39 protein-coding genes, 1 tRNA gene and 1 rRNA gene (1 of these 41 only partly in view) are annotated in these 40,530 nt (G+C 51.6%); 32 read left to right on the top strand and 9 right to left on the bottom strand.

Annotation, left to right across the window (positions count from 1 at the left end):
* Positions 1–112 (top strand): 5S ribosomal RNA (gene rrf, locus E4L36_RS16800); the annotation flags it as partial.
* 119 nt (positions 113–231) lie between these two features.
* On the top strand, positions 232–1,008 hold the full coding sequence (gene fabI, locus E4L36_RS16795) for an enoyl-ACP reductase FabI (protein WP_136681547.1): 777 nt from the start codon (positions 232–234) through the stop codon (positions 1,006–1,008).
* Between the two features lie 2 nt (positions 1,009–1,010).
* Here the strand turns inward: fabI and E4L36_RS16790 are convergent, their stop codons facing one another.
* Together E4L36_RS16790 and E4L36_RS16785 are read right to left on the bottom strand one after the other, a co-directional pair.
* Positions 1,011–1,793 (bottom strand): TSUP family transporter, encoded by a 783-nt coding sequence (locus E4L36_RS16790; RefSeq protein ID WP_206064607.1) that lies wholly within the window; start codon positions 1,791–1,793, stop codon positions 1,011–1,013.
* Positions 1,794–1,962: 169 nt separating this feature from the next.
* Positions 1,963–2,038 (bottom strand) — tRNA-Phe (locus E4L36_RS16785).
* Between the two features lie 203 nt (positions 2,039–2,241).
* Here E4L36_RS16785 and E4L36_RS16780 point away from each other — a divergent pair.
* Genes E4L36_RS16780 through E4L36_RS16710 form a run of 15 tightly spaced genes read left to right on the top strand, consistent with a single transcriptional unit; the run spans position 2,242 to position 14,992 of the window.
* Positions 2,242–3,156: a hypothetical protein gene (locus E4L36_RS16780; protein ID WP_136681546.1), complete on the top strand. Its 915-nt coding sequence runs from the start codon at positions 2,242–2,244 to the stop codon at positions 3,154–3,156.
* Complete coding sequence (locus E4L36_RS16775) at positions 3,153–3,758, top strand: PilN domain-containing protein (protein WP_136681545.1); 606 nt, start codon at positions 3,153–3,155, stop codon at positions 3,756–3,758. The genes E4L36_RS16780 and E4L36_RS16775 overlap by 4 nt, the downstream gene beginning before the upstream one ends.
* Positions 3,751–4,437, top strand: a complete 687-nt coding sequence (gspM, locus tag E4L36_RS16770) for a type II secretion system protein GspM (RefSeq protein WP_136681544.1) — start codon at positions 3,751–3,753, stop codon at positions 4,435–4,437. The genes E4L36_RS16775 and gspM overlap by 8 nt, the downstream gene beginning before the upstream one ends.
* A 25-nt stretch (positions 4,438–4,462) precedes the next feature.
* Positions 4,463–4,750, top strand: coding sequence for a hypothetical protein (locus E4L36_RS16765; RefSeq protein ID WP_136681543.1), 288 nt, complete (start codon positions 4,463–4,465; stop codon positions 4,748–4,750).
* 18 nt (positions 4,751–4,768) lie between these two features.
* A complete protein-coding gene (gene mshL / locus E4L36_RS16760) occupies positions 4,769–6,370 on the top strand; it encodes a pilus (MSHA type) biogenesis protein MshL (protein WP_240657004.1) in 1,602 nt (533 codons plus the stop codon).
* Between the two features lie 17 nt (positions 6,371–6,387).
* Positions 6,388–7,305 carry an AAA family ATPase gene (locus tag E4L36_RS16755; protein WP_136681542.1) on the top strand — a complete coding sequence of 306 codons (918 nt, stop codon included), beginning with the start codon at positions 6,388–6,390 and terminating at the stop codon, positions 7,303–7,305.
* Entirely contained in the window at positions 7,302–8,669 is a 1,368-nt protein-coding gene (locus tag E4L36_RS16750) for a hypothetical protein (protein WP_136681541.1), read from the top strand. The genes E4L36_RS16755 and E4L36_RS16750 overlap by 4 nt, the downstream gene beginning before the upstream one ends.
* Before the next feature lie 21 nt (positions 8,670–8,690).
* Positions 8,691–10,451: an ATPase, T2SS/T4P/T4SS family gene (locus E4L36_RS16745; protein WP_136681540.1), complete on the top strand. Its 1,761-nt coding sequence runs from the start codon at positions 8,691–8,693 to the stop codon at positions 10,449–10,451.
* A gap of 3 nt (positions 10,452–10,454) precedes the next feature.
* Positions 10,455–11,684, top strand: a complete 1,230-nt coding sequence (locus E4L36_RS16740) for a type II secretion system F family protein (RefSeq protein ID WP_136681539.1) — start codon at positions 10,455–10,457, stop codon at positions 11,682–11,684.
* A 6-nt stretch (positions 11,685–11,690) separates the two neighbouring features.
* Positions 11,691–12,194 carry a hypothetical protein gene (locus E4L36_RS16735; protein WP_136681538.1) on the top strand — a complete coding sequence of 168 codons (504 nt, stop codon included), beginning with the start codon at positions 11,691–11,693 and terminating at the stop codon, positions 12,192–12,194.
* A 59-nt stretch (positions 12,195–12,253) separates the two neighbouring features.
* Positions 12,254–12,784 (top strand): type II secretion system protein, encoded by a 531-nt coding sequence (locus E4L36_RS18110; RefSeq protein ID WP_136681537.1) that lies wholly within the window; start codon positions 12,254–12,256, stop codon positions 12,782–12,784.
* A 17-nt stretch (positions 12,785–12,801) separates the two neighbouring features.
* Complete coding sequence (locus tag E4L36_RS16725) at positions 12,802–13,308, top strand: type II secretion system protein (protein ID WP_136681536.1); 507 nt, start codon at positions 12,802–12,804, stop codon at positions 13,306–13,308.
* Positions 13,289–13,804 (top strand): type II secretion system protein, encoded by a 516-nt coding sequence (locus tag E4L36_RS16720; protein WP_127694959.1) that lies wholly within the window; start codon positions 13,289–13,291, stop codon positions 13,802–13,804. Before E4L36_RS16725 ends, E4L36_RS16720 begins: the two co-directional genes overlap by 20 nt.
* Entirely contained in the window at positions 13,804–14,595 is a 792-nt protein-coding gene (locus tag E4L36_RS16715) for a prepilin-type N-terminal cleavage/methylation domain-containing protein (RefSeq protein WP_136681535.1), read from the top strand. The genes E4L36_RS16720 and E4L36_RS16715 overlap by 1 nt, the downstream gene beginning before the upstream one ends.
* Positions 14,585–14,992 carry a hypothetical protein gene (locus tag E4L36_RS16710; protein WP_127694961.1) on the top strand — a complete coding sequence of 136 codons (408 nt, stop codon included), beginning with the start codon at positions 14,585–14,587 and terminating at the stop codon, positions 14,990–14,992. Before E4L36_RS16715 ends, E4L36_RS16710 begins: the two co-directional genes overlap by 11 nt.
* Before the next feature lies 1 nt (position 14,993).
* Here the strand turns inward: E4L36_RS16710 and pyrE are convergent, their stop codons facing one another.
* A complete protein-coding gene (pyrE, locus tag E4L36_RS16705) occupies positions 14,994–15,635 on the bottom strand; it encodes an orotate phosphoribosyltransferase (protein ID WP_136681534.1) in 642 nt (213 codons plus the stop codon).
* A gap of 162 nt (positions 15,636–15,797) precedes the next feature.
* Here pyrE and E4L36_RS16700 point away from each other — a divergent pair, with 162 nt between their 5' ends.
* Positions 15,798–16,571, top strand: coding sequence for an exodeoxyribonuclease III (locus E4L36_RS16700; protein WP_127694963.1), 774 nt, complete (start codon positions 15,798–15,800; stop codon positions 16,569–16,571).
* A 61-nt stretch (positions 16,572–16,632) separates the two neighbouring features.
* Here E4L36_RS16700 and rph read toward each other — a convergent pair whose 3' ends face one another.
* On the bottom strand, positions 16,633–17,406 hold the full coding sequence (rph, locus tag E4L36_RS16695; protein WP_127694964.1) for a ribonuclease PH: 774 nt from the start codon (positions 17,404–17,406) through the stop codon (positions 16,633–16,635).
* Positions 17,407–17,514: 108 nt separating this feature from the next.
* Here rph and E4L36_RS16690 point away from each other — a divergent pair, with 108 nt between their 5' ends.
* The 3 genes from E4L36_RS16690 to E4L36_RS16680 all read left to right on the top strand — a co-directional run bounded on the left by E4L36_RS16690 (position 17,515) and on the right by E4L36_RS16680 (position 22,218).
* Positions 17,515–18,378 (top strand): YicC/YloC family endoribonuclease, encoded by an 864-nt coding sequence (locus tag E4L36_RS16690; RefSeq protein ID WP_164847118.1) that lies wholly within the window; start codon positions 17,515–17,517, stop codon positions 18,376–18,378.
* 465 nt (positions 18,379–18,843) lie between these two features.
* The gene (locus tag E4L36_RS16685) at positions 18,844–21,120 is read left to right on the top strand and encodes a sensor histidine kinase (RefSeq protein ID WP_206064606.1); all 2,277 of its coding nucleotides are present in this window, start codon (positions 18,844–18,846) and stop codon (positions 21,118–21,120) included.
* Positions 21,121–21,129: 9 nt separating this feature from the next.
* A complete protein-coding gene (locus E4L36_RS16680; protein ID WP_136681533.1) occupies positions 21,130–22,218 on the top strand; it encodes a hypothetical protein in 1,089 nt (362 codons plus the stop codon).
* A gap of 4 nt (positions 22,219–22,222) precedes the next feature.
* Here E4L36_RS16680 and E4L36_RS16675 read toward each other — a convergent pair whose 3' ends face one another.
* Together E4L36_RS16675 and E4L36_RS16670 are read right to left on the bottom strand one after the other, a co-directional pair.
* Positions 22,223–23,752, bottom strand: a complete 1,530-nt coding sequence (locus E4L36_RS16675) for a DNA cytosine methyltransferase (RefSeq protein WP_136681532.1) — start codon at positions 23,750–23,752, stop codon at positions 22,223–22,225.
* Positions 23,753–23,899: 147 nt separating this feature from the next.
* Complete coding sequence (locus E4L36_RS16670; protein WP_136681531.1) at positions 23,900–24,757, bottom strand: helix-turn-helix transcriptional regulator; 858 nt, start codon at positions 24,755–24,757, stop codon at positions 23,900–23,902.
* A gap of 152 nt (positions 24,758–24,909) precedes the next feature.
* On the opposite strand from E4L36_RS16670, the gene E4L36_RS16665 reads away from it, so the two are divergent.
* Entirely contained in the window at positions 24,910–25,149 is a 240-nt protein-coding gene (locus E4L36_RS16665) for a DUF2061 domain-containing protein (protein ID WP_127694968.1), read from the top strand.
* Positions 25,150–25,193: 44 nt separating this feature from the next.
* Here the strand turns inward: E4L36_RS16665 and E4L36_RS16660 are convergent, their stop codons facing one another.
* The 3 genes from E4L36_RS16660 to E4L36_RS16650 are packed head-to-tail and all read right to left on the bottom strand — an operon-like array spanning position 25,194 to position 29,184.
* Positions 25,194–25,850: a carbonic anhydrase gene (locus E4L36_RS16660; RefSeq protein ID WP_127694969.1), complete on the bottom strand. Its 657-nt coding sequence runs from the start codon at positions 25,848–25,850 to the stop codon at positions 25,194–25,196.
* A gap of 60 nt (positions 25,851–25,910) precedes the next feature.
* Entirely contained in the window at positions 25,911–27,716 is a 1,806-nt protein-coding gene (oadA, locus tag E4L36_RS16655) for a sodium-extruding oxaloacetate decarboxylase subunit alpha (protein WP_136681530.1), read from the bottom strand.
* Positions 27,717–27,768: 52 nt separating this feature from the next.
* Positions 27,769–29,184: an acetyl-CoA carboxylase biotin carboxylase subunit gene (locus tag E4L36_RS16650; RefSeq protein WP_136681529.1), complete on the bottom strand. Its 1,416-nt coding sequence runs from the start codon at positions 29,182–29,184 to the stop codon at positions 27,769–27,771.
* A gap of 138 nt (positions 29,185–29,322) precedes the next feature.
* Here E4L36_RS16650 and E4L36_RS16645 point away from each other — a divergent pair, with 138 nt between their 5' ends.
* From E4L36_RS16645 to E4L36_RS16600, 10 genes are all read left to right on the top strand, one after another.
* The gene (locus tag E4L36_RS16645; protein ID WP_136681528.1) at positions 29,323–30,270 is read left to right on the top strand and encodes a LysR family transcriptional regulator; all 948 of its coding nucleotides are present in this window, start codon (positions 29,323–29,325) and stop codon (positions 30,268–30,270) included.
* Between the two features lie 49 nt (positions 30,271–30,319).
* A complete protein-coding gene (locus E4L36_RS16640; protein WP_136681527.1) occupies positions 30,320–30,955 on the top strand; it encodes a TetR family transcriptional regulator C-terminal domain-containing protein in 636 nt (211 codons plus the stop codon).
* Positions 30,956–31,008: 53 nt separating this feature from the next.
* Complete coding sequence (locus E4L36_RS16635; protein WP_136681526.1) at positions 31,009–31,992, top strand: MDR family oxidoreductase; 984 nt, start codon at positions 31,009–31,011, stop codon at positions 31,990–31,992.
* Between the two features lie 181 nt (positions 31,993–32,173).
* A complete protein-coding gene (locus tag E4L36_RS16630; RefSeq protein ID WP_136681525.1) occupies positions 32,174–33,160 on the top strand; it encodes a MoxR family ATPase in 987 nt (328 codons plus the stop codon).
* A gap of 11 nt (positions 33,161–33,171) precedes the next feature.
* Positions 33,172–34,101, top strand: coding sequence for a DUF58 domain-containing protein (locus E4L36_RS16625; protein WP_136681524.1), 930 nt, complete (start codon positions 33,172–33,174; stop codon positions 34,099–34,101).
* On the top strand, positions 34,088–34,624 hold the full coding sequence (locus E4L36_RS16620) for a DUF4381 domain-containing protein (RefSeq protein ID WP_169051573.1): 537 nt from the start codon (positions 34,088–34,090) through the stop codon (positions 34,622–34,624). The genes E4L36_RS16625 and E4L36_RS16620 overlap by 14 nt, the downstream gene beginning before the upstream one ends.
* The gene (locus E4L36_RS16615; protein WP_136681522.1) at positions 34,617–35,606 is read left to right on the top strand and encodes a VWA domain-containing protein; all 990 of its coding nucleotides are present in this window, start codon (positions 34,617–34,619) and stop codon (positions 35,604–35,606) included. Before E4L36_RS16620 ends, E4L36_RS16615 begins: the two co-directional genes overlap by 8 nt.
* Positions 35,606–37,477 (top strand): VWA domain-containing protein, encoded by a 1,872-nt coding sequence (locus E4L36_RS16610; protein WP_169051572.1) that lies wholly within the window; start codon positions 35,606–35,608, stop codon positions 37,475–37,477. Before E4L36_RS16615 ends, E4L36_RS16610 begins: the two co-directional genes overlap by 1 nt.
* A complete protein-coding gene (locus tag E4L36_RS16605; RefSeq protein WP_136681520.1) occupies positions 37,471–39,114 on the top strand; it encodes a BatD family protein in 1,644 nt (547 codons plus the stop codon). Before E4L36_RS16610 ends, E4L36_RS16605 begins: the two co-directional genes overlap by 7 nt.
* A 236-nt stretch (positions 39,115–39,350) precedes the next feature.
* Positions 39,351–40,530: the start of an EAL domain-containing protein gene (locus E4L36_RS16600; RefSeq protein ID WP_136681519.1), read on the top strand. It continues 2,120 nt past the right edge of the window; only the first 1,180 of its 3,300 coding nucleotides appear in the window; its start codon is at positions 39,351–39,353; the stop codon falls past the right edge of the window.

Raw genomic sequence — 40,530 nt, 5'->3', positions numbered from 1 at the left:
GCGACCATAGCGAGTTGGACCCACCTGATCCCATCCCGAACTCAGAAGTGAAACGATTTAGCGCCGATGGTAGTGTGGGGTTTCCCCATGTGAGAGTAGGACATCGCCAAGCTTTTAATTAAGAAGCCCTGATCGGTAACGGTCAGGGCTTTTTATATGGGAAAAATTTGTCACAGGATCGTCATTTCGTCTCCGTATAGTGGCGGCTCAATATTAACGAGGTATGCATCAATGACTGCTGCACTGACACTGAGTGGTAAACGCGGTGTGATCTTGGGCGTTGCGAACTCGCACTCAATTGCTTTTGGTTGTGCTAAGGCACTGGCTGATCTTGGCGCTGAGTTATGTATTACTTATGTAAACGAGAAGTCAAAACCGTTTGTTGAACCGCTGCTTCCGGAGCTGAATGCACAGCTTTGTTTGCCCTGTGACGTCTCGGTGCCTGGTGCTATTGAGGCACTATTTGCGCAATTAGAAGCAGAGTGGGGCAGCCTTGATTTTGTTATCCATTCCATTGCATGGTCTCCATTAACCGAGTTGCAAGGGCGCCTTGTGGATACATCCGCAGAAGGTTTTTCGCAAGCTATAGATATCTCATGCCACTCTTTCATTCGTGTTGCTAGCGCAGCAGAGAAGCTGATGGAGGCGAATGGTGGCACATTAATCACAATGAGCTACTACGGCTCAGAAAAGGTGGTTGATCACTACGCAATGATGGGGCCGATAAAAGCAGCCTTGGAGAGTTCTGTTCGTTATTTGGCGGCTGAACTAGGTGAGAAGAATATTCGAGTTCATACGGTTTCGCCAGGGCCGATGCCGACGCGAGCAGCATCGGGCATCAGCCACTTTGATGAGCTTATGGATGATGCTGTGCGTCGTTCGCCTTTACACCGTTTAGGTACCCCGGATGATGTTGGCAAGCTGGTTGCGTTTCTTGTTAGTGATTGGGCAACAGGCCATACCGGCAGCCAGATGTTTGTCGATGCTGGCCACCATATTATGGCGTAAGGCTAACCGAGCCAGCTAAACCACTCTGGGTAAGCTTGATAGAGCAAGCGTGCCGACATAATCGTTGATACGCAAACAATCAACGGCTTAACCAGAGTGGTTCCTTTAGCAACTACCAATCCTGAACCGAGCCTTCCGCCTAAAAACTGGCCCACTGCCATCGTTAAGCCAATCCCCCACGCTACGTGCCCTCCCAGCGCAAAAAATAGCAATGCGGCGATATTAGAGGTGAAGTTAAGTAGCTTCGTATGTGCAGTCGCTTTTGCCATGCCAAAGCCTGCCAATGAAACAAAAGCGATAGCAAAGAACGAGCCGGTGCCTGGACCAAAGAATCCATCATAAAAGCCAATAGCGGTGCCAAAGATAAGGGCAAATGCGGCTTCACCGATGCGGCGCTGGCTATCTTCATCTTTAACACGTTTAGAGAAAAGAAAGTAGAGAGCAAAACCTGTTAGGAGCAACGGTAATAATTGGCTGAGCGCTGTTGCGTCAATTTGCTGTACTAGCAGAGTACCTGTCGCACTGCCAACAAAAGTACAGATAACGGCAAGGCGCATATCGTGTAAATTGATCAGTTTTTGCTTGATAAAAAAGCGTGTCGCTGAGAACGAACCAAAGCAGCTTTGTAACTTGTTTGTGCCAAGCGCCATGGCAGGAGACATACCGGTTGCTAGTAAAGCTGGAAGAGTAATAAGGCCCCCACCGCCTGCGATTGAATCAACGGTTCCACCAATAAAGCCGACAAGTAGCAATAAACTAAGGGTGAGTAGATCAAGTTCCAGCATGAGGGTACTTTTGTCCTGTTTGCGCAGTACTCGTTATAGATCGTTAGTCAGATTAGGTGGTACAGAAATTACCTACAAAATAACTAGCTGATAAAACAATTAAGTTATTACCATGACGTTATAGGCGGGTATGAAAAGGAAGATTAACAGCAGAGCGCCATTTTTAGAATGGTGCCCAGAGGCGGAATCGAACCACCGACACGGGGATTTTCAATCCCCTGCTCTACCGACTGAGCTATCTGGGCTTCAAGATGGCGCATATTCAATCAAAAACCTGTTCGTAGATCAAGAGTGAATTTACTTTTTATTTTAAATTCATATAAATAAAACCGATACTGAGACTAAATTATTAGCAGTTCCTGACGTTATATTAAAAAGCGGTTCATATTTTGATATCAGTTCTTCTACCTGATGGAAACAGTCGTTACTATCTTACAAAAGTTAAAGGATGCCTAACTTGTTCTCATTCAAGCGCGGAAAAAAGCGACAGTCTGGATTAGTTTCTATCCACGTTAGTGAATCGGGTGTTGCGATTGCCTCTTCACATGGAGCCAATGCCTCAAAGCTTGCCTTTGCTGAGCTGTTTTCCGGAACCCCCGATATTGCCGCGCCTTCCATTACCGCTTCACTCGATAAGGCTAACCTAACAGGAATGCGCTGTTCGCTTGTGCTGTCCGGTGGCGAATACCAGCTATTGCTAGTCGAAGCGCCGGAAGTACCCGCCAATGAGATGAAGGAAGCACTACTGTGGCGTGTTAAAGACCTCATTCAATATCCAACGGATGATGCGGTATTAGACTACTTTGAGTTGCCTGAAGATGCGTTTCGTGGCCGCGGTCAGATGCTTTATGTTGTAGTCGCGCAGCGCAGCATGGTAGAGAAGCGTATTGCTTGGGTGGAATCTTTAGGCCTAACCCCTGCGTATGTTGATATACCTGAAATGGCATTGCTGAATCTCGTTGAGGAGGTTTGTGACAATGAGGCAGGTACAGCGGTGCTTTATCTCGATGATAAAAGCAGTTTTCTGAATATTTTATCAGGTAGCTCCCTTTATCTGACGCGTGCGTTGGCATCTGGTAGCCCTGCCGCGCTAGAGAGTACTGTACTGGATCTGCAACGCTCGATGGATTACTTCGAGAGTCAGATTGGTAAGCCCCCATGTGTGCGCATCTTGCTGCTGCCACTTCAGGTTGGTGAGACGGCGCTAATGAGGGAGCTGAGAGAAAACCTTGGGGCCGATGTTCAGTCGTTTGATCTTGCGGATAGTATCGCGTCTGAAATCTCATTAACCATTGAGCTGCAGCAACACTGTTTACTCGCTATAGCGGGAGCGTTGCGGGTTGAGACGAGGAGCAAAGGATGAAGCAGAGAGTCAACCTGCTGCCACCGCGACCTAAGGTGGTAAAACAGCAGTTTACGTTCAAGCAGATGCTCTCTTTTGCTGCTGTTATCTTGGTTGCGTCTGGCGCGATGGCAGCTTGGCTGCATTTTGAAACGGCGACCAAAGATAACGAGCTGCGCGTCTACGCCGATACCGAGCGTAAGCAGAGCGAGACATTAAACCGTTTGGAGTCTTTGCTCGCAGAGCAAGTGCCAGATCCTGTTTTAGTCGCCCGCCGTGATCGTCTTACAGGGATGTTGACTCAGCAGGCGAAGCTGGCTGACCTCCTAGAGCAGGTTGAGGTGGCACAGCGCTCAGGTTTCTCTCGTGATATGCGGATGTTATCGGAGCAGGTGCCGAACAAACTTTGGTTTACTGAATTCTCCATCACAGGCCCAGGGCAAGCGCTTATCCTAGAGGGGGTCGCTCAAAACGCCGATCTCGTGCCGTTGTTGGTGAAGTCTCTTAGCACTGCCGAGCATTTTGGCGCGCTCTACTTTAGTAGTTTAGAGACCACACGCGACGATGATGGCCTTTATACTTTCACGATTGCTGGGCAACGCGTAGGAGGCGAGCGTGATTAATCAGATGGCAGAGCGCTTTAACGGCTTGAGTACCCGTGAGCGCGTGCTGGTATTTGTCTCTGTGCTCGTGATACTTGCGTTGCTCTTATTCGTTGTCTTGATTGAACCGGTCATGAAGCGGTCGGCGCAAATCGATAACCAGTTAGCGGCGCAGCAGCGAGCGAGCAACGCTCGGCAGGTACAAATTTCAGCGCTTAGCCGCATGCTGAAAGAAGACCCTTCGATTGAAGTGCGTGCGCAGATCGAGGGGTTAGTTGGGCAGCAGACCGAGCTGCAAGAGATTATCCGTGAACGCTCTCAATATTTGGTAGCGCCGTCGGAGGTCGCGCCACTTATCGAGCAGGTTTTAGAGCGTGAGAGCGGCGTTAAATTACTCAAGTTCAGCTCATTACCCGTACAGCAACTTCAACTGACCAGCGCCGCGGACATAGACACACCTGCGGCGGAGGAGAGTGCACAAGGGGAGGCGCTTGATATTGCACCCGTTTACATGCACGGTTTTGAGGTCACGCTAGAGGGCGACTATAACGGGGTATATGCGTATCTGTTGCAGCTAGAGTCGTTGCCACAAGCGTTCTTTTGGGAGCAAATGAGCTACCAAGTGGCTGAACACCCCAGCGCGCTAGTAACGCTGCGTATCTATACATTAAGTATCAGCGAGGCATGGATCGGTGGTTAAGTATGTTTGCTCGGCGCTATTGTTGATGGCGACGTCGCTGAGTGCGGCGCAGCTCAATGACCCTACTCAGCCGCAACTGCCAGCAGCGCTATTGAGCGAGGCAGAGGCTCACGATCAGTTTACAGTTTCATCCATTATTCTTCGCAAGCGTGCCCGTCTGGCCATTATCAACGAGCAACCCGTTCGTGAGGGTGAACACGTCGATGGCGCTTATGTAGCACGCATAGAAGCGACCCGCGTTCGGCTTGTAGTCGCTGGTGAAGCTCGTTGGGTAACCACCCTAGCTGAGCCATCTGTAAAAACGAAGCGGTAGATAGGACAAGGTTTGTTTATGAATAAGATGCGAAAGCTCTCGATCTTGACACTGGCAACGATGGTTTCGGGCTGCCAGCTTGTAGGGCACGTTACTAAGGAGCCACCTAAGCAAGCTTCGGAAGTGATACTCGCGCAAGCGATTGAGACCGCGGCACCAACGGCACAAGCTTTACCTGCACCACAGCCTTTGCCTCCGCTTGATTTAGGCCAATTAGCGCAAGCGACAGAAGAGCGTTTTGATGTGGCGGCAAACCAGCTCTCTGCTCGAGCCTTTTTTATGGGACTTGTTGAGGGCACGCCGTACAACATGATCGTCCATGAAGCGATTGGTGGAGATATTTCACTGCAGTTAAAGGATGTGACCGTACCTGAGGTGATGCAAGCGGTGCGCGATGTGTATGGCTATGAGTTCAAGCGCAGCGGCAACCTTTACCAAGTGGTACCGGCCAAGCTTGAGACCAAGATCTATCAACTCAACTACCTTGATGTCTTGCGGGAGGGTAAATCCCAGATCTCAGTCAGCGCTGGTGCTGTGACCACCGCAGGGTCAAGTAACAGTGGTTCGGAAGATAGCAGTTCAAACAGCAGCTCGGATAACGACAGCACCGAAGCGGTTGTCGGCTCTGCTATTAGCACGCGCACCGAGGCAAACTTCTGGGGTGGGTTGCAGCAAACGCTAGCCGCCATCGTTGGTAGTGAGCAAGGGCAACAGGTCGTGGTGACGCCGCAGGCAGGTGTTGTGGTGGTGCGTGGTATGCCGAGCGATCAACAACTGGTCGAGGAATATCTCGCGCGTTCGGAGCTGATTCTGCGCCGTCAGGTGGTGATCGAGGCGAAAATTCTTGAGGTCCGCCTGAATAACGGTTTCCAAGCTGGTATCGATTGGACCGCAATTGGCAACGATGGCAAGAATGTTGTCGTGGGAGGCATTGCCGGTACTCAGCTAAATAACCCAGATAACATTGGTGGTGTGTTCTCAGCATCACTCAACTTAAATGACTTTACGGCACTGATCGAGCTGCTCGGCACTCAGGGTGATGTGCAAGTGCTTTCTAGCCCGCGCGTCTCAACGTTGAATAACCAAAAAGCGGTTATCAAAGTGGGTTCAGATGAGTTCTTCGTGACCGAGATTGAAAACACCACGACAACAGGGGATACCACCACAACGTCACCGAGCGTTGAGCTGACGCCGTTCTTCTCGGGTATCGCATTGGATGTCACGCCACAAATTAGTGAAGATGACGATATCGTGCTGCATATTCACCCTTCGGTGAGTGAGGTGAAAGATCAGCAGAAGCTGATCAAAGTTGGCGACGACTCATTTGATATTCCGTTGGCGCTGAGCACCATTCGTGAGTCCGATAGTGTAGTACGGGCACGTAATGGCCAAGTCATTGTGATTGGTGGCTTGATGACATCTGGCAGCTCCGACACGCAGGCGAAGACGCCATTGCTGGGTGATATTCCGGGATTAGGTACGCTGTTCCAGCAACGCCGCCAAAACTCGAGTAAAAGTGAGCTAGTGATCTTGCTGAAGCCGGTTGTGACAGGGTCACAAGAGTGGAAAAGTGAGCTGGAACGCTCGCTACAAAGCTTTCAATCACTAAAACCACGTTAGTGGAGCACACCTAGGGTATGTATTTAGAGCACTTTGGGATGCAAGAGCTTCCCTATACGCTAACGCCGAATACGCGGTTCTTTCTGCAGTTACCAACGCATCAGGAGGCACTGAACGTGCTGTTGGTGGCGTTGGGTAGCGGTGATGGCTTTATTAAAGTTGTGGGCGAGGTGGGTACAGGAAAAACGATGCTGTGCCGCGCGCTGCTCAATACGCTGGATAAAGAGCCGTGCGTTACCGCTTATCTGCCTAACCCTTATTTAAGCCCCGAAGCACTGCGCCGCAACTTCGCGCTTGAGATCGGGATTGAAGATGCATTAGAGGTGCCTGATTACGAGTTGGTGAACCGCATCAATTTGCGTTTAGTTGAGATCGCGAAAGCGGGTCAGCACACCATACTGCTTGTGGATGAAGCCCAAGCCATGCCAGAGGAGACTATCGAGGCGTTGCGCCTGCTGACCAATCTGGAAACCGAGTCGGAAAAGCTGTTTCAGGTGGTGCTGTTTGGGCAACCTGAACTCAATCAGCTCTTGGCTCGTGATTCACTGCGCCAATTAAAGCAGCGTATCACCTTTAGCTGCCATCTCAATACGCTGTCAAATGATGCGGTGGCGCAGTATTTAGAGCAGCGTGCGCATCGCGCTGGGTTTGATGGCTTGGCACTATTTGCTCCAGGTGCCGCTAAGTTGATCGCAAAAGCGTCAGGCGGTGTGCCACGGCTGGTGAACATTTTGGCGCATAAATCATTGATGGTGGCGTACGGACGCGGTGAGATGCAGATCAAAAAGGAGCATGTTCGTCACGCCGTTGAAGATACCGAAGGTGCGGTCGCGGTAGCGCGTGCCAACCCCGGGCATTGGTTGCTAGGGACAGGGCTTGTGACCACCTTGCTATGCGGTGCTGTTTATCTGGCTTGGCTACGGGGGATGATATGAGCTTGGTAAACGATATGCTGCGCGATTTAGATCAGCGCCAGCGTCAAGGCAGCGAGGGCTATACGCCGGTCCCGACGCGAAAGTCCGGCCCCAGCCGTCTATTTTTAGCCATTGCCTCCCTAATGGTGATCGGCATTGTTGGCTTTTTATTGATGGACTTTCTTGGCCTTAACAAAAAGCTGATGACACAAACGTCACCGGTAGCTGCTGTTCCTGAAGAGTCCGTTGTGACGCGCAATGAGCCTGCCTATCAAACCGTGAGTACAGAAAATCAGCAAGCGCCTGAGCTTGCTGCCGAAGTCAAATCAGTAAACCGTATTAGCGCGATCAACTGGATGCAGACAGGGCCAGCCCAAGGCCATCTTACGTTCTGGCTAGATCAAACCGCACCCTATGTCGTCCATGCTAAAGGCTCTCAGCAACTAGATATTGAGTTACAGAATGTCGACCTTGCGGCAGCGCCGCCGAGCAGTCTCGGTGGGTTGTTGAACGGCATGGATATTATCGCCAGCGACGTTGGAAGCCGCTTTCGCTTATCCTCTGCGCATGATGTGGAGTTTAAAACCCAGCTAAAGCGTGACCCCGCAAGGCTACAGATCTCGGTTGCGCAGCGTCTACCCGAAACCGCAACTACGCCGCCTAAAGCCGAGGTCGCGATACAGGATCAAGACACTGTACCACCGCCGACCACCAGCGCTTCGCCATCTCAGCCTTCGCCAGATGTCGAAGCGCCTGACATTGCGCCTGCTAAACCTGCGATTGCTGCGAGGCCCGTAGAGAAACCGGTGCAGAAAAAGGTACAGCGGCGGGTGACCGATGCTTCGGTAGTTCGTGCAGCGAAGCGCTTGCTTGGCAAAGGGCAAACAGCAGCGGCACAAGCCCAGCTGGAGCGCCACGTGAGTCAGCAACCACAAGCGTTACAAAGCCGCTATCTGCTGGCTCAAATCTACCTGGCACAGGCGGATTACTCCGCCGTAGCGCAGCAGTTGCAACACGCGCCAAATAATCTGTCTTGGGCGTTGTTACGCGCCCGTGCAGCCCTCCAACAAGGGCAGCCCAACGCAGCGTTGCAAAGGCTTAAAGCGTTCCCTGAAGGGGCCGCTCGCGAGGACTATCTCGAGCTATTCGCTGCAGCTCAACAACAGCTGGGGGCGCATCAGCAGGCCGTCGCGCACTATGTGAAACTCTTGGAACTGAATACTCAAAATGGCCGTGCATGGCTCAATATGGGTGTGTCGTTGGAGCATTTGCAACAGCCAGCTAAAGCGCGTGATGCTTATCAAAACGCGCTGAAAGTCCCCACTTTAGATGGCGCTGCACGCACCTTCGCAACCCAGCAACTGCAACGTTTGGCAGCCAGATAACAAAGGAACCGCGATACGCTTATGGCTTCACCGAAGATGAAAATCCGCATCGGCGACTTGCTGGTACAAAACAGCGTTATTACTGAAGCGCAGCTGATGGAGGCGTTAGCGCGCCAGAAAGAAACCCGCCAAAAGTTAGGGCGTACGCTGATCTCTTTGGGTTATGTTGAAGAGCAGCAGTTTCTTGAGTTTTTGGCGCAGCAGCTGAAAGTGCCGCTGGTGGATTTGGCCCACTACAATTTTGATCAACAGGATGTCCTGAAGCTTTCCGAGACCCACGCACGACGCTTTCGCTCGGTGGTGTTAAAAGAGAATCCGGATCACTTTTTGGTGGGAATGTCTGATCCGCTGGATATCTTCGCATTCGATGAGCTGCAACGTTTGTTGCCGAAAAAAGTTGAGCTAGCTGTTGTTGCTGAGAGCCAACTTCTACAAACCCTTGATCTGATGTATCGCCGCACGAGCGATATCGATAGCTTAGCGAGTGAACTGAGTGAAGATATCGCTGAGGATACCTTTGACCTCTCACGCCTCACCGCCACCGATGAGGTGGATGCACCGGTGGTGCGGCTCTTAAAGAGCCTGTTTGAAGATGCGGTACAGGTGGGTGCGTCTGATATCCATATTGAGCCTGACGAAAGCGTGTTGCGTATTCGCCAGCGTGTGGATGGCGTGCTGCAAGAGCACGTTATGAAGGACACCCGGATCGCATCGGTGCTGGTACTGCGTCTGAAACTGATGGCGGAGCTCAATATCTCTGAAAAGCGCTTACCGCAGGATGGACGCTTCAATATCACAGTGAAGAGCCACAATATCGACGTGCGTTTATCCACGCTGCCAACCCAGTATGGCGAGTCGGTTGTGATGCGTTTGCTCGATCAGAGCGCCGGTATTATCGGCTTGGATAAAGCCGGCTTACCTGAGCGACTGTTGATGCGTTTGCGTCGACTGATCCGTGAACCCCACGGCATTTTGCTCGTTACAGGACCTACCGGTAGCGGTAAAACGACGACCTTGTATGGGGCTTTGCATGAACTGAACGATGCATCCAAGAAGATCATCACCGTCGAGGATCCGGTGGAGTATCGGCTGTCGCGCATCAACCAAGTGCAGGTGCACCCGCAGATAGGATTGACCTTTTCCAAAGTGTTGCGTTCTTGCTTGCGTCAGGACCCAGATATCTTACTCGTCGGTGAGATTCGTGACTTAGAAACAGCCGATATCGCCATGCGCGCAGCAATGACTGGCCACTTTGTGCTTTCAACACTGCACACCAATGATGCGATCTCGAGTGCGATGCGTTTGGTTGATATTGGCGTTGAGGGCTATTTGGCAGGTACCGCCTTACGGGGCATTTTGGCACAACGGTTGGTGCGGCGTATCTGCAACAACTGCGAGACCACCTACCAGCCAACAGCGCAGGAGCGCGTTTGGTTAGATATCAAAGCCGAGGAGTCAGGCATTGAAGCGGCTGAGCTAAAACATGGTAAAGGCTGTGCGTACTGTAATAACACCGGCTATAAAGGGCGTATCGGTATTTTTGAGTTGCTCGAATTTAACGATGAGATGGCCGATGCATTGCGCCGTAACGATAGCGCTGAGTTCGCACAAGCGGCACGCCGTAGCGAAGGGTATCAGCCGTTGGTGATCAGCGCACTTGAGTTAGCCGCACAAGGTGTGACCTCGTTGAACGAGGTGTTCCGCGTTACCGAGCAGTTGGATGATAGCCTCTATCTTGAGCAGGTCGCCGAGCAGAAAGCTGGCGGTTTGGAGCTGGAGTAACGGATGGCTACCTTTCGCTACAGTGGCAGACGAGCCGATGGCTCAAAGGCAACGGGTAACCACGAGGCACTCAACCGTGATGAAGTGGCGGCGATGTTGTTGGAGCAGGGGATTACACCTGTGTCTATCGAGATGGCTAAGGCCGCTGCCAATGAAAAGCGCAACCGCAAGCGGGGTGAGATTCGCTTGTTTGAGAAGGTCTCTCTGGATGAGCTAATCATGTTTAGCCGCCAGATGGCGAGCCTTACCCGCGCGGGTGTACCGATTACAAACGGTATGCGCGGGTTAGCAAATACGATTCGTAATCCTCTGCTCTCCACCACGTTGCACGAGATTGCCGATGAGCTAGAGAAGGGGAACTCGCTCTCTACAATACTGAATAAGTACCCGAAAATTTTCAGCCATCTGTATGTCAGTATTGTCCATATAGGTGAAAACACAGGGCGGTTGGACGACTCTTTTCGGCAGATGGCCGAGTATCTCGAGTTAGAGCGCCAGACGATACGCAGCATCAAGCAGGCGACGCGCTACCCGACCTTTGTATTGATTGCCATCGCGGTGGCGCTGGGGGTGATCAACGTGTTTGTGATCCCGGCATTTAAATCGGTCTTTGACTCGTTTGGTGCGGCTCTGCCTTGGCAAACCCAGATACTGATCGGTATCTCCGATTTTACGCTCGCGTGGTGGCCCGCGATTTTAGTGGGCCTAGGTGCGCTTTTCTTTAGCTTTTCTCGGTGGAAGAAAAGCGTTAAAGGGCGGCCCATATGGGATCGCTGGAAGCTGCGCATCCCGCTGATTGGCAGTATTCTTTATCGCGCAACACTGGGCCGCTTTGCGCGGACTTTTAGTGTGGTTTTGCGCGCAGGAATACCAATTGAGCAAGGGCTTTCGATCGTTGCTCGTGCGCTGGATAACGAGTTTATCGGTGAGAAAGTAGCGACGATGCGAAAAGGGATTGAGCGCGGTGAGGGCTTTACCGCGACGGCATTTCGTACCGAGATGTTCAGTCCGCTGGTAATGCAGATGTTAGCGGTTGGTGAGGAAACCGGCCGAGTGGATGAGATGTTGGAAGATGTTGCCAATTTTTACGAGGAGGAGGTCAGCTACGACCTGAAAAACCTCGCCAGTGCCATTGAACCCATCCTGATTATCGCGATTGGCGCAATGGTGCTTGTGTTAGCGTTGGGCGTCTTTTTACCGCTTTGGGAACTCAATACAACCATCAATGGATAGATAGTGGTGCGCAGGCAGCAGGGGTTTTCGCTTTTAGAAGGCGTCATCAGCATTTTACTGGTGGCATGCTTTTACGGTGTGCTCTCTCTGTATTTGGACCGCTTAGCGGCAAGAACCGAAGCTGCGGCGATGGACGCCGTGGTGCGACAGTTGGAGCATCAAGTGAACCGGCGGGTGGCGCAGCTCTACATACGTGGAGAAACCCAGAAAATCACAATGTTAGAGGGGCAAAACCCGTTTGTGTGGTTTGCCGAGCCGCCGCAGTTTTACGGTGGCGAGATAGCAGGGCAACAAAAAGGCCAACTGAGATCAAAGCGTTGGTATTACGATACAGCAAGTGGTCACATTCTGTATTTAGCTGAATATAATAACTACTTGAAAATTGAAGGAAACGACTCACGTTTTGTTCAGTTTGTGCTTAAATTAAAGCACACTGCTGCCGATGCAGTAGCTAAGAGGACAAGCTTGGAGTTAGTTATCCATCCTGTCACACCGTATAGCTGGTTTTAGGACGTTTTTGCGATATGGCGCAGAGTTGAACTGCCCGTCGATTAACTAGGAGTAGGAAAATGAAACGACAATCTGGTTTCACAATCATTGAACTGGTAGTAGTGATTGCGCTGCTAGGTATCTTATCGGCGGTAGCACTGCCACGCTTTATCGATGTTACCCAAGACGCACGTCGTGCTGCCGTATCCGGTGCAGCAGGTGGTTTAGGCGCAGGGGTAGCTCTGGTGCGTGCTCAGTCGGTGGTGGATAACGTAGCGGCAGGCAATACCGTAGCGATCGATGGTTTGAATATTATCGCCAACGTACGTGGTTATCCTGTAGGTACCAACGGTGCAGCAATTACTAATGGCTCGGGTGATCAGTCACTTAGCAATGCAGACTGCGTAGCGGTTTGGGGTGCAGTATTGCAAGGTAGTGCACCAACAGTTGCAATAGCAGCAGGTGCAGGCATCGATTATGTTGCAACGGCGAATGGTGCGGGAACAACGTGTACTTACGCTTATCAGGTCGGCCGCTCTGCTGCTGAAACACGCGATATCACTTACGACTCCAACAATGGCGACGTATCGATTGCAACAACCGAGCCTTAATCTGGCTGGCGCCTAAAATGCACAAGCTGCGGCGCCACGTTGCTGGCTTTACCATGATCGAATTGGTCACCGTTCTGGCCCTCTTAGGGATTCTCAGTGCGGTGGCTTTTTCACGTTTGGGGAACGTGGGGAGTTACGAGAGCTCACTGTTCTCGAATCAGCTACTGGCTTATCTTCGCCTCGCCCAGCGCACTGCGGTTGCGCATCAACAAAGCGACACCCTCTTTATCCTGACCCGAGCTGCCGATGATGCCTGGCAGGTGGAGTTGCGCTTTGGCGCTCCACAACAGACCTTACGCTATGGTATCGAGAGCGATATTACCTTTAACTACGCGATGGCAGGTATCAATGGGCAGCTCGATACCGGCGATACGTTAACACTACGCTATACCGATGAGGGTGATTTAGCGCGGTTGGAATCTCCGGCGGCTGCGGACGTTACCCGTAGCCTAGCGCTCACCGTCAGCGGCCGTGCGCTCTGTATTTCACCCACCGGCTTTGCTTATGCTAATACCTGCCTCTAACAAACGTCAGCGCGGTTTCTCTTTGGTTGAGAGCATTGTCACGATTGTGATCATTGGTATTGCGCTGGTGGCATTGATTTCTGGCTGGGCTGGTTCCGCTAGCCGCAGTGCTGATCCCTTTTGGCACGCCAAAGCCGCTTATCTTGGCCAAGCGTATCTGGAAGAGATTATGGCAAAGCGCTATGACGAGAACACACCAGAGGGAGGTGTACCGCCTTGCTCATCAACGAGTTGTTCTGCGGTGCTGGGGCCAGAGGGAGAGACACGCGCAACCTTTGACGATGTGGATGATTATGATGGGCTCAACGAAGCGCCATCGGAAAATGCACTGGGTATCGTGCGGCCGGAATACCAGAATTACCGTATTGCTGTGCAAGTCAGCTATGCGCACGATGATTTCTCTCGCATTGCGCGCACAGTGAAGCGGGTAGAGGTTGCGGTGACACCGCCAGGCCAGAGCGTACAACGCTTTGTCGCGTACCGAGGTAATTTCTGATGCGTCGAGGGCAGCTGGGTTTTACGCTGGTGGAGCTGGTTGTTGTGATCGTGCTGTTGGGCATCATATCACTTGGAGCAACGGGGTTTATCGTCAACTCGGTACAAGGGTATGCCGATATGGCGCGGCGTGATGGTATGGCGGGAGCGAGCCGTGTAGCGATTGATCGAATTATCCGCGAGGTACGCAATGCGCTGCCCAATAGCGCGCGCGTTTCGGGGCAGTGCCTCGAGTTTATCCCGATCAACAACGCCACTCAGTACCTGATGGCGCCAACAGCAACCCCTGCTAATAGTTTTAACGTTGTGCCATTTAGTGAGACGCCTGATGCTTTGGGGAGTGTGGCGATCTACCCAATCAGTACCGCGGCGATTTATCAAGGTGGCTCACCCGCTGTGATATCGCCAGCGATCACCAGTGCGGCGAGTGATCTGACGGGTAATGCGCCAGTGGCACTGAGCTTAGCGTCTGCCCACCAGTTCCCAACCGATTCGCCCAGCCAGCGTATGTACATTGTGGGCGGCCCGATCAGCTACTGCTTTCAGGGGGATCGGCTCTACCGCTACACAGGCTACAGCCGCCGTAGCGTGCAGCCGTTACCGGCTCAGTTGCCAACTGCCGAGCCATCGCGGGCATTGCTAGCGTTTCCAGTGACCCACGATGGTCAGCCTTTTGAGCTTATTGGCGCTTCGTTGCAGCGCAATGCTCTGGTGATGGTGGAGTTTGCGGTTGAGCAGGGAGGAGAGGCGTTACGTATTCAGCAGGAGGTACAGATCCGCAATGTGCCCTAATCGTTCGTTACGCCGTGAAGCGGGTTTAGGCCTGATCTCTGCGATCTTTGTGATCGTGATTTTAGCGATTGTGGTGGTAGGGATGAGCAATATCGCGACGGTATCGCAAAAGTATCGTTCACAAGAGATTCTAGCAGCGCGTGCATTGTTTGCCGCTGAGTCTGGTGCGCAGCTACACCTATCAACCCTTTTACACCCAGAGAACAGCCAAACCTGCGCCACTATGGCTGCGCCTGCTAACTTCACCACACAAGGGCTGCGTGAGTGCAGCTATCAGGCTAGCTGTGCGCAGGTAACCATCAACACCATCGACTACTTTACCGTTAAAAGCGTAGGGCGCTGCGGCACCGGTGTTGATTCCGCAACGCGTGTGGTGGAGATGCGTATCTCGCGCTAGCTTAGATACCGTATTGAGCGCGGTAGGCTTGGATCGCTTGGATCGATTCAGCGTAGCCGCCCACCTCTTGCAGGTACGCTACAACGTCTTCTAGCGAAACAATGCTGATCACTGGCATGTTGTAATCACGCTCAACCTCTTGAATAGCAGACAACTCACCTTGGCCTTTTTCCATGCGGTTTAATGCGATCATGACCGCAGCAGGCGTTGCGTTGGCTGCATTGATGATCTCCATGACCTCACGGATGGCGGTGCCAGCGGTGATTACGTCATCGATGATCAGCACACGGCCCTCAAGCGGCGCACCCACCAGGTTGCCACCTTCACCGTGATCTTTCGCTTCTTTACGGTTGAAGACATAAGGTGTGTCGACTTGGTAGTCATTGGATAGCGCAACAGCCGTTGTAGCGGCCAGAGGGATACCTTTGTACGCAGGACCAAACAGCACATCGTACTCGATACCCGCATCTTGCAGAGCTGCAGCGTAGTAGCGGCCAAGCTTTGCTAGGGCTGTACCAGAGTTAAAAAGGCCCGCATTGAAGAAGTAAGGGCTTACGCGGCCAGACTTGAGGGTAAACTCACCAAAACGTAAAACGTTCTGCTCAATTGCAAATTGAATAAACTCTCGTTGGTAGTCGCGCATGCTCGCTGCCTCTTGTCTGGGTTGAAAAAGCGCCATTCTACCACTATCTATAGGGGAGGAACGAGAATTCCGAGCGGGGAAAATTTCTTTTTCAAGCGCGAGACTATACAATTCCTCGTCTGACTTTTTGTGTTTGTATGCGCTTTATAGGATAAACCAGACATGCGTGTGATCACCTTCAATACACAGGGTATTGAGCAAGCGGCTGACCGAGGCTTTTTTGATTGGATGGTTAAGCAGGATGCCGATGTTATCTGCTTGCAGGACATCCGCGCCCGTGAGTATCAGCTGGACGGTGATCGTTATCACCCTGAAGGATATTATCCCTACTTTTTTGAAGCGTTTGATGACGACTTTAGTGGCGTAGCCATCTACACCCGCCATGTACCCAAAGCGATTATGACGGGCCTAGGTTTTGAGCTATGCGACTATCAGGGCCGCTTTATTCAAGCCGACTTTGATAAAGTGAGCGTATCGTCGCTGTTTATTCCATCGGGTTTGAAAAGCCACGAAGCGCAGAAAACTAAAGAAGAGTTCATGGCACACTTCATGGGCCATCTGAAAAAGACACTGCGTAAGCGCCGTGACTTTATCTTCTGCGGAACCTTTAACACCGCTCACCGCACCATCGACTTGAGTAACTGGTACGCGAATCAAACCGTATCGGGTTTCTTACCGAGCGAGCGTGCGTGGATGGAAGAGATGCTAGGTGATTTGGGTTATGTGGATGCGTTCCGCGAGATCAACAAAGCCGAGCGCCAGTTCACCTGGTGGCCTGATTACAATCGTGCGCGCAAGCTAAACGAGGGTGCGCGCCTTGATTACCAAATCACTACAGCCAATTTACGTAAGCTAGTGAAGAATGTGTCGATCTACAAAGATGAGATGTTCTCTGAGCACGCGCCGCTGATTATCGACTACGAAGGTGATTTTTAAACACCGCATGCAATGACAAAAAAGGGCGCTATTTAGCGCCCTTTTTACATGCCGCATTGGATTAGTCCTGCGCCAGCGCTGCTTTTTGCAGCTCCACAATCTCTTTAATGCCTTTCTGAGCGAGCGCGAGCATCGCGTTTAGCTCATCTTGCGTGTAAGGCGCACCTTCAGCGGTGCCTTGTACTTCAACAAAACCGCCTTTCTCCGTCATGATGACATTCATATCGGTTTCGGCAGACGAGTCCTCGGCGTAGTCTAGATCGAGCACCGCTTCGCCCTTGTACATACCCACCGAGATCGCTGCCAGCATATGCTTAACAGGGTTGCCCTTCAGTGCACCATGCTTATCTTTCTTTAGGAACGCAATCGCATCCATGAGCGCTACGCAAGCACCCGTAATCGATGCGGTACGCGTACCGCCATCCGCCTGCAATACATCGCAGTCGATGGTGATGGTGTTTTCGCCAAGCTTATCCAGATCAAGCGCTGCACGCAGTGAGCGGCCAATCAAACGCTGGATCTCGATAGTGCGACCTGTTTGCTTACCGCGTGCGGCTTCACGGTCGTTACGCGTGTTTGTTGAGCGCGGCAACATCCCGTACTCCGCCGTTACCCAACCAGAGCCTGAACCACGTAAAAAACGTGGTACGCCGCGATCAACGGTAGCGGTACACAGCACCTTGGTATCACCAAACTCCACCAAGACAGAGCCCTCGGCATGCTTTGTGAAGTGGCGTGTGATGCGAATATCACGTAGCTGGTCAACTTGGCGCCCGCTTGGACGGATCGTAGCAATACCCAACGTTTGAAGCTGATCGGAGATAGAGGAGCTCATCTGTAAAAATAACCTATCTTTTTAAGGAGGACACAGCACACATAGAGCAAAGCTCACAGGGCTGTTAAACTGAATCGAATGACAGCATTTTAATCGAGATTACCGCATATGACACGTAGTATGACCGCTTTTGCCCGCCAAGAAAGCCAACAAAGCTGGGGCAGCTTGACATGGGAAGTCCGCTCAGTGAACCACCGCTTTCTGGAGCCGCACCTGCGTCTGCCAGAATCGCTACGCGAGCTAGAAGGCCCGCTACGCGAGCTACTACGTAAGCGCCTTAGCCGCGGCAAAGTGGAGTGCACACTGCGCTTTGTACCCGAAGAGTCCGCGCAAAAACTCCAAGTGAACCAAGCCTTCGTGCAGCAACTGCTAGACGCAACTGCCGAGGTTGAACAACTGATGCCAGTATCCGAATCACTCAACCCGCTGGATATTTTGCGCTGGCCGGGTGCGCTTCAAGACAGCCGCCTTGATATGGAGCAGGTTAAAAACGAAGCGCTACGCCTTTTCAAAAGTGCCCTAGACGACCTTGTTGCTGGGCGTGAACGCGAAGGTAAAGAACTGGCCGACATGATCGAACAGCGCCTCGTGAGCATTGCCAGCGTCGTGGCAGAGGTGCGCAGCAAGCTACCGCAAATCCTAGAGAACCAACGCAATAATCTAAAAGCAAAAGTCACCGAACTTGCCGATGATCTAGATCCACAGCGCCTCGAACAAGAGATTGTGCTGCTGGCGCAAAAAGCGGATGTAGATGAAGAGATGGACCGCCTTAACACCCACGTACAGGAAGTACGCCGCGTGCTAAAGCAGAAAGAACCTGTTGGCCGCCGCCTAGATTTTCTGATGCAAGAACTCAACCGCGAAGCCAACACGCTATCGTCTAAATCTATCGTAACTGACACCACCCAAAGCGCTGTTGAGTTAAAGGTGTTGATCGAACAAATGCGTGAACAGATCCAGAATATCGAATAAGGTCTTTGTGAGTCTCTTTAAGCGTAAAATTGCCAAGCCCCTGTAAATAGGGGCTTTTTTGTTCTTAGTAGATTTTAAACCCTTTCTGCTGTTTTCAATCAACTGGTGAGTTTAGTGGTGAGTAAGGCTTCTTTAGAGCAATTCTCCTGCCTTTCATTGTCAGTGGTACATGGATAAAGTTGAATGCTTAATAAGAGAAAATGAGAATAAGTAGATGGTTTCGTCTAATATCTATTATGTTTATTTACTGAAAGGTCTTCCCGTAAAGTCGACTGTGGAGTCACTATACCCATAGGAGTCCTATAGAAGGCACAAGTAGGATTGCAGCTTTTCAAAGATTCAATAGTTTCGTCATCTGAAGAAAATCTTGATAGTACCTCTAGCTCAGGTTGCGTCCATTACTGAGATCTGCAATTAGATAACGAAGGCAATCAACAAGACTACCTAAGCACTCTTGGCCTACTTATGAAAGAAGGGTCAATTGAAGGACTTAAAGAAATTAACCGCAAAAATACAGAAAGCTTTGAGGTCAGAATGGCTAAGTTAAAACCAAGAGCTCGATTAATTCGCACCATCGGTGACAAACTTATAAGTGGCCCCGAAGCTGCGATAATTGAGCTAGTTAAAAACTCCTATGATGCTGACTCCCTATCTGTTGAGATTACAATTTTTCCTCCTGCTGATACTCACAATGGAAAAATAACAATCAAAGACTTTGGCCATGGGATGTCATACGACAATATTCTAAATGATTGGCTAGAACCTGCTACAGATAATAAAAGCAAAGTAACGACTTCCAAATCTGGAAAACGTACCCTTTTAGGAGCAAAAGGTGTAGGTCGATTCGCCTCGGCAAGTCTAGGGAAAAAAATCAAGCTGACTTCTGTTGCCAATTTAGGTGATATATATCAAACCAGCGAACTAGAATTAGATTGGAGCATTTTTGAATCAAATAAATACCTTGATGACATTGATATCGACATTAATAAATCGGATTCACAAAGTGCTACGAGCACAGGTGTATTCATTGAAATTGAAGATTTATCTACGGTTTGGGATGAGAGAAAAATTCGCAAGCTAGTCCGTGAACTTCGCCGTCTTGCGACTCCGCAAGACAAAAACACCGCTCCATTTGATATATATTTAGACCTCAGACATTTCAAACTAACAAACTCTGAGCCGTACAACTTTAACGGTCCACAACTACTTTTTGAGACCAATCGCATCGCTGAAATGCTTGAAGACGAAAGTACGACTACGACTACAAGCACAACTCTAATAACGCCTTACAAAATAAGCAAGGAATCTGACTATCGACTAAAGGGAACATTCGATTCTAAAGGCAACTTCGATGGTACCTTTACGATAATTCGTGGTGATAACGTACCTTTGCCGATTAAACTTGATGCTCCTCCTCTTGGAATTGGCGAACTTTCATGTGGTGCCATTGACGTAGATCTGCGTCTGTATGATTTAGAGAAAGAATCTGTAGAGAAACTTTTTGAGCGCATGGGACTTAATTTCTCTGACTTCGGTTTGCGAAATGCTAGAGCTATGATTTCTGAGAACACAGGCATTGGTATATATAGAACAGGTTTTAGAATTCGACCATATGGTGAACCAGATAATGACTGGTTAAAACTTGAAAATCGACGAGTTCAACAACCATCGAAGAGAATTGGTCACGGCCAAATATCAGGGACAATTAGTGTTGGAACCGAAAGAGATTCACACTTAATCGAACGAAGCAGTCGCGAAGGGTTAGAGACGAATAGCGCATTTGAGCGCCTAGTAAACCTTATTACCGGTATTCTTCTCAAAGTTGAGCAGAAAAGATTTGATTTCAGAGCAAAAGCAGGGATAAGCAGAAAATCCATAAAGAAAATTGATAAGGCACGAGAGCTGTCTTCATTAGATTCAATAACAAAAGCTGTTAGTAATCTCGCAGAAAAAGACCAAAAGCCCCTTTTGTTAAAAATCGAAAATGAGTCTCAAGCGTTAACAAAAGCTTTAGATGAAATAGAAGCATATCAGCGACTATTAGAGTCTCGCGCAGCTTTAGGTATGGTCGTAGCACAAGTAGTACACGATGGTAGGACATATTTAGATCCGATTAGCTCATCAGCAAAATCTATTATAAAAAATGCCCCTCTAGTTTTAGAAAATAGTCCTAAAGGTGAGTTGATTAGAAAATACTATCCAACATATGGACAAGCGATTTTAGACGGCTCAAAAGGCTTAGCGTCATTATTTAAGTCTTTGGATCCTATTTCTGGCAGACGCAGAGGTCGCCCTGTCGAATTCAACGCTTTAGACAACATAAGCAACACTATAAATTTGCTGGATGAGTTGCTTATTGAATCCTCAATTCAAGTGAATTTGGATATTGATAGTGAACTTAAGCTTTACGGCTATTCCGGTGACTTGCAATCAGCAGTGATGAATATCATACACAATGCTATTCATTGGCTGAATTCTACCCAAAACGACAAAAAAACCATTCAGATCTCGTCTAGAATTGAAGACTCTCTAGCCCATATATCGATATCCAATAATGGCCCACTTATAGATGACCAAGACCAAGAGAGTGTGTTCGAAGCTGGATTCTCTCTTAAATCAGATGGACATGGCTTGGGCTTATCAATCGCGAAAGAAGCATGTAAGAACAGCAACGGCGATCTTGCTTTAGACGCTAACTCTATTGACACCTGTTTTATTATCACATATCCAATTTCTCACTAGGCTTATCAAATGAAACTGAATTTATTAATTGTTGAGGATGTACAACCGCTCGTAGAAAATTGGCAAGAGAAACTCGCGTTTTATGCCGTGGAAGATGACCCGGTACATATCATTACACCTGAGTTTGTTACCAATCTAGAAGATGCAAAAAAGGCGATAGAAAATACAAAGTTTGACGCTGCTGTTGTTGATATTCGGCTAGATGAAAAGGGAGAACAAACCCACAACGGTAATGAAGTCCTTGCTCATTTATCAAATCATTCTTTGACGGTTTGCGCTGTATATACAGGCGAACCCGGTACAGAGGTGATAGAAGACCACCTGAAAGACTTTGTACGAGTATTCAATAAGGGGGATGGAGATGGCATAGAACTCATTCTTGAATGGATAGATAACAAAGCAGATATGATTTCTGCAATTCAGACGATGCAAAAGTCCCTTAACACTTCTATGGCTCAAGCATTTACAAAATCTATTTGGCCCCGTTGGAGCTACTGGCTGAACGCAGAAGAAGATCTTGGGATGACCGAGCAAGCTCTAACCCGCCATATGGCTACCCATCTCCACGCATCCTTTCTCAATGAAGTCAGCGCCGTACATCCAGAAGAGCATTATTTCATTCCTCCTCTTCAAGAACGGTTATATACAGGTGACATAGTGCAGATAGAAAGTAATTATTTTATTCTTGTTACACCGAGATGTGACTTAGCACATGAAAAAAACCCGACCTTTCAATTGGTGAAGTTGATGTCTATACAAGAAAGGTGGCTGGAGCTTCACGCACAAAAAGCAAACGGAGCTAGTAACAGGATCAAAGATACTGCTAGTAAGGAAATACGCAAGTTAATAAACCATGGAGATCGTTCTCCTAAGCTTCACTTTATTCCCCAAATAAAGCTTAGCGCGGGCGAAATTTTGGGTCCTTTCCATGCCCAATTCAACTTTATGAATTGCCTAGAAGCCAATACTGAGAATAGATCAAATCTCACAGAACGGAGAGTAGCGACGTTATCCAACGAGTTTGTTCCTTCTTTGGTTGAAAGACTAGGGGCCTATTTCAGTCGTATTGGTACACCTGACTACTCTCATCCTGAGTAAAGTATTATTGATCTAATAACTCCATCACCACTTTCCCTATCTGCTGTGCCAAATACGGTGGCACAGCATTTCCTACCTGTACATATTGTTGCGTCCTATTCCCTTCAAACAAGTAGTTATCCGGAAACGTCTGTAAGCGAGCCGCTTCACGGACTGTTAAACTTCGACATTGCTTTGGGTCATAGTGAATGAAGTAATGTCCATCTTTCGAGATGTGGCTAGTTACAGTGGTTGAGCACTTATTGGCGGCTTGAGTTCTAAAGCGGTCAGCATGAGAACCTGACTTCCAGTTCTCATGGGCAGGAGCAAGATCGTCTGGGAAATCTCTCGCTTTCGGAGGCGTGCCATCATTAAGCTGTGTATACGCAGCGCTATAAGCATAGCGAAGTAAATCACTTTCCATATGCCCACGAGTTTCGTGGTTTAATACGCAAGGAGGCTCTTTGCCTCTATACCACTCGATCAAATGTTCTGGCATTTGACATGATTGCTCAACGGGTTGAGTTGCAGAGCGCGTTAGCTTTTTAAAAGGCTTAAGATCTAAGCTTTTAGCTTGTTTAAACTGTTTCTTAAGCAAACGCTTAACCGTAGTAGCGTTTTTTGAAACTGTGCTTTCCCAGTCCTTAGTTATATCTTTACGCTTTGAAAAACCACTACGTAACTTCGGTAGGTCTGCTAGAACCTGTTCTACCGTTGATTGGTATTTGAACGGCTTTAGTGTACTAGGAGTGCCTTGAATGTCTGCTCGAACCCCCAATAAAATGACGCGATGGCGGGCCTGAGGAATGCCGTAGTTTTCAGACTTTATGAGGTAATCAGTAAAATCTTCATATATAGGGCTTTCGGGGTTATCTACATCTACAACTAATGAGAATATTTTGTACTTAGGCGTTGTGATTTTAGTAATGCGTCCGGGTGCTCTCAAATCTTGTAGTATACGAGGGAAGATGATTTTACCGTCTATTCTGGCTGAAAGAATACCTCGGACATTTTCCATTATGAAAACATCCGGTTGCGCGACAGAAAGGACTTTTAGGTACTCTTTGTACAGGAAATTTCTATCGTCTTTTTCTGCTTGGTAATCTTTTATGCCAGCATTACGAGAACGGCCTGCAAGTGAGTAAGCTTGGCATGGCGGTCCACCGATAACTACCTTAGGTTTGTTCCCGTGATTTTGAACCAGTTCGGTGATACGTTTGTGGATAGTGCTGTTGTCATCGCCTAACGAATGTGGTGTATACAGCGTCTCTTGTAGGGCTTTTTCCGCTTCATATGGGAAGAGTCCAAAAAGTTGCGCCCTAGTTAAGTTGCCAAGAAGGTAGTCGTTATAGCTGGCTAGGCCAAGTTTAGAATCTTTAATCCTTCTATAAAATGCCCGAGTTGTTAGAGTTTTATGGGCGGAGGGCTCTTTCTCTACAGACATACCTATTTTAAATGGATGACTCCCACTTGCATCAATCACGGAGGATAAACCTTCGCCTAGTCCTCCCGGGCCGGCGAAAAGATCAATAACAAGGATGGTACCTGTTTTCATTATTCCTCTTAGTATCAGTTTTGAACGCTACGCAATAATACCAGGCAGATACAGATAAACAATTTTTATGTGCATATGATTTACAAATTATCAAGTGCAAGGGCATGCAGCACAGTCAAATAGGGGCTGTTAATTCTTTATTGAGTGCTATGAGCTAGTCTTTCCCCGCATATAAATCTGTTCAAACTGTTCTGCAATAGAACGAGCATCGAACTCGGCTTCGCGCACAAGATGGTCGAAGTGTTCTGTTAGGGCTTGTACTTGGCCGCGTTCGCGAAACACCATGTAGTAGCGGCCCACGTAGACCGCCGCTAGCAGGTGGCCGAATACTGTCACGGGTGATGAATAGACCTTTTTGCTATCAAATAGATAAACGCGCAGCGCTGGGTAGTTGTTACGGCAGTAGCTGATGAGGTGTTCAACCTGCTGCTCGCGTACTGTGCTGGGCAGCCCTTCCCAGTAACCTGTGCCTTCAAATAAGCTGGTAACGGCGTGTAAAGGGATGCAGATCTCGTAGTCAGAGCCGGGTGCTTTTAGCCACTCGATGGTTTCTTGCATGGTGCTGCTGGCTTGCTCGGGTGTTTTATCGCGATAGGCTGCGTACTCGAAATGCAATACGTCATCGGTTTTGAGGATGTCGGGGAAGGTGGCGGGTACATGGCGAATTTTGTAGCCTGCTGCCGCTTTGTGCCATTCGAGCAGTTGGATATCGGCTGGGGTTCTTTCGGCGTCGGTAATTTCGCAGGCAGTGAGTAGCAGGTCGGTGCTGGTTTCGCTGCGCTCCGATAGGCCCAGCAGCCAGTCGCAGCTCACGCCTAATGCTGCTGCACATTCGGCAGCTAGGTGGGCATTGGGTAGGCGTACGGCATCATCATTGAGGAGTTGTGCAATGGTCGAGCGATCAACTTGGCACAACCTTGCTAGCTCGCTACGGCTGACGCCGCTTTCACTAATCCGCTGCAAGAGACGCTGGCGGAAGAGTTCTGCTCGGTCTTGTTTCTTCATCTGTTTACTGGCTCTGATTTTAGTCACTAGTGATGAATATTATCACCATTGTAGCTTTTTGTTTCCAAGGTTCAGACTTATCGCGGCCCTGTTGGCGGCGTTAAAATAGCAACCTGTTTGATATAACCGTCGTTCGTAAATAGGGAAACACGTTGGAAACGAAACTGCGCACCATTAGCAAAGCGATTAGCTGGCAGCTGTTAGGATTATTCACCATGACGGCCATTAGCTATCTTTATACCGGCGAGCTACAGAGTGCGATGTCGTTGGCGGGTACGTCGATGCTGACCAGTTTTGTTTTCTACATTATGCACGAGCGGGTGTGGCAAAAGGTGCGGTGGGGGCGGGAGATGTTGCCATCAGCACAGCACGATAATGGTGCGGCTCGTTAGGCTCACTAAAAGAGGCAGCGCAGCCTGAAGCTGCGCATGGGGTGCTATAGATTGGCGATGATATCGGCGTATTGCTCGTCGAATTCGCGGAAGGTGTTGTCGTTATGGTGGCAGCAGCGGACGCCGCCATTCTTGATGTTGTAGATCCAGCCATGAATCTCGATCTTACCGCTTGCCAACTTAGCCGCGACCGTGGGGTGGGTGCGGATATGTTGCACTTGCTGTAGGACGTTCTCTTCGATCGCTTCATTCAGATGCGCATGGCCAACACTGTGCCCGCATGGAATACCGTTACGTTCGCGGACAATCTCCATCGCGGAGCGGCAGTGGCTCAGCCACTCTTTCACGTGGGGTAAGCCCTCGACTGCAGAGAGGTCCAATGCGCCCTTGATCGCACCGCAGTCGGTGTGCCCGCAGATAATGATGTGGCGCACACCTAACACCGCCACCGCATACTCAATCGAGGCGGTCATCCCCCCAGTTTGATTGCTGTGCGGCGGTACGATATTCCCCGCATTACGGCAGATAAATAGATCGCCCGGGTCGGTGCCGGTGAGCAGGTTCGGGTCGATACGCGAGTCCGAGCAGGTGACAAATAGAATCTCTGGGCTTTGCCCGGTTGCGAGTGTGCCGAAGAGATCTTTGTTTTCTGGATATACGTTTTTGCGAAAATTCAGTACGCCTTTGACTATCTTTTCCATCATCTATCCTCACTGTCTATTGATGTAAACCGCGCACGTGTGAGGTACGCGGTTGGCGTGTTAGCCGATCTCCATAAGCACTTCACCCGGTGTTACGCGGTCGCCTTTAGCAACGTGGATCGCCTTCACGGTTCCGGCAATACTGGTGTGTAGTTCGGTTTCCATCTTCATCGCTTCGGCGACGAGTACAGCTTGGCCTGCAGTCACTTCGTCCCCCACGCTAACCAGTATCTCGAAGATATTACCCGGCATCGCGGTAGTGACATGGCCTGGCTCTGTGGCGTGCTTGCGCCCGCTGCTGCCTTCGGCGACAAATTCATTCAGCGGTTCAAAGACTACCTCTTCAGGCATACCGTCCATCGAGAGGTAGATCTTACGTTTCCCCGCGCCATGGTCGCCGATACCCGTTACTGCGATCTCATAGGTTTCACCGTGCACATCGATCGTGAACTCAGAGGCGGTTGCATGGCCGAGCGCACTACCTGCAGCAGCTTCTGCAGGTAGCAGCTCCTCGGGCTGGAGGGTGCCGTCAGCGCGTTGCTGCAAGAACTCGCGGCCAAGGTCTGGGAACATGGCGTAGGTCAGCACGTCCTCTTCGCTCTGCGCCAGCGTGCTGATATCCTCACGCAGTTTATGTAGTTCTGGCTGTAACAGGTCAGCTGGGCGGCCCACATCGACGCTCTCATTACCAATAGCTTTCTTCTGAACCTCGGGATTTACCGGTGCGGGCGCCGCACCATAGCCACCTTGCAGGTAGCGTTTGACCTCGTTAGTGATGGTTTTATAGCGCTCCCCAGCAAGCACGTTATAAACCGCTTGAGTGCCCACAATTTGCGATGTTGGCGTCACCAGTGGCGGAAAGCCAAGGTCTTCACGTACCCGTGGGATTTCGGCAAAGACATCACGGATGCGATCTAGCGCGTTTTGCTCTTTTAACTGGTTCGCTAAGTTCGACATCATGCCGCCCGGTACTTGGTTGATCTGTACCGATACATCTTCGCGGGTGAACTCGCTCTCGAACTGGTGGTACTTTTTACGCGCTTCGCGGAAGTAATCGGCGATCTCCGACAGCAGTTCAAGATCGAGCCCCGTGTCGTATTCCGTGCCTTTCAGTGCAGCCACTTGTGATTCGGTAGCGGGGTGGCTGGTGCCGCCCGCAAACGAGGAGATCGCAGTATCGATACGGTCTGCACCGGCTTCGATCGCTTTGAGCTGGCACAGTTGCGCCAAGCCCGCTGTGGAATGGCTGTGCACGACAATCGGTAAGTCGAGCTCGGCTTTGAGCGCGCTCACCAGATCGTAGGTGGCGTATGGCGTGAGTAAGCCGGCCATATCTTTGATCACGATGGAGTCTGAGCCCATATCACGCATCGCTTTGGCTTGTTGTACAAACAGCTCTGGCGTGTGCACGGGGCTGGTGGTGTAACACAGTGTGCCCTGCGCATGTTTGCCCGCTTTCTTAACGGCTTTCATCGCCGTCTCTAGGTTGCGCACATCGTTTAGCGCATCAAAGACACGGAACACATCAATGCCGTTCTCAGCAGACTTTTGCACAAAGGCTTCGACTACGTCGTCTGCATAGTGGCGGTAGCCAAGTAAGTTTTGGCCGCGCAGTAGCATCTGTAGGCGGGTGTTGGGCAGTGCGGCACGGAGTTGGCGCAGGCGCTCCCACGGATCTTCCTTAAGGAAGCGCACGCAAGCGTCAAAGGTGGCGCCACCCCAAACCTCTAGGGACCAAAACCCCACTTGATCGAGCTTATCGCAAATGGGCAGCATATCTTCGGTGCGCATACGGGTTGCGATTAGCGATTGGTGCGCGTCTCGCAGCGTTACGTCGGTGATTTCAATCTTCTTTTGAGTGCTCATTGTCTGTTCTCCTGCAACCGTGCTGGCGGTTGGCTAATTCGGTTGCCTATCTTCACCAGCCCGTGTGGGCTGCAATCGCGGCGGCAATAGCTAATGCCATCTCGCTGGGGTGTCGTTTTTCGGAGTATTCCATCAGCTCTGGGTGGCTCGGTACGAAACTGGTATCAAATACCGCCCGCTCAAAATCGGGGTGGCTCAGAATCTGTTGGTAGTAGTTGGCGGTCGTTTTGATGCCATGTAAGCGCATATCATCCAGTGCGCGTTTGCCCCGTGCGACAACCTCGTCCCATGTCAGCGCCCACACCACAAGCTTCAAACACATCGAATCGTAGTAGGGGGGGATCTCGTAGCCGGTGTAGATGGCGGTATCAACACGCACGCCCGGCCCACCCGGCGCATAGTAGTGCGAAATTCGGCCAAAGCTGGGCAGGAAGTCATTTTTGGGATCTTCCGCATTGATACGGAACTGCAACGCGAAACCGCGATAACTGATATCTTGCTGGCGGTAGCTCAGTGGCAAGCCTGAGGCGATGCGCAACTGCTCGCGTACGATATCAACACCGGTGATCTGCTCAGTGATCGTGTGCTCCACCTGCACACGTGTGTTCATCTCCATAAAGTAGACTTCGTTGCCCGAAAGCAGAAACTCCACCGTGCCAGCGTTTTCATAATCAACTGCTTGTGCTGCTTTTACCGCTAAACCGCCGATATACTGGCGTTGCTCTGGTGTTAGCTGTGGGCTTGGGGCAATTTCGATCAGCTTTTGGTTGCGGCGCTGGATCGAACAATCGCGCTCGTATAGATGGATCACATTACCTTGGCTGTCTGCCAAAATCTGCACCTCGATATGGCGCGGATTAACAATGCACTTCTCCATAAAAACTTCGGCAGAGCCAAAGGCTTTGGTGGCCTCTGAGATGACCCGCGGATATTGCTGCTGCAGCTCTTGGGGTGTATCGCAACGGCGAATACCGCGCCCGCCACCACCTGAGGTGGCTTTGATCATAATGGGGTAGCCGATCTGCTCGGCGAGCTCCAGCGCTTCATCAACATCTGCTAGGTTGCCATCAGAACCGGGCGTGATGGGTACCCCGGCTGCACGCATTGAGTCACGGGCTTGGGTTTTATCGCCCATGCCACTAATCACAGAGGCTTTCGGGCCGATAAAGGTCACGCCTTGCTCTTCACATAAGCGCGCAAATTCCGCGTTTTCAGAGAGGAAACCATAACCGGGATGGATCGCGTCGCAGCCAGTTTCTAGGGCCAGATTCACGATACGGTTCGGATCGAGATAGCCTTTAAGCGGGTCTTCGCCTAGCGAGTAGGCCTCGTCGGCGCGTTTAACGTGGAGCGCATAGCGGTCAGGCTCGGTGTAGATCGCAACGGAGCGAATGCCCATTTCGGCACAGGCGCGCACGATTCGTACAGCGATCTCACCGCGGTTAGCAATCAGTACTTTTTTTATCATGGGGTCTCCTCCGTCCTACGACGGCCTTACCATCAGTGTGTTTTTATCCTAGTACGCCACTCGGGTAGGCAGAAATTGATATTTCTTTGTTTATCTATAAGGTATTGGTTATAGATAAATGCTAAAGGTATTATCCCTATGCCACTTTCTGTACAACAAATAACCAGCCGCATGACGTTTCGCCAGCTGCAGGTGTTTAAAGCGGTCTATCAGCTGCAAAGTTACAGTAAGGCGGGGGAGCTACTGGGCTTGACGCAACCGGCAGTGAGTAGCCAGATGCGCCAGTTAGAGAGTGCGTTGAACCAACCGCTATTTGAGTATGTGGGGCGGCGGTTATTTTGTACCGCCGCTGGTGAGCGCTTGGCACTGAGTATCAACGCTATCTTCACTGAGCTTAGCAACCTACAAACTGATCTAGCCGCGCTTAAAGGGCAAGTTGCGGGGGATCTACGCTTGGTGGCGGTAAACACCGCGCAATATGTGGTGCCCTATCTGCTGCGGGCGTTTCTGGATCTGCATCCGCAGATTAGCGTGAGTGTCTCGGTGGTGAACCGTGCTGCAGCGTTGCAGCGCTTGAATGATAACCACGACGATCTGGTCATTATGGGAATGGTACCTGCTGATAAACCCCTGGCCTCACTACCATTTTTGAATAATGAATTGGTACCGGTGGCGCCCGCAGGCCATCCACTGTTACAAAAGGCCCACGTCAGCGCACAGGATTTTTTAGATAGCGAGCTACTGATTCGCGAGCCGGGTTCCGGTAGCCGATTGGCACTAGAGCAGTACTGCCAGCAACAACGTTTGAACCTGCGAGCTACCATGGAGCTTGGTTCCAACGATGTTGTTAAGCAGGCGGTGATCGCAGGGTTAGGTGTTGCCGTGCTACCGAAGATCAGCATCCTTTCTGAGCTGGCGCTAGGCAAATTACATATCGTCCCTCTCGAGGGGTTTCCGCTGCGCCGAAGCTGGTGCGTTGTGCATCCGCAGGCTAAGCATCCAACGCCAGCGATGCAGGCATTTCTGGATTATGTGCAGCAGAATATCCGCCAGCTGGAGCAGGTTGTTGCGAATGTAACGAGTTAGGTCAGTATCCGTATTTTTATTTTTGAGACGATCAGTCTATAATTAAATTATGACCTCATTCACGCCAGCACCAAAAAAACGTGGCCGACCACCCAAACGCCACCAAGATAACGTGGAAACACGCCAGCTACTGCTGCACGCAGGGCTAGAGCTCTTGACGGAGCGGGGCTTTGCGGCCACGGGCTTAGAGGCCATCTTAAAACGTGTGCAGGTGCCAAAAGGCTCTTTTTATCACTACTTTGATAGCAAAGAGGCGTTTGGCTTAGCGTTGATCGACCACTATGCGCATTACTTTTTGCGCAAGCTAGAGAGCCATCTCAATAATACGGAGCTAGCGCCATTAGCGCGTATTTCGGCTTTTGTGAATGATGCGCAAACCGGAATGGCTCGGCATGATTTCAAGCGCGGCTGCTTGATCGGCAACCTAGGGCAAGAGATGGGAGCGTTACCAGAGAGTTTTCGGAGCCGCTTAATCGATGTGTTTGAGCAGTGGCAAGCCGCACTTGCCGACTGTTTGCGTGCTGCGGTGGCCGAGCGAGCGCTTGCTGCAGATACTGACTGCGACCAATTTGCCCACCTCTTTTGGGTCGGTTGGGAGGGCGCAGTTTTACGTGCCAAGCTAGAGCAAAGCGGTGCGCCGTTACAGCTCTATCATGACTATTTTTTGCGTAGCTTACCCCGGTAAGCTTTTTATTTATCAATTTAAAGACGACCGGTCTATAAATGGGAGGCGATGTTATGTTCAAGGCAGTTAAGATCGAAAAAGATGATGCGGGTTACCGCGCAGAATATGCAGATGTAACGCAAGAACAACTACCTGAGGGCGACGTTACCGTGCGGATCAGCCACTCGACGCTGAACTACAAAGATGGACTGGCAATTACCGGAAAAAGCCCGGTGGTACGTCATTTCCCAATGGTGCCAGGGATCGACTTTGCTGGTGAAGTGACAGAATCTTCCCACCCCGATTACCAAGCTGGTGACTGGGTTGTTCTAAACGGCTGGGGTGTGGGCGAAAAGCACTGGGGCGGCTTGGCGCAGTATGCGCGTGTCAGTGGTGATTGGTTGGTGCCATTGCCAGAGGCGTTTAGCTCCCGCCATGCGATGGCGATCGGGACGGCAGGCTACACGGCAATGCTGTGTGTTATGAAACTTGCATCACTCGGCGTGACACCGGAGAAAGGTGAAGTGCTAGTAACGGGCGCTGCGGGCGGTGTAGGCAGTGTTGCTATCGCTCTGTTGGCGCAGCGTGGTTACGACGTGGTTGCGGTATCGGGCCGCCCCGAAAACACCGATTACTTGCTATCGCTTGGTGCCAAAGAGGTGGTTGGCCGCGAACTATTTTCTGAGCCCGGCAAGCCGCTCGGCAAAGAGCGCTGGGCCGGTGCAGTGGATGTGGTGGGTGGTCACACGCTAGCCAACGTTTGTGCTACCACAAAATATGGTGGCGCAGTGGCAGCCTGCGGTTTGGCCGGTGGTATGGAGCTACCTGCAACGGTGGCGCCCTTTATCCTGCGTGGTGTGACACTGGCCGGTGTGGACAGCGTTATGTGCCCGAAAGCTGAGCGCCTACAAGCGTGGCAACTGCTGGCTAACGAGCTAGATGCTGACAAGCTTGAGTCGATCTGTGAAGAGATCGGCCTGAGTGAGGTGGTGCCCTATGGCGAAGCCTTCCTTAAAGGCGAAGTAAAAGGCCGTCTTGTGGTTGATGTAAACCGCTAACGATAGCTTACCTGCCGCGCCCCGTTACTCGGGGCGCACATGAGTTGAAAAATTCCTCCTCGCCCCTATCTATCCTCTGCATAACATGAAAGGAACCAGAACGCCGGTTCGCTAGTCGGATAAGCGGTGTAGTGACCGCAGACGCAGCCGGTCTTGATGTTTTTGGCGAGAGGGAGAGTGCATGAGCACAGCAGCGAGTGATAACCAGCAACGATTTAGTGCGCTCAAAGCGCAGCTTGAGGCTTCTGTTGTTGGCCAAAGTGCCTTAGTAGAAGATCTACTCATCGCGCTGTTAACCGATGGGCATGTCTTGCTTGAGGGCCCACCGGGGCTTGCAAAAACCCGTACCATCCAAGCACTAAGCACACTGCTTGAAGGGGTATATCACCGGGCCCAGTTCACACCTGACCTACTACCGAGTGACCTGACGGGAACCGAGATCTTTAACACCCAACAAGGCGTGTTTGAGTTTCGCCAAGGGCCGCTGTTTGGCAATATCATCCTTGCAGACGAGATCAACCGTGCGCCAGCGAAGGTGCAATCTGCACTACTGGAAGCGATGGCGGAGCGCCAGATCACAGTGGCCGGCACCACCTATCCTTTACCGCGCTTCTTTATGGTGTTGGCGACGCAAAACCCCCTTGAGCAAGAGGGTACCTATCCATTACCTGAGGCTCAGCTCGACCGCTTTATGCTGCATATTCGGGTGGATTATCCGCAGTTTGAGCAGGAGAAAGCGATTTTGCAGTTGGTGCGTGGAGAGCACACCCAAGCACTGGCGGGGGAAACACCGGCTACGCAGACGGCAGTGACCGAAGCACAGCTATTTGCTGCCCGCCAAGAGGTGATGCAAACCCATCTGGCGGAGCCGCTCGAGGATTATGTTGTGGCGCTGATTATGGCAACGCGCCAGCCTGAGGCTTATGGTCAAGAGTTGCGTGACACCCTGACCTTTGGCGCCAGCCCACGGGCGACCATTGCGCTCGACCGCGCTGTGCGTGCCAAAGCGTGGTTACAGGGGCGTGATTTTGTCACCCCTGATGATATCCAAGCCATCGCACCCAGTATTCTGCGCCACCGCATCGGCCTGAGCTATATGGCGGAGGCCAACGGTATGGACAAAGACCGCTTTATCCAAACGCTGCTGGAGCGCGTGCCGGTGCCTTAAGGAGGCTGACGATGTTAGCTGAATCAACCACACGGCCGATCCCCAAGCAGCGCCATCAAATCTCGCTGGAAGAGTTGCTCAGCTTGCGCCACTGGCCGCCCGCACGAGGTGGCCGACGCGAGCGGATGGCGATTCGTGATGGCCACCACTTGAGCCATATTCGTGGCCGCGGTATGGAGTATGACGATGTTCGCCAGTACCAGCCAGGTGATGATATTCGCCACCTCGATTGGCATTTGATGGCGCGCACCGGCGAAGCCTACACCAAGTTGTTCCGTGAAGAGCGCGAACGGCCTGTGTTTGTCATAACAGACCTGCGCCCCACCATGCAGTTCGCAACCCGAGGGCACTTTAAAGCGGTACTCGCCAGCTACGCCGCCAGCATGGTGGTATGGAATACCCTTGCCCAAGGTGATCGCGTGGGTGCGCATCTATTCGGAGCCGATGACGACCTGCTGTTCAAGCCAACCAACGCCCGCCAGCGGGTGATGGGGTTGATGGCAGAGCTGGCCGAACGCCACTATCAGCCGAATAGCGAACGTGTGCAGCCTATCTCGTTAGCGGCTGCATTGAGTAAAGCGGAGCGCTACCTCAGTAGCGGTACTCTGGTTTATCTATTCAGTGATTTCCACGATGTAGATGCGGCTGCCCAGCAGCACCTCATGCGCTTAGCCAAACGCTGTGAGCTGAAACTGGTGCTGATCTCTGATCCTTTAGAAGAGCAGTTGCCCAAAGGGCGGCGCTATCGCTTTATTGGCCGTGATAAAGAGGTCTCCATCGCCGCAGGCGCGACCCAGCAAGATCAGTATCAACAGCAGTTTGCGCAGCGTATCGCCGTGTTAGAGCAGCTACATCAGCTACGTGGTGTTGAGTTCGCCCATTGGCGCAGTGCTGCGCACCCGCTGTTTACGTGTGCAGGGGATGATCATGAACACGCCTGATCTTTCCAAGCTCGATCTCAAGCCGCTACACCTGCCCGAACCGATCGGTTGGTGGCCATTGGCGCCCGGCTGGTGGATGGTACTGGCGGCCCTGTTGGTCGCAGCTTTGTTATGGATGATGTGGTTAAGGCGTGATCGCTCATCTGCAGCACCCGCGCCGCGACAACTGGCCCTGATGCAATGGCAGCAGATATGCGAGCAGTACGCGCAGCAAGATGCAGCAGAGCAGAACGCCCAATGGCTTGTGGTACAAGCCAATCAACTACTCAAACGCGTGGCGCTAGCCTACGAAGGCGACCGTGTGGCTCGGTTATCAGGTACCGCTTGGTACCGCTACCTTGAGCAGCGCGCCAACGGCGCTTTCGCAACGAAACCCCTTGAGGTGTTGGTGAGCGGGCCGTATCGCGCCGTGGATGCACCATTAGACGACAACTTTATTCCCGCTGTGACCCAATGGCTAGCGCAAGCTCAGCTGAACTCGGCACACATCAGCCATGCCAATATCGGAGGTAAAGATGTTTGAATTTGCCTGGCTTTGGGCGTTTGCGCTGCTACCACTACCTTGGTTAGTACGCCGTTTTGCCCCAGCGGCAAAGGTTGAGCAGCAAGCAGGTTTACAGGTGCCGTTTATCGATAATCTGGCTGCGGTTGCGGCGCAATCTGCCAGTAGCCGCACTTTAAGCGAGCGCGGGCCGCTGTTGCTAGGTGTGCTGGTGTGGGCGTGTTTAGTAACAGCCGTGGCCAAGCCGCAATGGCTGGGGGAGCCGATTCCACAACCGTTGAGCGGTCGCGACATCATGCTGGCCGTTGATCTATCTGAAAGTATGTTAGAGAGCGATTTTGTGATCGACCGGCAGCGGGTAGACCGGCTCACCGCGACCAAAGTGGTGGCGGGTGATTTTATTGAGCGCCGCGAGGGGGATCGCGTCGGACTATTGCTGTTTGCGGATCAGGCTTATCTCCAAGCGCCGCTCACCCGTGATCGTGCCACGGTGCGTCAACTTCTGGATGAGGCGCAGGTGGGACTTGCGGGGCGGGCGACTGCGATTGGCGATGTGATAGGCCTCGCGGTAAAGCGCTTTAAAACACTGCAAAGTAGCCAGCGCATATTGGTGCTGATGACCGATGGCGAGAATACGGCGGGTGCTTTGGCACCGGAGGCTGCCATCGAGCTGGCGCAAGCCGAAGGGTTGACCATTTACACCGTGGGTATTGGCCGTGACAGCGGTGGCATCAGCTTTATGGGGTTATCGGTCGGCGGTGGCAGCAGTATCGATGAAGCGCTGCTAACGCAGATTGCTCAACAAACAGGCGGGCGTTATTTCCGCGCTCAAGACTTAGATCAGCTGGTGGAAATTTATGCGCTATTGGATGAACTAGAGCCGGTTGAGCAAGATGCCGATTTCTTTCGCCCCGTTAGCAGCCTTTACCAATGGCCGCTCGGTTTTGGTGTGCTGCTCTTCGCGATCTTACTGGTTTGGCAGCGGCAGCGAGGAGGTCGTTAGTGGCACAGTTTCATCTGTTGCAGCCGTTGTGGCTACTGATTATCCCGCTGCTCGTGGGGCTTAGCTATATCGTCTGCGCTCAATCGCGTAGCGCTAAACACTGGTCAATGGTCTGTGACCCTGAACTACTGCCTTTGTTGGTGGTTGAGCAGCGCTCGCGCCAATGGGCGCGCTTTGTGCTGCTGTCGATTGTCAGTGTACTGCTCGGTGTTGCGCTGGCGCAGCCGGTTTGGCAGCAACAGCCGCAACCGGCGTACCAGCAAGAGGATGCGTTAGTTATTGCGCTCGATCTATCGGCATCGATGGCTGCACAAGATCTCAAGCCCAGCCGCCTTGAGCGAGCGCGCTTTAAAATCCGCGATTTACTGGCCAAGCAGCGGGATGGTCAGGTGGCGCTACTGGTTTATGCGGCTGATGCGTTTGTAGTGACACCGCTAACGCAAGATGCTGCCACCATTGATGCACAGCTTGCCGCTATGTCGCCGGATATTATGCCGCGCCAAGGGAGCCGTGCGGACAGGGCGCTGCAGTTGGCTGAAAACCTATTGCAACAAGCTGGTATTCAAGCGGCCAATATCCTGTTGGTGACTGATGAAATTCATCCGGCACAGGTGGCGGCAGAGAGTGTGCGCTTAAAACAGACTGGGCATCAGGTATCTCTGTTGGGCGTTGGCACAGAGCAAGGCGCGAATATCCCGACTGCATCGGGCGTGTTGATGCATAACGGCACCGCGGTTGTGGCGAAGCTCGCGATGAGTAACCTGCAAGAGGTGGCCTCATTGGGTGGCGGGCGCGCTGTGCTGATCAGCCCAAGTGATGCGGATCTTGATTATCTGATGAGCGGTTTTTTGCGTGGCGGCGATGTGGTTGCTGCGCCGTCTCAGGTACTCGATGAGTGGGTGGCCGAAGGCCCTTGGTTGGTGCTGCTCGCGTTGCCATTTTTGCTACCGTTGTTTCGCCGTGGCGCGCTGAATCTGCTGCTTCCAGCGATCTTTGTGGGGGCTTTAACCTCTAGCCATTCAGTGCATGCCAACGAGACTTCATGGTGGCAAACGGCCGATCAACGCGGCGCTGCAGCACTGAGTGAGGGGGATGCCGCGCGCGCGGCCGCGCTATTTACTGACCCCCGTTGGAAGCAAATTGCTGAGGCACATAACGGTGATTTGGCTGCCGCGTTGGAGGCGCTGCCTCACCCAGAGAGCGCGGACGATTGGTACAACCGCGGTAATCTTTTGGCGCAAAGTGGCGCACTTGAGGAGGCGTTGTCGGCTTATGACCAAACGCTAGAGATCGCTCCCGAGATGGCGGATGCCAAACATAATCGTGCGCAGGTAAAGCAGTTACTTGAGGAGCAAACCCGTGCTGAAAATGGCTCGCAACCTAATCAAGAGCAGGGCGATCAAGCGCAAAGTGATAGCTCAGAAAACAGCGACGCGCAAAACAGCGACGATCAAAACGGCGAAACTCAAGGTAACGAGTCGCAAGCAGGCGAGAGCAACCAAGCAGAATCAGATGCGAACAATGCCGCGGAGCAAAGCCAATCGAATGAGCAGCAAGGTGGGCAAGATAACTCGACTCCTGCAGGTACTGAAGAGCCGCAAGCATCAGCGGGTGATCAAGCGCAGGAAGGTAAGGATCAGCAACAGCTACAAGAGGCCTTTAAGCAGGCGCTAGATGAGCGCCAAGCACAAGGGGAAGACGCGACGGCGGTTGAAAGCACGGCAGCCACAGCACCACCAAGCGAAGCTGAGCAGGCCCGCCAGCAGTTGTTAAATCGTATCGAGGATGACCCCGCTGGACTTTGGCGGCGAAAATTCCGCTACCAATATCAGCGTGATGCGGCAGCGGAGCAGGAGAGTAAACCATGGTAAAAGCGTTCCAAGCATGGGTGATGGTCAGCCTGCTGCTAGCAGGAGTACCGGCGAGTGCGCAGCTGGATGCGTTATTAGAGCGCGGCGCTATCGAAGAGGGCGATGTGGTCCGTTTACAGATCACCAGCACCGAGGGCGAGCTCGATCAGCTTGACCTGAGTCCATTGGAGAAAGATTTCACGGTGGTATCGCGAAGCCGGATGAGCAGCACATCGCTTGTAAACGGTTCACTGACCCGTAGCGAGCAACTTATGTTGGGTCTTCAGCCCAAACATTCCGGTGATCTGGTTATTCCACCATTAACGTTGGCTGGCGAGACCACCCAAAGCTTAGCGTTGAAGGTGTTGCCGGCTCAGCAACTCACATTGGAGCAGGGCGGTATTGAACTGTTAGTGACAGCATCTAGCCTATCGCCGAAGGTGCAGCAACCGGTGATCTACCGTATGACGCTGTTTATCGGCCAGCAGCTGTATAACGCTTCATTAGAGCCGCCCGAGGTCATTTCAGGCGATGCCTTGATGGAACCGCTCGGTGAGCAGCAACAGTACCAACAGCAGCTAAAAGGGCAAAATGTTACTGTTGTAGAGCAAATTTGGGCCATTACACCGCAAAAAAGTGGCACATTGGTTATAAAACCACCACGGTTGATGGCACAAGTACCAGCGCAAAATCGGCGTGCGAAGCGTATCTCGGCGGTAGGGGATCAACTGACATTAACGGTAGGAGCGGTACCTGCTGCATTTAAGGGGCCGAGCTGGCTACCTGCTGAGCAGGTCACGATGACCGAGCAGTGGAGCAGCGAGGCATTACGTGCCGGTGAGCCGGTAACTCGCACTATAACATTGCAAGTGGAAGGTATAGGTAAAGAACAGTTACCGCCGTTAACCTTGCCCGAAGGTGAGGGGATCAAGCAGTATGCCGCGGCCCCTGAGATTGATGAGCAGTTTAACGGTGATACCTTGATCACAACGCTGACTCAAGCGGTAACGTTGATTCCCGAGCGCGCCGGTAAAGTAACACTGCCTGCGGTACGGCTGCCTTGGTGGTCGGTGGTTGATAACCAGCAGCAAAGCGCGGAACTGGCAGCCCGAACACTCACCGTTGCTGCGGGCGTAACGCCGAGCACGCCGCAGGTATTGCCTGAGTCGCAACCCCGTATAGCCCCGCCCGTAAAGCCTGCTGCTCCCGTTGTGGCTGTTGATAGTGATAGCGGTATCGCACCTTGGTTGTGGGGTATAGCAGGGTTGCTAGTAGGTGGATTATTGGGCTGGTACGTGCCCCGTCGCCAGCGGCCTAAACCATCCATACCGCCGGCTCGCCCCAGTGTTGATATCGCCGCATTGCAGCAGCGTTTTCAGCAAGCATGTCTTGCCAACGATGCATCTGCGGCGCGCGCGGCGCTATTGCAATGGGCCGGTGCCGTCGATCCAAACTATCAAACGCTAACGCAGATTATCGACGCGGTGCCCGCGGCGCGTGAGCAACTCATTGAACTTGAGCAGGTGCTTTATGCCGCGCCAACTAAAACCCCTTGGCAAGGTGCTGACTTGGGGCAGGTTTTCCGTAGCGTTGCGTTTGAAAAAAAACCTTCCCCCTCTCTTGATAAAGGTCAACTTCGGCCGCTATACCCACATTAACCCTACGGGCTAAATGTACTAGCATTTGGTCTGAGCCTGCTGGATCTGCGTTGGTTTTTCGCTAAGGTAGATCTGGAAGGCGTGCGTGATTGTATCGAGAGGGCCGCTTTTGCGGCCTTCTTTGGTTATTATTTGCTCGATGTCGGTATGTTCGTTTGAAGTGAAAAGCCAAACCCGCGCGTGTAGTTTTAGCTAGCGATTGGTCGTGGTAGCGAGCTAAGGAGCTCCCCAAATCTATGTCTTGTTTTTCCCCATTTCGTATCGCTATTGTGCTGTTTGGCGTACTTTGGCTGGCTATGTCGAACCTCGCTTATGCGCTTGATCGGGTGAGTTTGCAGCTGCGCTGGGATCACCAGTTTCAATTCGCAGGTTATTATGTGGCGCAGTGGAAAGGTTACTATCTCGAAGAGGGTATCGATGTTGAGATTCGCTCTGCTGTAACCGCCGACGGCATCAAAAGTGCGACGCAGGAGGTCGCCGACGGGCGTGCTGACTTTGGTGTGGGTGCGGCTGATATTTTGATTGCGAATGATCAAGGTGCCAACTTGATGGTTGTTGCCCCTATCTTTCAAACAAGTGCTGCGGCTCTGTATGCGCTTGAACCCACACCCATGACGCGCTTGGCTGATTTGATGGCGCTACGAGTCGCACGCCGACAAAATGATCTGATCGATGTTGAGCTGCAAGCGATGCTCAAAGCCGAAGGTTACGACCCAGATCGTTTAAGTAGTTATGCTCATCCAGCAGGGCTTGATCACTTGATCAATGGTGATGTTGATGTTGTGCCGGGTTATCGCATCTCCGTGCCATTTGAAGCGATGTTTGCCGGGGTCAAGGTGAAAGCGATCTACCCTGCGACCTATGGTATCGATTTTTATGGCGATAGCTTATTTGTCAGCCGCGATAAGGTTTCAAACGATCCCAAGCTAGTAGAGCGCTTTAAACGAGCCTCCTTGAAAGGCTGGCAATACGCGCTACAGCACCCAGATGAGATCAGCCGCTTGATCGCTGAACGTTTACCGCGCACCGCTCCGTTAGCGGGTGATTTTGTCTCTTTCAACCGTTTTCAAAGCGAGGCGTTAACGGACCTCACTTTGTATAAGCATGTTCCCCTTGGCCAGCTTAATCCGCAGCGCTGGCGTCAGATGCATGCGCAGCTTAAACAACTGGGTTTAGTCTCGGGTGAGTTCAAGCCCCTTGATGTGGTGTTTGATCTGGGTGACATTCAAGAGGTGCGCTCTCGCCATCTCTTGATACTCTTTATCATCGGTATCTCTGCGCTGCTTATTCTAGTGGTGATCTTCTACCTTTGGTCGGCAACATTGCAGCGACAAGTTTCGTTGCGCACAAAGCAGTTCCGCGATAGTGAGCGGCGTTACCAAGGTGTTTTTGAAAGCAGTGAAGTTGCGATCTGGA

This window comes from Neptunomonas sp. XY-337 (assembly GCF_004959845.1).
GTDB classification, from domain to species: domain Bacteria; phylum Pseudomonadota; class Gammaproteobacteria; order Pseudomonadales; family Balneatricaceae; genus Neptunomonas; species Neptunomonas marina.
The sequence above is the reverse complement of the archived record's forward strand: the minus strand, read 5'-3'. Positions and strand labels throughout refer to the sequence as shown.

What these genes read in the sequence shown, in the direction of transcription:
- fabI (WP_136681547.1), top strand. Translation starts at nt 232, where the DNA reads ATGACTGCTGCACTGACACTGAGTGGTAAACGCGGTGTGATCTTGGGC.
- E4L36_RS16790 (WP_206064607.1), bottom strand. Translation starts at nt 1,793, where the DNA reads ATGCTGGAACTTGATCTACTCACCCTTAGTTTATTGCTACTTGTCGGC.
- E4L36_RS16780 (WP_136681546.1), top strand. Translation starts at nt 2,242, where the DNA reads ATGCCTAACTTGTTCTCATTCAAGCGCGGAAAAAAGCGACAGTCTGGA.
- E4L36_RS16775 (WP_136681545.1), top strand. Translation starts at nt 3,153, where the DNA reads ATGAAGCAGAGAGTCAACCTGCTGCCACCGCGACCTAAGGTGGTAAAA.
- E4L36_RS16765 (WP_136681543.1), top strand. Translation starts at nt 4,463, where the DNA reads ATGGCGACGTCGCTGAGTGCGGCGCAGCTCAATGACCCTACTCAGCCG.
- mshL (WP_240657004.1), top strand. Translation starts at nt 4,769, where the DNA reads ATGAATAAGATGCGAAAGCTCTCGATCTTGACACTGGCAACGATGGTT.
- E4L36_RS16755 (WP_136681542.1), top strand. Translation starts at nt 6,388, where the DNA reads ATGTATTTAGAGCACTTTGGGATGCAAGAGCTTCCCTATACGCTAACG.
- E4L36_RS16750 (WP_136681541.1), top strand. Translation starts at nt 7,302, where the DNA reads ATGAGCTTGGTAAACGATATGCTGCGCGATTTAGATCAGCGCCAGCGT.
- E4L36_RS16745 (WP_136681540.1), top strand. Translation starts at nt 8,691, where the DNA reads ATGGCTTCACCGAAGATGAAAATCCGCATCGGCGACTTGCTGGTACAA.
- E4L36_RS16740 (WP_136681539.1), top strand. Translation starts at nt 10,455, where the DNA reads ATGGCTACCTTTCGCTACAGTGGCAGACGAGCCGATGGCTCAAAGGCA.
- E4L36_RS18110 (WP_136681537.1), top strand. Translation starts at nt 12,254, where the DNA reads ATGAAACGACAATCTGGTTTCACAATCATTGAACTGGTAGTAGTGATT.
- E4L36_RS16725 (WP_136681536.1), top strand. Translation starts at nt 12,802, where the DNA reads ATGCACAAGCTGCGGCGCCACGTTGCTGGCTTTACCATGATCGAATTG.
- E4L36_RS16720 (WP_127694959.1), top strand. Translation starts at nt 13,289, where the DNA reads ATGCTAATACCTGCCTCTAACAAACGTCAGCGCGGTTTCTCTTTGGTT.
- E4L36_RS16715 (WP_136681535.1), top strand. Translation starts at nt 13,804, where the DNA reads ATGCGTCGAGGGCAGCTGGGTTTTACGCTGGTGGAGCTGGTTGTTGTG.
- E4L36_RS16710 (WP_127694961.1), top strand. Translation starts at nt 14,585, where the DNA reads ATGTGCCCTAATCGTTCGTTACGCCGTGAAGCGGGTTTAGGCCTGATC.
- pyrE (WP_136681534.1), bottom strand. Translation starts at nt 15,635, where the DNA reads ATGCGCGACTACCAACGAGAGTTTATTCAATTTGCAATTGAGCAGAAC.
- E4L36_RS16700 (WP_127694963.1), top strand. Translation starts at nt 15,798, where the DNA reads ATGCGTGTGATCACCTTCAATACACAGGGTATTGAGCAAGCGGCTGAC.
- rph (WP_127694964.1), bottom strand. Translation starts at nt 17,406, where the DNA reads ATGAGCTCCTCTATCTCCGATCAGCTTCAAACGTTGGGTATTGCTACG.
- E4L36_RS16690 (WP_164847118.1), top strand. Translation starts at nt 17,515, where the DNA reads ATGACACGTAGTATGACCGCTTTTGCCCGCCAAGAAAGCCAACAAAGC.
- E4L36_RS16685 (WP_206064606.1), top strand. Translation starts at nt 18,844, where the DNA reads ATGAAAGAAGGGTCAATTGAAGGACTTAAAGAAATTAACCGCAAAAAT.
- E4L36_RS16680 (WP_136681533.1), top strand. Translation starts at nt 21,130, where the DNA reads ATGAAACTGAATTTATTAATTGTTGAGGATGTACAACCGCTCGTAGAA.
- E4L36_RS16675 (WP_136681532.1), bottom strand. Translation starts at nt 23,752, where the DNA reads ATGAAAACAGGTACCATCCTTGTTATTGATCTTTTCGCCGGCCCGGGA.
- E4L36_RS16670 (WP_136681531.1), bottom strand. Translation starts at nt 24,757, where the DNA reads ATGAAGAAACAAGACCGAGCAGAACTCTTCCGCCAGCGTCTCTTGCAG.
- E4L36_RS16660 (WP_127694969.1), bottom strand. Translation starts at nt 25,850, where the DNA reads ATGGAAAAGATAGTCAAAGGCGTACTGAATTTTCGCAAAAACGTATAT.
- oadA (WP_136681530.1), bottom strand. Translation starts at nt 27,716, where the DNA reads ATGAGCACTCAAAAGAAGATTGAAATCACCGACGTAACGCTGCGAGAC.
- E4L36_RS16650 (WP_136681529.1), bottom strand. Translation starts at nt 29,184, where the DNA reads ATGATAAAAAAAGTACTGATTGCTAACCGCGGTGAGATCGCTGTACGA.
- E4L36_RS16645 (WP_136681528.1), top strand. Translation starts at nt 29,323, where the DNA reads ATGCCACTTTCTGTACAACAAATAACCAGCCGCATGACGTTTCGCCAG.
- E4L36_RS16640 (WP_136681527.1), top strand. Translation starts at nt 30,320, where the DNA reads ATGACCTCATTCACGCCAGCACCAAAAAAACGTGGCCGACCACCCAAA.
- E4L36_RS16635 (WP_136681526.1), top strand. Translation starts at nt 31,009, where the DNA reads ATGTTCAAGGCAGTTAAGATCGAAAAAGATGATGCGGGTTACCGCGCA.
- E4L36_RS16630 (WP_136681525.1), top strand. Translation starts at nt 32,174, where the DNA reads ATGAGCACAGCAGCGAGTGATAACCAGCAACGATTTAGTGCGCTCAAA.
- E4L36_RS16625 (WP_136681524.1), top strand. Translation starts at nt 33,172, where the DNA reads ATGTTAGCTGAATCAACCACACGGCCGATCCCCAAGCAGCGCCATCAA.
- E4L36_RS16620 (WP_169051573.1), top strand. Translation starts at nt 34,088, where the DNA reads ATGAACACGCCTGATCTTTCCAAGCTCGATCTCAAGCCGCTACACCTG.
- E4L36_RS16615 (WP_136681522.1), top strand. Translation starts at nt 34,617, where the DNA reads ATGTTTGAATTTGCCTGGCTTTGGGCGTTTGCGCTGCTACCACTACCT.
- E4L36_RS16605 (WP_136681520.1), top strand. Translation starts at nt 37,471, where the DNA reads ATGGTAAAAGCGTTCCAAGCATGGGTGATGGTCAGCCTGCTGCTAGCA.